Origin of the sequence: Bacillus sp. NPDC094077, assembly GCF_050279465.1 — a bacterium.
Taxonomy (GTDB): domain Bacteria; phylum Bacillota; class Bacilli; order Bacillales; family Bacillaceae_G; genus Bacillus_A.
Window position 1 is genome coordinate 123,664 of the sequence record NZ_JBNNUF010000007.1, and the last position, 57,671, is coordinate 181,334.

Here is a 57,671-nt window from a genome sequence, read left to right on the forward strand (position 1 = left end):
TCACCTGGCTTTTCTGTTTCTTTTTCATTTGTAATTTGAAGCTTTATAACTTCTACTTTCTCATTAGAAATCGTAAATTCAATTTCCTTATCTGATAAATTATATCCTTCTGGTGCCTGGACTTCTTTTAAAATATAATCGCCTGGCTCCAATTCTTTCGAAGTCGCTTTACCATTTTCATCTGATGTTAATGTATCTATTTTTGTTCCGTCTTTCAAAATTTCAAAAACTGCACCTGCTAATGTTTTATCTGTATCATTAGAATCTACCTTTGTAATTTCTACTTGACCTGTAATTTTTTCTTTCACTTTATCATTTAATACTTCTTGTTTTACTACTTCATTCGCTACAACATTTACTTCTACTGTCACTTCTAGCGCTTTATAACCTTCTGGCGCTTTCGTTTCTTCTAACGTGTACTTACCTGGCACTACGTTTTCGAATGTCACAACACCATCTTTATCTGTTGTTTTCGTCTCTCCAATTACTTGACCATTCTCATTCTTTAATTTAAATTCTGCGCCTTCTAGAACTTTCCCGCTCTCTGCATCCTTTTTGATTACTTGTAAGCTTCCTAGTTCTTTTGCATTTTCTACTTGTACTTCTACTACTTTGTTCGCTTCCACAACGATTTCAATTTCTTCTTTTAGTAATTTATATCCTTGTGGTGCCTTCGTTTCTTTTAATGTGTATGTTCCTGGTTCTAATTTCTTAGAGACTACTTTACCTGTTTTATCTGTTCGTAATGTATCTATTTTTTTACCATCTTTATACACTTCAAATTCTGCGTCTGATAATACTTTCGTTTTATCGTTCGCATCTACTTTTACAATTTCAAATTGACCTGTTATTTTTTCGTTCGTCACTTCTTGTTTCACTACTTCATTCGCTACAACGTTTACTTCTACTGTCACTTCTACTGCTTTGTAACCTTCTGGCGCTTTCGTTTCTTCTAACGTGTACTTACCTGGCACTACGTTTTCGAATGTCACAACACCATCTTTATTCGTTGTTTTCGCTTCTCCAACTACTTGACCGCTTTCGTTTTTCAGTCTAAATTCCGCGCCCTTTAGAACTTTTCCACTCTCCGCATCCTTTTTGATTACTTGTAAGCTTCCTAGTTCTTTCGCGTTTTCTACTTGTACTTCTACTACTTTATTCGCTTCCACAACGATTTCAATTTCTTCTTTTAGCAACTTATATCCTTGTGGTGCTTTCGTTTCTTTTAATGTATATTTTCCTGGTTCTAATTTCTGAGAGATTACCTTACCTGTTTTATCTGTTCGTAACGTATCTACTTTCTTACCATCTTTATACACTTCGAATTCTGCGTCTGATAGTAGCTTCGTTTTATCGTTTGCATCTACTTTTACGATTTCAAATTGACCAAGACTCTTACTATTCGTTACTTTTACATCAACAACTTTTTCACCATCAACTGTTACATGAATTCCTTGTTTTGTTAACTCATAACCTTCTGGTGCTTTTGTTTCTTCTAACGTATACTCGCCCGGCACTAGTCCGTCTACTTTCACAATTCCAGACTCATCTGTTGTAATGCCTTCTTTTACAACATTTCCTTTAACATCTTTCAATGTAAATTCTGCGCCTGCTAAACGTTTTTCTTGATCTTTATCATCCGTTTTAATAATTTGTAGAGAACCTAAGATTTTTTCGTTTTCTGCCTCTACTTTTACTACTTCTTTCTCGTTTTGAATTGTTACTTTCCATTCTTTATTTGAAAGCTTGTAGCCCGCTGGTGCTTTCGTTTCTTTCACTGTGTATTCACCTAGCGGTAATTTTGGTGACATCACTTTTCCACTCTCATCTGTTTTCAGTTCCGCTACCTTTTTCCCATCTTTATACACTGTGAATTCGGCACCTGATAATACTTTCTCTTTATCGTTCGCATCTACTTTCACAATTTCAAATTGACCTGTTACTTTTTCGTTCGTCACTTCTTGTTTTACTACTTCATTTGCTACAACGTTTACTTCTACTGTTACTTCTACTGCTTTATAACCTTCTGGTGCTTTCGTTTCTTCTAACGTGTACTTACCTGGCACTAAGTTTTCGAATGTCACAACGCCATCTTTATTCGTTGTTTTCGCTTCTCCAACTACTTGACCACTTTCGTTTTTCAGTCTAAATTCCGCGCCCTTTAGAACTTTTCCGCTCTCCGCATCCTTTTTGATTACTTGTAAACTTCCTAGTTCTTTCGCATTTTCTACTTGTACTTGTACTACTTTGTTTGCTTCCACAACGACTTCAATTTCTTCTTTTAGTAATTTATATCCTTGTGGTGCCTTCGTTTCTTTTAATGTGTATGTTCCTGGTTCTAATTTCTTAGAGATTACTTTACCTGTTTTATCTGTTCGTAACGTATCTACTTTCTTACCATCTTTATACACTTCAAATTCTGCATCTGATAATACTTTCGTTTTATCGTTCGCATCTACTTTCACAATTTCAAATTGACCTGTTACTTTTTCGTTCGTCACTTCTTGTCTTACTACTTCGTTCGCTACAACATTTACTTCTACTGTCACTTCTAGCGCTTTGTAACCTTCTGGCGCTTTCGTTTCTTCTAACGTGTACTTACCTGGCACTAAGTTTTCGAATGTCACAACGCCATCTTTATTCGTTGTTTTCGCTTCTCTAACTACTTGACCACTTTCGTTTTTCAGTCTAAATTCCGCGCCCTTTAGAACTTTTCCGCTCTCCGCATCCTTTTTGATTACTTGTAAGCTTCCTAGTTCTTTCGCATTTTCTACTTGTACTTGTACTACTTTGTTTGCTTCCACAACGACTTCAATTTCTTCTTTTAGTAATTTATATCCTTGTGGTGCTTTCGTTTCTTTTAATGTGTATGTTCCTGGTTCTAATTTCTTAGAGATTACTTTACCTGTTTTATCTGTTCGTAATGTATCTACTTTTTTACCATCTTTATACACTTCAAATTCTGCATCTGATAATACTTTCGTTTTATCATTTGCATCTACTTTTACAATTTCAAATTGACCTGTTACTTTTTCATCGATTTTTTTATTTAATGCTTCTACCGTAACAACCTCATTAGATACTACATCAACACGGACTGAGCTAGATGATAGTTCATAACCTTTTGGCGCCTCAACTTCTTTTAATGTATATATTCCAACTGGAAGTTGTTTTGATAAAGCCTCACCTTTATCGTTTGTAATAATTGTTTCGACAACTTTCCCATCTTTATCTATAACATCAAATTTTGCACCTGGTAGAAGTTGACCAGATTCACTATCTTTTTTCAACAATTTAAATTGACCAGTTTCTACTTTTTTCGTATTCTTCATAACAATTTCAATTACGTTTGTACTATCAATTGTTACTTTTACTGGTGTATCAACTTTTATATATCCTTCTGGTGCACTTATTTCTTTTACAAAATAGTCACCAAGTGGTAAATCTTTAACTTCCGCAATACCCTTTTCATTTGTTGTAACAGTAGCCACAACAGTATTATCTTTGTCTATAACATCAAATTTTGCGTCTTTTAAAACAATGTTTTCATCGTTTTCATCAACTTTTTTAATTTGTAAATTTCCTTTTTCAGCTGCTGGCTTTTTCCACTTTGGCCAGTTAAATTTAAAGTTATGAACCTCAAATCCATCTCTTTGGTGTAATCCTCCAACATAGGCTTGTCCATTAATAGAACCACCTTTTGTCTCTACAACAGCATTCGGCGCAAACACACTACCTACTACACCATAGCCTTTAGTTGTTATTTTTGTAGCATTTGGAAACACCCAAATTACTTTACTAGCTAACTCAGTAAATGCTGAATTAGGATCATATGCTTGAGATGTATTAATTAAGTCTGTTGCCATCCCAGTATTTCCTGTATCATACAAAATTGCACCACTAGCAAAATTCACTTCTTCTGCATCTGAATAAATAACAATAAAATCTTTGTTATCTACATTCGGAAGAAAAACGTCTTTTACATCAAATGTTTTCTTTCCATTTTGGCCTGAAGAAACATAAATATTAGGGTTATTTACATCTTCACCGATTCCAAAGCTCATATTCGGTTTTGGTTTATCAGTGTGTAATTGGCCCGCATCCCCAATTACGCCATCAACGTCTTTTCTAAACTCTTTAAATTTGGCATCAATCTCCGCTTGCTCTTTATAAGAGATACGGTCATATGATGATTTCATTGCGCCTTCTGGGTCACCATCTTTTGTCATCGCCACTGTTCCATCTTGGATAATTACTTGTCCTGCTCCTGCTTTCGTAAATTGACCACCTAGTAATAATGATGGATATCCTTCATCTACCCATGTTGCTCCAGCTAAGTTATGCGCTCCAGTTGCAGCCGCTAAGACTGTATAACTCGATGCGTTCATATTTTTTTGAACAGCCATCGCACCCTCAATATCCGCACTCGTTGCACTATGATCTCCAAAAATGATGGCGTTGTAATAAGATACATCACCTAAGCCTTTTAATTCTGTTGTAGCTGCCTCTGCTTTAAATGGTAAATGGATTACAAAATTCATACATACTAGTAATACAACTATAAAACTACTACTTATTTTTTTAAATTTTTGATTAAATGATTTCCTCAAGAAATTCATTCCCCCTTTTAAACTTCCTAAAACCACAAAAGAAGTACATTTCATATGCACCAAGTTTTACTCACATTAACTTAAAATAATGCATTTAAATAAAACAAAGACACTCTACAACTAATTAGTAAAATTACTACCATTCATTTTTGAGATAATACGTGAACTAAACTATCATGCGGAAATACTTTTACATATGGGAGCTCAACAAAATTAACCTGAAGGATATTTCATGTAGTGTAACTGCTTTGGCAACATCATCCACTTTACAACAGTTTCTTAGAGTATTCAAGCGAATTGTATAAATTTCATACACAATTCATAATATAAAACGCTTCCATTATTTTGGAATGAGTTCAATAAAAAAACGTAGCCAAAAGCTACGTTTTTCTTTCATCGTTTCGGTGTATTTTTATGATTCTTCAAAAATGGAAGCGGGAATTGCTTACGGAAATGTTCTTTAATCATATACTCTACACCGTTCTCACTATTTGAACGTGTAATCCAGTCTGCCGCTTGCTTTAATTCTACAGGCGCGTTCCCCATCGCTACCCCAAGTCCTACGTTTTCAATGATATCTAAATCTTCCATGCTATCTCCAATCGCAACCATTTCATTTAGCGAAATATTTAAATGCTCTCCAAGTAATTGTAATCCGCGTAACTTGGATACATTTTGCGGCAAAATTTCTATTCGTTTCGGGTCACATTCAACATATTCTATATCTTGGAACGCTTTTCTTAGCGTATTTAGCCCTCTTTCTTTTTCACCTTTACTATGGAAGACAACATCAATTTTTGGCGCCGCTACTGGATGATCACGAAGCGCATCACCTAATGAATCTACAAATTGAACCGGATAAAATAACGGATCTGCGCTTGATAATACAGTACGCGCAATTAAGTTTGGTGTATTTCTCTCCCGATTTCCAATTGAAAATCGTTCATGAGAAATGCGTACGTTACAATCAAAATGCTCTAACACTTGCACAATATTAAAAGTCTTCTCTTCGGATAATCTCTTTTGAACGTACGGTTTATCTAATGTTGCTGAAACGAAAGCACCACCGTGTGTCACTAATATAGAATCTAATTTTAATGCCTTTGCTATTTTATGAGCGGATTGAAAATTACGACTCGTAAATAATGTAACGTAGACATCTTTTCTTTTTACATATTCAATTGTTTCACGTAATCCTTTTGCGATTTTCCCATTATTGTATAATAGTGTCCCATCTATATTAAGAGCTAGTAAGCGATAAATCATGTCGCACTCCCCCTCTTCGCTGTTGTACTCTATCCATAATTTATGAAATAAACCCGATAAATAGAACGAGTTAGAATTACTACTGAAAATTTGGTTTACTATATACATATACACTTAGCAAAGGAGATAGTACAATGCAGGCACCTCCTTCTTTTTATGAAGGCGATACGTTAGAAGTCGCAAAAAAATTACTCGGACAGAAACTGGTTCATATTGTAGATGGAATAAAACGAAGCGGCATCATTGTAGAAGTAGAAGCATATAAAGGTCCAGATGATAAAGCCGCACATAGTTACGGCGGCAGACGAACAGATCGAACAGAAGTCATGTTTGGCGCACCGGGGCATGCTTACGTATATTTAATTTATGGTATGTACCATTGTTTTAACGTCATTACAGCGCCAGTTGGCACACCGCAAGGCGTTCTCATTCGAGCCCTTGAGCCTGTAGATGGGATTGAAGAAATAAAACTAGCGCGCTACAACAAAACAGACATTACAAAGGCGCAGTATAAAAATTTAACAAACGGTCCTGGCAAACTATGCCGTGCACTCGGAATTACTTTAGAAGAACGCGGCATATCCTTACAAAGTGATACGTTACATATTGAACTCGTTCCAGAAGAACAACATAAGTCATCAAAATATAAAATAACAGCAGGACCTCGTATTAACATCGACTATGCAGAAGAAGCTGTGCATTATCCGTGGCGGTTTTATTATGAGAGGCATCCGTTTGTTTCAAAATAAAAAGGGAAGCTTAAATAGCTTCCCTTTTCTCTTACTCCGCACCCTCTGCAGTCGCAATATCATTCTCTAAGTTTTCTCTTGATAATTCAGCCGCCATAAAATCAGCTGTTTCTGGAAGCGCTAAATGCATATGAGCTTTTTGACAAATTTGGATCGTACAGTTTTCTACAACAAAATCAAAAACATGTCCGCCTCCGCTTCTTTCATCGTCAATGTAATGTAAATGGAAACCAGCTACACCAATACCTTGCGCGTAATCTGGTGTCCAAAATCCAGCCAACGTTCCGTCTGTATCTTTAAACGAAAAGATCGGTTGTGATTTCGTTACTTCAACGAGCGGTGCATACGGTTTTTCTTGCCTTGGAACGGTTCTCGTTCTTACTTCACGGAACGTACCGTCCATTCGAATTGCATAAAATAAGTTTTTACTTGGCATCAATTCATGTAATAACGCTTCAACTTCTTCACGATTCATCGGACGCTCTACCGTATAACTCATTTCTTTTTCAAAAAACGTTACAGTCGCAAACGGTGTTGTTTCTTCCGGTTCCACTTTTTCTGCTGAACCATCTGAACGCAAATGATAAAACTCATTATCAAATGCAATCATTTCACCATCTAATTGATCAAATGTGCCGATGCCGAAATCACCACGTTCTTTCAGTTCCTCAAAGTTAATCACACCATCATATATACCATCTAATAGCGCAAGCATTGTAGATGTTTGATATACTTCATTATTTGTTTTCGTTTTTTTTGCATCAATATCAATTAATTGCGCAACAGTCATCTCACTCATGCCCCTCATTAGTTTAATTGGTTTGGTAATAATTTTTCGCTTAATTTAATGTTGTCACGGTAATCGATTGGAATATCAATAATGACAGGACCGTCTGCTTCTAATGCCGTTTTCAGTACACCTTCTAATTCGTCTGGTGTATTGACACGAAGACCTATTGCCCCGAAACTTTCCGCATATTTCACAAGATCAACATCACCAAACTCTGTAGCTGATGTTCTGCCGTATTTCATCATTTGTTGGAATGCAACCATATCATACGTACCGTCTCTCCAAACGAGATGTACAACCGGTGCATTTAAACGGACAGCTGTTTCTAATTCCATCGCTGAGAATAAGAAACCACCATCACCTGACACAGAAACTACTTTTTTACCTGGTTCTACTAACGTTGCAGCAATTGCCCAAGGCAGCGCAACACCTAACGTTTGCATACCGTTACTAAATAATAGTCTACGTGGTTCATAAGAACGGAAACATCTCGCCATCCAAATAGAATGGGAACCGATGTCACACGTAACAGTTGTATCGTCACTAATTAAAGAACGCAATGTACGAATGACTTGAAGCGGATGCGTAACACCTTCAGAAGCACGATTTGGAACTTCTGCTTGCTCTGATAATTTTGCACGTAATCGTTCTAAAACTGCTTCTGATTTCGTATTTAATACAAGTTTCGGTAATTTTTCTGCAATGCTATTTACAGTTAAAGCGATATCGCCAATTAATTCACGTTCTGGTTGGTAATCATGATCGATATCTGCTTGATGATCGTCGAGATGAATAATTGTTCTGTCTCCAAGTTTATTCCAGAATTTCGGATCATACTCAATTGGGTCATAACCGATAGAAATAACAAGATCCGCTTCTTCTAGTAAAATATCACCTGGTTGGTTACGGAATAATCCAACGCGGCCGAAGAAATGATCTTCTAACTCGCGCGAAATTGCTCCAGCTGCTTGATACGTTTCAACGACTGGAAGCTCTGTATCCGCAATTAATTCACGAACGGCTTTCGTCACTTCATTTGTGCTCGCTCTCATACCGAGTAAAATAACTGGTAATTTTGCTGATTTTATTTTTTCTACTACGTATGTAATATCATGTGTGGGAGCGATTCCAAGCTGTGGCTTAGAAAGCGCACCGATAGACTCTACAGTCGTTTCCGCAGTCATAACGTCTTGCGGAAGACTTACTAAAGTTGCTCCTGGATTTGTGGAAGTAGCACTTCGAAACGCATTTGATAGTGCTTCTGGTACATTATCAGGATGCTCTACTTCTACGCTATATTTTGTGATTGGTTCGAATAGTGCAGCATTATCCATAGATTGATGCGTACGTTTTAATCGATCAGTACGTGGAACCGCACCAGCTAAAGCAACAACGGGATCACTCTCCGCATTCGCAGTAACAAGACCTGTCGCTAAATTCGACGTCCCTGGTCCTGAAGTTACAAGACATACCCCCGGTTTCCCTGTTAATCTACCAACAGCCGCTGCCATAAATGCTGCGTTTTGCTCATGACGACAAACAATTAACTCTGGTCCTCTTTCTTGCAGTACATCAAATACAGAGTCAATCTTTGCTCCTGGAATACCGAAAACATGTGTAACACCTTGTTTAATTAAACAATCAACAACAAGATCTGCTCCTTTTGTTTTTGTCTTCACGTCGTTTGCTTTTACACCTGTACTCAAACTAATCATCCCTTTATTTCATAATGTGTGTAATAAAGATTTTAAATTTCACCTAGTTAATTAACGTGGTGAAGTATCGTTTATCATTATATTACAAATACATTATTTTTCCAACAATATGAATTTGAAAGTATTTTTACAATAAAAATAGAATGCGCTTACATTGTTTTATCTATCTTAAAATACCATTCCGATATTTTCACTTTACCTATAAGCTGGGCATTAATTTATACATATGAAGCACAGGAAATAAAGACAATGATTGCTTTTCACTACTAATACAATACGATGAATAAAAAACTGGATATAAAAAGCCACCCTCAATTAGGTGGCTTTGGATATGTATCGTTCTTTTTTATACATAAAGAACTAGCTGTATCAAAGGCATCGATAATATACTTCATTAACAGCCGGTTCTCCAATTAATGAAATTTATAAATAATAACACCACTAATTAATAACAGGAATAATACAAAAATGAATATCATTCCAATTGAAGCTAAAACATTCAGAATCTTATTTGCTTTCGTACGAAACAGCTTACAAAATACAACATAAACTCCAGCTCCAATGATTCCACCTAATGTATTTCCCATAAGGTCAGTTATATCGCTACCTCCTATAGCAAAAATAAATTGCAATACTTCAAATAACAAACTAACTCCTGCTATTACTGCAATCTTTTTCAAAAAAGACCATCTTGGTTTTAGCATACTGATATAGATTCCAAATGGGATAAATGCAAGTACATTATAGAGTATTTCCCCAATATCTATTTGATCATTTTTAATAACTGAACCGGCAAAAGGGATTAAGTTGATTCTTCTAAAATCCGGCAAGTCTTGAAATGAAAATTGCATTTTAAAGAGTATAATCCATGTTAATGCAAATAAATATACGACCAACAAGCCAGCAGTTATTTTATTTTGAATATTTTTCGGTTTTTCCATATAAATCCTCAATTCCCGATTCTTTTTTTAACTTATAAACTAAGCTTTTATCCTACTTTACAATTGAAACTCAAGTTTCTTAAATAATGAATTATAGCATGGGATAGTATCTTTGGATATCCAATTTAGAGGCAACTAATATAGGGACTATTGCTTATGACATTCGATACCTTTATTGCACAGTTTTTCCATAACACGTAACAAAGTTATTTTAAAAATAACGAAACAAAAAAGACGCCCCCATCCCAGGAGCGTCTTCTATCATTACGCTTGTTGTTGCGCGCTATATAATTCTTCAAGTGGCTTCATGATAATTTTGTTAACGTCAGTGATAACGATGTTTAAACGTTGCTCAGTTTCCATTAACTTTGTAATTTTAGCATCTTGTTGAATGCGAGCTACAACTTCTTGTGCTTTTTGGTTGTCTTCTTCAGTGATTTCTTGACCTTGCATCATTTTTTGTTGTAGGCCAAGTTGCATTGTACGGAACTCATCAAATAAGTTCTTTGAAGCAGCATCACCTTGTACTGCTGCGTAGCTTGCTTTTAATGTTTGGAAGTCTTCGTTTTCAGCGATTGCTTTTTGTAATTCATATGCAACATCATGAATGTTTTTTGTCATTTTATTTTTCCTCCTTTAGAAGGCTAGCGCTTTTCGTCCGCACTGCCTTTTAAGTGCATTTACATACGCACCTCTTCTTACCATATCAAACTATGCAAGAGATGTGAAGAAATTTCACTTTTATTTCTATGTACTGATCTTTATTACATAAGGAACAACAGGAATAATCCTTGCATGAGTCCGATCATTCCGCCTAATAATGCCCCTAAATACGTAATCATTTTCAATTCATTTTTTGTAATGGACAGAACTAGGTCTTCTAGTCTCTCTGTTGAAAATGTAGACACTTCTTGCTGGACAATTTCCGCAAGATGTAGATTGTTTAGTATACTCTCTACATTTTCTGTTCCCCACTTCAGGCCTTTCTGTACTAAGCTTGGAACTACTTTTCCAATGATTGTTTCTCGAACCGGTTCACACACTTGCTGAACAGATTGATTTAAAAATTTACTCACTGTTTCCTCAACTTTAACTGCTGACAGTATGGAACTTACAATCATTTCTTTCTCTACAAACGTTTCTAATTCTTTTACATCTCTTCCTTTTAACTTTTCCCACTCTTTTTGCAGTACATCTGTTAAAAGTTGCTTCGTACCATCTTGACCTAAAAACTTAATGACTTCTGGCTGTACACGATCCACTACACTTACATTTCCTAAAAACATCCCGACTAAGTTAAGCAGTGTCCCCCTGGAAGCAAAGAAATCATCAATCATTTTTGAAAGACGCGCTTTTCCTTCTTCACTTTCAAAAAAGCGAATTCCTCGCTCTAAAATAAACGCCGATACATTCGGGATCGCCTTCTCTACTTTTTCATGTACAGAATGAGGTAAAGCTTGTTCCCATGTATATGTATAGTACTCCGCTAAAAATGCCTGTATTTTTTCCGTAATCACATGTTCGATTTTTTTGGTCGCTTCTTCTTCTACATGCACTACATTCCATTTTTCTAACATATGTCGTAACGATTGTTCATTCGTCATTACTTTATCCATTTCCACTTGTGCCCAGTGGATTAAACTTTTTTGAAATTCTTCATTTGTTAGCTTTTTTCCGATTCCTTCTGGCGTTAACAAATGCTCTACAACCATTTTCCCTAATTGAACAGCAAGCTCATCGCGGCGCTTCGGAATTAATCCCGGCGTAAATGGAACTTGAAACTTCCCAATATAAATAGGGCGATGAGGACGAAATAACATTTTTATCGCTAAGTGATTCGTGTACCCTCCAATAATCGCCCCGAGTCCTGTCGTCGTTAGCATATTTAACCATATATTCATTACAATCAACCTTTCGCTTCTCCAAAACTATAGCATATCGTCATACGGACAAAAGTATAATGGTATAAAAACGTATTTGCAATATATAGCTTCGCCTATTATGCCAACATTTTGTTAGTAAAGGAGTGATTTCGTTGGTTCTCGGTATTTTAACTTCTCAACCTCATTATGAGCAAACGTATTACACCGAAATCGCTAAACGCGCTCGACTTTATCATAATGTCGTTGCACAGTTTACGCCATTTTGTATTGATCCTAAAACAGACCTTATTTCCGGTCTTATTTATGATACAGATACAGGAAAATGGAAAGAGCAAATATTCCCTATTCCTACTTATATATACGATCGTTATTCTTTTAACGAGGAAACAGACTTTGAAAAAACAAAAGATATTATTCATTCGTTACACAACCGTCCTACAACTACCTTTCTAAATAACACACTGATCGACTTAAGCGAACTACATGATTTATTTCTCACTAATAAAAAATTATCCCCTTATATACCAAAATTTGAACTAGCAACGATACAAAACATTTTCAGACTGTTATTAAAAACAAAAGATATTATTATACGTCCCACTAATACACATTCCAATGAAAGTTTATATCGGGTCACTTACAAAAATAAAACGTTTCATATCGATTCAATACATGAAACGTATCATACTTCTACTCAAATTAAGCGGACAGATGAATTTATATCTTGGTACAAATCTAACATACTTTCAGCACGTTATATAACGCATACGATGCTGCAGCCACCAAATCAATTAACATACCCACTCCATATTCGAACCATTTTACAAAAAAACAAAGAACAAACTTGGAACGTTATCGGTCAATTTATACAAAAAAGCTCATTTCCGAATCAATTTTTACTTTCAGCAACAGATGATTCTACATTACATTCGTTTTCAAAAATTAAATACGTACTATCTAGTACGGGTGTGCAACTATTACAAGACGCTTTACACGACATTATAAATGAAGTGTTCCAACTATTAGATCAATCTTATTCTTCATTATTCGAACTCGAACTTTCCACAATTATGGATCAAAAAGGTGCAATTTGGCTTATGTATGTCAACACGATTCCTCCTTACGAACAATACATTCGTCATAGTGATTCGTTAGCCGAAAAGATTTTTCACGGACCACTTAAATTTAGCCGTTTTACACCATAATGAAAGGAGGTAATCTCATTTTGAAAGAGCACATATATACATTAAACATTTCAGATGAACATCCAAATAGCATTACTTTACCTTATGTTTTTTCTATTACACCACCTATTACATCCCTCTCCTTCGGCATACGTCATGTTGCAAGTGAAGATGTAAAAATTCATTATTCCTTTACTCGCGAAATCATTATTGGAAAACATATTGCCGAAAAACTTTTACTACCACAATCAACTACTATTCATGCATTCACACAAAACCAAACCATTATTTTCGGACCATTAATCGGCATTTTCACAACTGGTTTTAACGATGACTCACCTATTCCTTTAGGAAATCGGTCAGCATCTCTCAGTGAGTTACTAACCCCACCATTTACATTACGACCGTTCGTATTTGTCTTTGGCGTTCAGCATATAAACTGGGAAGAAGAAACGATTGAAGGGTATTTCTTTCAAGAGGAACAATGGATAAAGAAAAAAGTCCCTTTACCAAATGTCATTTACGATCGATTACCAAATCGGAAGGCCGAAAATTACAAACCAATCGTAAGAGCAAAAAGAAGATTAGAACATGACTACGCCATTCCGTGGTTTAACCCAGGGTTTTTCAATAAATGGGAAGTTCATCAATTTCTTATAAAAGACAAATCAATTAGGCCCTTATTACCAAACACAGAAGCGTTTCAACATTTCGAACAAGTAGAACGGTTTCTTGGTACGTATAAATCTGTTTACATGAAACCGATACATGGTAGCTTCGGAAGAAATATTCATCAAATATTTTATTCTCAAACAGAGAATTGCTACTACTGTCGTTATCGCGAAAAGGAAGAAAACAAACTTAGAAAGTATCAATCATTAGAAACTCTTCTGAACCACGTGTTAAAAGGACATGATTTAAAAAAGTTTATCGTACAGCAAGGTATTTCGTTGCTTCGCTTCGACGGGCAACCTGTCGATTTCCGCATTCATACAAATAAAAATCATTTCGGCAATTGGGTTGTCAGTGCGATCGTCGCAAAAATTGCTGGCAAAGGTAGCTTAACAACTCATGTAAATAGCGGTGGTGATACAAAATTACTGCAAGAACTTTTTCCAAATTCAACGAAACAAGTTCAAATTGAAAATAAATTAAAACAAACAGCCTTGCAAATCAGTTACGCGCTCGATCAGCAAGTAACTGGGAACATCGGGGAAATCGGTTTTGATATCGGTTTAGACACGCAGGAAAATCCGTGGCTATTTGAAGCGAACTCGAAACCTGGGCGAACTGTATTCCAAGATGAAAAATTAAAAGAACAAAGTGAACTGACGCGCCAATTATTTTACGAATATGCCATCTACTTAACTGAACATTCTTTGCGCGATTCAAAAGAAAAAATATCTCAAATGCACTTAGACACTTCATCAAACACCGAACATATCCCTTCCCCTATGATTCATTCACAAATACGAAAACAAAAACTTCCACCTCACTCATAAGGTGGAAGTTTTCTATTTACACAAGTTCCACTACAACTTCAGTTTCCACGTTACATACTCCGCAATAAAAAATATGATTGCAGTACTCATTTGAATTATTATGTGTTAATCCATCTACTGCACTTAATAATTCCTGATCCATATATGCACTGTAATCATCTATGTAATCTACAGCTTTTCCATAATCTTGGAGTATACCTTGGCAATTTTGACAAGAATATGTTTGTGATTCTAATGCGTTGCAAAGCGGGCAAATTCCCATCATGATTCCTCCATACGTTATCATTTAAAAACATCTCTTTTTTAGATTAAAGAGAGCATCTAGCCATGCATAAGAGCGGTCAGTTCCTTTTTCTGCCCCATCCGTGGTTGAAACAGAAATACGAGGTTGATGCCTTTTTAGTTTTTATATTACTAAGCTTTAATTACATTTTCGTTTAAAACCCTCTCTTTTTCATTTGAAAAGAGCATCTAGCCATGCATGGGAGCGGTCAGTTCCTTTTTCTGCCCCATCCGTGGTTAAAACAGAACTATGAAGTTGTTGCCGATTTAATTTTTATTTTACTACTCTGCAATTTGTCTCATTTCACACATCATAAGTAAGATAAGCTAAATATTGGCTCCAAAATAGCTGGGTACAAAGAGAAAACCATATTTAATGTTGCTCTTAGTTTAGCCTTCTTTCTTAAAAATACAACGATTACTCTTATTTCATAATTTATGAAATCACTAATATTTTTTACAAAATTTACAAATTATTATTTTGTATATCTTTCTAGGTAACATCCATACTATGAGTACAAACTTAATTACCGATGGATTAGCGCCAAACGGGGCGGTAATCTGGTTCAACTCCAGCTAGTCCAACCAAAAAACTTTTATAACTCTAAGGAGGATATATTCCTATGGCAAACCAAAGTTCTTACAATCAATTAGTAGTACCAGGAGCAACAGCTGCAATCGATCAAATGAAATACGAAATCGCTCAAGAATTTGGTGTACAATTAGGAGCAGATTCTACGGCTCGCGCTAACGGTTCTGTTGGTGGAGAAATTACAAAACGTCTAGTTGCAATGGCTGAGCAAAGCCTTGGCGGATTCCAAAAATAAATATATATGGCAAAAAAGTCTCAGGGCATATGCCCTGAGACTTTTCTTATTTACTGCAACATTTGTAAAAACTTTTTCGTGCGTTCTTCTTTTGGATTTGTAAATACATCTTCTGGTGTACCTTGTTCGACAACGACACCGCCATCCATGAAAATAACGCGGTTCGCAATTTGATGAGCAAAACGCATTTCGTGCGTTACAATGACCATCGTCATGCCTTCTTTTGCAAGTTCTTTCATTACTTTTAGAACTTCTTGTACAAGCTCAGGATCGAGCGCTGACGTCGGCTCATCAAATAGTAACACTTCAGGTTCCATCGCAAGCGCGCGAGCAATTCCAACGCGCTGTTGTTGTCCGCCTGATAATTGGAACGGATATAAATCCACTTTATCTGCTAAACCAACTTTTTCAAGGAAGTAGTTCGCTTTTTTCTTTGCTTCTTCTTTCCCTACTTTTTTCACTGTAACGAGCCCTTCCATTACGTTTTGAAGTGCTGTTAAATGAGGGAATAAGTTATGATGTTGGAACACCATACCTGTTTGTGTACGAAGATTGACAATATCTTTTTTCGTTACTTTTTGAGCGAAATTAAGCTCCTTATTTCCGATACGAATGCTACCAGCGTTCGGTGTTTCTAGTACATTGAGGCAACGTAGAAACGTCGTTTTACCAGATCCAGATGGCCCGATAATAACGACAACCTCGCCCTTCTCAACTGACAAATCCATATGCTTTAGTACGGTATTATCTCCGAAACTTTTTTGTAAATGTTGAATTGTAATCATAAAAACAAAAACTCCTTTTGTGAAAGGATTATTTTAACGTGTAGCGTTCTGAACGCTTCTCTAACATCTGCTGTACGATTGATAATAAGAAACAAATAACCCAATAAATAAGACCTGCTTCAAAATAAACAATTAAAAACTCGTAGTTCATTGCCGCAATTTCCTGCGCTTTTCGGAACATTTCTGTTACTAAAATTAACGATGCTAATGAAGTATCCTTCACTAAACTAATAAATGTATTCGAAAGCGGTGGGATTGATACGCGCGTTGCTTGCGGTAAAATAACACGTTTTAATGCTTGTGGATATGTCATCCCAATTGTGTAAGCTGCTTCCCACTGCCCTTTCGGAATAGAAAGGATAGAAGCACGAATAATTTCAGATGCATACGCACCGACATTTAATGAAAATCCAACAACTGCTGCTGTATATGGCTCAACCTCAATATTAAGAGTTGGAAGACCATAGAAAATAATAAATAACTGTACAAGAAGTGGCGTTCCGCGAATGATAGATACATAGATACGAGCAATCCATTGTAAAATACGACTACCTGAAATACGCGCGAGCGCTGTTAACGTCGCAAGTATAATCCCGATAATAAATGTAATAAGCGTTAATGGAATTGTTGTAAAAACAGCTTCCTTCAGCATAGGCATGAAGGAAGTCTGCATAATATCTATCCAAGTAGACAATCGATCTGAAACTAATGCACTACTTAGATACATTTTCACCGAACCATTTTTTCGTTATTTTGTCATACGTACCGTCTTTTTTCATATCTTCTAACGCTTTATTTACTTCTTGTACAAGCTTATCGCTACCTTTACGGAATAAGAATCCACTTTGTGAAGCCTCTTTTTCTGTATCTACAATTTTAATTTTTGCATCTTTTTTCGTTTCTAAATAGTTTAACACTGATAATTTATCATTAATTGTGAAATCAACGCGTCCAGAACTTAATAATTCTGCAGCTTGGCTAAATCCTTCTACACCAACGATTTCCGCACCGTTTTTCTTAGCGATATCTGCGTAGTTACTCGTTAAAGATTGTGCTCCTTTTAATCCTTTCACATCAGCAAATGTAGCAGGCTTATCTTTATCTTTCGCGATAACTAATGCCGCTGAAGATGAAACGTATGGTTCAGAGAAGTCATATTTCTTTTGACGATCTTCACGAATACCAACTTCATTTGCAACCATGTCGAAACGTTTTGCATCTAAACCAGCAAGTAAGCTATCCCATTGTGTTTCTTTAAATACAGGTTTTACCCCTAAACGTTTTGCAACTTCTTCTGATAGTTCAACGTCAAATCCAGTTAATTTATTGCTTGAATCATGGAATGTGAACGGTGCGTATGTACCTTCTGTTCCAATTACAAGTTCACCACTTTGTTTTATCTTTTGTAACGCGTCTTGACTAGCTGTATCTTTTTTCTCTTCTTTGCCGCAGCCCGCTACAATCCCAATCGCTAATGTAGTTACTGCAAGCACTGAAAATAATTTTTTCATGATGGTAATCCTCCAAGTATTCTGATAGGAATTTAAGAACTATATTGATTGTATGCAATCTTGAACAATTTTTCAATGAAAATGTTCTTATTTAGTTTATCCTTTTTCTTCATAATCAAACAAAATGGAAAAAACACTACCACATACAAAAAATAAGTAACGTTTTTAAATATAGCATTTATAAAGAAAAAGGTAAAACAATACTTCTTATTTGCTTGTTAGGATTTATCGAAGAGCCGCTATCATTCCATTCATCTCGCCAATCAAAAAAAGAACTTGCAAAAATCGCAAGTTCTTCTCCCTATTAAGCGCTTTGGTTCCCCTCCATTTGCGTTTTGTACATATCGTAATAACGCCCGCGCTTTTTCATTAGTTCATCATGAGAGCCTTTTTCTAAGATTGTTCCTCTATCAAGCACAATAATTTGATCTGCGCTTTTAATCGTTGAAAGGCGGTGAGCAATAATAAATGTTGTTCTCCCTTTTTTCACGACTTCTAGCGCTTGTTGAATCATCGCTTCTGTTTCTGTATCAATGCTAGAAGTTGCTTCATCTAAAATTAAAATCGCCGGATCAAAAGCGAGTGCCCTAGCAAACGAAATCAGCTGACGTTCTCCAGTGGAAAGCGTACTTCCCTTTTCTGTAATTTCTTCATTTATATTGTTCGCAAACCTTTCCGCACCAACATCACGTAACGCCTTGACGATGCGATCTTTTGAAATTTTTTCATTTTCTAAGCTTACATTGGAAGCGACCGTCCCACTAAATAAAAACGGATCTTGCAGTACAATTCCCATATGCTCACGAGTTGCTTGTTTCGGCATTTCCTTTACATCATGACCGTCAATCGTAAGCTTCCCTTTTTCAAACTCATAAAATTGAAAGAGTACATTCATAATGGAACTTTTTCCTGATCCAGTATGACCGACAAGTGCCACTGTCTCGCCTTGTTTCGCTTCAAAAGAAATATTTTTTAGCACTTCATCTTTTCCATTATAAGAAAATGACACATTATCGAATTTCACATTTCCTTGTAAGCGAGGCATACGTTCTGCTTCTACTACCTCTCCCTTTTCCTCTAGCAATTCGAAGACACGCTCTGATGCAACGCGTGCTTGCTCTAAGTTCGCAAGCTGATTCACCATATTTGTAATTGGTGAAAATAATCGCGTTAAATAATCAACGAACGCATACAGTACCCCAAGTGAAATAATACCTGTAGCACTTAATGACGCACCGCCGAAATACCAAATCACGCCTGTGAAAGCGATATTTCTTAATACAGAAACTAAGTTATGCGAAGTTGCTGCATTTAAATTTAAAATTTTATTTTGGTACTTAAAATAATCGCCATTCAATTCTTCAAATTCTTTTTTCGTTTCACGTTCTTGACGGAACGCTTGAATAATTGGCATACCTTGAATCGATTCATTCACCGTCCCGTTAATATCAGATAGACGGGAACGCATTTTATGATTGTATACAGACGCATACTTTCTATATAAAATGGCCCAAACAATTAAAATTGGGATGATGAGTAAACAGAGCGATGCCAGTTTTATATCGAGTAAAAATAACGCAGCGAATATCCCGATAATATAAATAATACTAGAAACAAATGTCGCCAGCACCGTTACATACAAATCACGAATCGCCTCTGTATCATTCGTTACGCGCGAAACGATTTTCCCTGCTGGTAAATGATCAAAGTATCGGATCGGTAATGTTTGAATATGAGAGAAGACGTCTTCCCTCATAATTTGAATAATTTTGTTCGCCGCCTTCTGCAAGAAGAACTGCTTTCCATATGCAAACAATGATACGACTACTAATAAAGCGAAATAACCACCACCAAGTAATAATAGACGGTTTATTTCTGGTTTATAAAACGCAAACACTTCCTCCTTCGTTAATGCTTTCGCTTTATACACTTGCACTGCCTTACCATTTTGAACGGTAATCATGTCACCCTTTACAGAACGAGCTCCCTCAATATTCACCTTATTCGGTACAAAGTAATATTGAAAACCGACTTGCATCACGCGCACTTCTTTTCCTTTTGTCTCACCTTTTTGAAAACGGTCACTTCGTTTATAGAAGGCGCCGTTATAAGAAACAGCCTCCTCACTCTTTTCCGTTTCATACCAAGGTTTCTCTATTCCAACGATATGATCGTCAATCATCGTTTTAGCGACGAACGGACCAGCGAGCTCCGCAATAACGAAAATAAACAACATCAGCATCGCTGCAAAAATCGTCCCTTTCACTTTCATCGCGTATTGAAACAATCGTTTTGAAACGCTCATATTTTCACCCCACTATCCGCACTTTCACTTTCACTTTCACTTTCGCCTTGCTGTCTTTCAAACTGTTCAGCATACCAGCCTCCGTTTCGAACGAGCTGATCATGCGTGCCTTCTTCAATCACTTCACCGTCATCCATAACGAGAATCCAATCCGCATGTTGCACTGCAGATAAGCGGTGCGTCGTAATAATCGTCGTCTTTCCGCTTCTTTCTGTTCTTATGTTTTCAATGATCGCCGCTTCCGTACGAGCATCAACAGCTGATAACGAATCGTCCAGAATTAATATTTCTGGATTTTGAATAACAGCTCTCGCAATCGAAATCCTTTGCTTTTGCCCGCCTGATAACGAAACGCCTTTCTCTCCGACGAGTGTTTCTAACCCTTCCGGTAAAAACTCTAAATCCTTTTTAAACGCAGCAATTTCAATTGCCTTCTCCAGTTCTTCTTCAGTCGCTTCTCGGTTTCCAAATAAAATATTTTCCCTCGCTGTTTTAGAGAATAAAATGTGTTCCTGTGGTACATATCCAATCCACCCGAGTACATTTTCATTCGTCATTTTATCTAATGTCACATCAGAAACTGCAATATCCCCATCTCCAAGCGGATATTGACGAAGAAGCTGACGTACAAGTGTCGTTTTCCCGCTTCCTGTTTTCCCGACCACTCCAAGCGTTTCTCCTTGTTTTAATGTAAAAGAAACCTTTTTTAAATTTGTTTCAGTTGATGAAGGATATGAAAAAGAAACTTCATCAAACTGAATATAATCCGGATCTTGTACAACCTTTGGATTTTTCGGATTTTTCACATCTGGTTCATAGGCTAACGTTTCATTCACACGATCCAATGACGCATTTCCTCTTTGCATCACATTAATTAATTCTCCAATCGCAAACATCGGCCAAATCATCATCCCTAAATACACGTTAAAAGAAACAAGCTCACCGAGTGTTACCTTTGATTGAAATACGAGATACGCACCGTACACTAAACCAATTAAATAACTAAGTCCGACAAGCATTTTCACCGTTGGCTGGAATAATGCATCGATTCTTGCTACCTTCATATTTTTTTCGTAGACATCATCTCCTAAATGATGAAATCTTCCCTCATCTGCATTCTCTTGTACATATGCACGAATAACACGCACACCAGCGATAGATTCAAGTACTTTATCGTTCATATCACCAAACGCATCTTGCGCAACTGTAAATCTTTCATGCAATCTCTTCCCATATATATTCATCGCATATGCCATAATCGGAAGCGGTATAAGTGCCGCAAATGTAAGCTCCCAACTGATTGAAAATCCCATCATACAAACGATTGTAAGCATATATAAACTAGAATCAACGAGCGTTAATATACCAAAACCAGCTGTCATAGCGATTGCTTTTAAATCGTTCGTCGCTCTCGCCATTAAATCGCCAGTACGATTTTTTTGATAAAACGTCGGTGTCATTTTAAGTAAATGCCCCATAAATTTTGAGCGCATCGTCTTCTCAAGTACGAACGCACCGCCAAACAATTGATGTTGCCAAACAAATGTAAGACCATACCCAACTATCGTTACCCCGATTAAAATAAGAATAGACTCTATAATTGCTTCGTTCGTTAACGTTCCTGTTTTTATATTATCTATCGTTACCCCTAACACTTTTGGGGGAATGACTTCAACTATATTCACAATTAAAAGAGCTCCAATGGCAATACTATATCTCTTCCAATGTTCTTTAAAAAACCATTTTAACTTTAGTAATACTGAAAACAATGTAACCTCTCCCTTCTCGTTTTCGTTTCACTCTCATTTCTTTATCCCGCTATTTGCGGGCAGTAAGACTCCCGCCTCAAAATTTGGCCAATGCGAGGAAGTTAGGTGGGAGATCAACTGCCCGTAAAAGCCCGATTGGTTCAACTAATAATCAGTGGGGGATGGACACCCCCCACTGATTAAAGTTTCACTTTATCCGCTATCCAAACCCATTCCATTTACATTTCGCAACCCATACAATCTCATCACATTTTTCCACCTTCCAAAGCTTTTTTATCGTAACCATACAAAGTATGGAAACAAGCAAATTAGACAAAAAAAAGCATACCGTCGCTTGACGATATGCACAAAAATGCATAAAAGCGTACGTTACGATATACGCAACGTACGCTTTTTATAAGACAAAAGTGCCCTATATATCCGTACGGGTTGCGTAATGATATGAATGTTTTCTGCCACTTAACAGAGCTAAGCCCATTACATTTACGATTACAATCATTACGCACACCCCTTTCATTTATTTTCCATTTATAATCTTACAACTTCTTTGAGTATTCTGTCAATTGTTTTTTTACACATAGAACAAAATAGACAACAATCACAAAAAATGAAGAGGATTTCATGATACGATAAAGCAGTTTGAAATAAGAGAATGTTCTGTAAGAAAGGGTATACAAAATAAAAAAAGAATAAGAAATCGTTTTCACAAACATTTCATTTGAAAAATATTATCAAACCCCCTACAATCACCTTATACTCACTCTTACAAGTTGCTATTTTAGGAGGACTAATCATGACAACTAGCAATACGTACAAATTTTATTTAAACGGAGAATGGAGAGAAAGCTCTTCAGGAGAAACAATCGACATTCCATCTCCATACTTACACGAAGTAATTGGTCAAGTACAAGCAATTACTCGCGGTGAAGTAGACGAAGCAATTGCTTCTGCAAAAGAAGCTCAAAAATCATGGGCTGAAGCTTCCCTACAAGATCGCGCAAAATACTTATATAAATGGGCTGACGAGCTTGTAAATATGCAAGATGAAATTGCCGATATCATTATGAAAGAAGTCGGTAAAGGATATAAAGATGCGAAAAAAGAAGTTGTTCGTACAGCTGACTTTATTCGTTACACGATTGAAGAAGCTCTTCATATGCACGGAGAAAGCATGATGGGCGATAGCTTCCCTGGCGGAACGAAATCTAAACTTGCGATTATCCAACGCGCACCACTTGGTGTTGTATTAGCAATCGCACCATTTAACTATCCAGTAAACTTATCTGCTGCAAAACTTGCACCAGCACTAATTATGGGTAACGCTGTTATTTTCAAACCAGCAACTCAAGGTGCAATTAGCGGTATTAAAATGGTTGAAGCACTTCATAAAGCTGGCCTTCCAAAAGGTCTTGTAAACGTAGCTACAGGACGCGGTTCTGTAATTGGTGACTACTTAGTAGAACACGAAGGCATCAATATGGTATCGTTCACAGGTGGTACAAACACAGGTAAACATTTAGCGAAAAAAGCTGCAATGATTCCACTTGTATTAGAACTTGGTGGGAAAGACCCTGGTATCGTTCGTGAAGATGCTGACTTACAAGATGCTGCAAATCATATCGTAAGCGGTGCATTCTCTTACTCTGGTCAACGTTGTACAGCTATTAAACGTGTACTTGTACACGAAAACGTAGCGGACGAGCTTGTTGGCTTATTAAAAGAGCAAGTAGCTAAATTATCAGTTGGATCTCCAGAACAAGATAGTACAATCGTTCCATTAATCGACGATAAGTCAGCTGACTTCGTTCAAGGTTTAGTTGACGACGCTGTAGAAAAAGGTGCAACAATCGTTATCGGTAACAAACGTGAGCGTAACTTAATTTACCCAACATTAATCGACCACGTAACAGAAGAAATGAAAGTTGCTTGGGAAGAGCCATTCGGCCCAATCCTTCCAATCATCCGTGTTTCTTCAGATGAACAAGCAATTGAAATTGCTAACAAATCAGAGTTCGGTCTGCAAGCAAGTGTCTTCACAAAAGACATTAACAAAGCATTTGCAATTGCGAACAAAATCGAAACTGGTTCTGTTCAAATTAACGGCCGCACAGAGCGCGGTCCTGACCACTTCCCATTCATCGGTGTAAAAGGTTCAGGTATGGGCGCACAAGGGATTCGTAAGAGCCTTGAGTCTATGACACGTGAAAAAGTAACTGTATTAAACTTAGTTTAATCTTATAGGTGGAAGCTGATCTTATATTAGATCAGCTTCTTTTTATGCAATTTAGTTCACAATTTGTTTTTCCATAGGCAAATTTACACATTCTACAGAAATTTGATACCCTAGCCAACGCTCAGCAATATGTTCAAATGATGAAACAGAGCCTGTTGTAAAAAATCGATGCTTCGGATTCAGATTCTCAGACAAAATTCCTTGATGTTGTAAAATCGTGCTTAACTCTATCGCTGTTTCTTCTGCAGAACTAATAATCGTCACATCTTCTCCTAATTCATTTTTTATGTAGGACTCTAAAAGTGGATAATGGGTACAACCAAGAATTAACGTATCTATTTCCTCTTTCGTTAATGGTAATAAAGCTTGTTTCACTTGTTGCTTTACATATGCTTTATCCCCTAATTGATTTTCTACAACTGTAGCTAAAGTTGGGCAGGCATGGCTATGCACTTCTAAATATGTATGGAGCTCGTGCAACGCTTTTTCGTACATATTAGACTGTATCGTACCTACAGTTCCAATTACTCCAATTTTCCCTTTCTTTGTCACTTTAATTGCCGCTCGTGCTCCCGGATGTATAACACCAATAACTGGGATGGATAGCGCTTCTTGCAATGAGGACAATGCTGCAGCTGCACCTGTATTGCATGCTACAACTAGAGCTTTTAATGGAAACTGTTTGAGAAATTCAACCATTTCAAATATAAAAGATTCTACCTCCGCTACACCTCTTGGCCCATACGGACAACGCTTATTATCACCAATATAGTAAATGCTCTCTTTAGGCAATTGACGTATAATCTCACTCGCAACTGTTAATCCCCCAACCCCTGAATCTAATACACCTATTACAGAACTTTTATTAGATGCATACATACACTTCATCCCCTTCTCTATCTTCTAGCGCCAATAACATTTATTATATTATGAAAATTCAAAGATTGTATATTATTGACCCTACCTTTAATAACAAACTCTTCTCTATAATCTGATTATTACCATATCCATTGACGTATAAAAATACATTTGTTACTCTTAAATACGTTAATTTAATATTTAAATCCTCATTCGTATCTCGGTGAGGTAGAGGTTGCAATCATTAAGAGTATCATTTCAGGAGATGTAGTGGCATTGATGAATGAATGAGAAAGGAATGGTTGCCGAAGTAAGTCGTGTCCACCATGCACGCTTGCTGGGTCTGCATTTAATAAGTGCAGAACTGTCACAAACGTTTCGTTTGTGGAGAGCTATCGAGAGATATGTCGTGGGTTTCTTATAAGATAGAAAGCATGTAGCGGCAGATTACGTGCTTTTTTTGTTTTGTTTGGAACTTCTCTTCCCTAATAGGAAGACATACATATCTCCTCGCTTGACTTGGTTATACTAACTTTGGAGGTATTTTCTATGCAACAAAAAAAATGGGGCTTTTGGGTACTAACAGCTTTCGTTGTCGGTAACATGGTTGGCGCTGGTATTTTCATGGTGCCAAGTACGTTGGCACAAACAGCAAGCCCTCTCGGTGTCACTTTAGCTTGGTTAACAACAGGGTTTGGTGTTTTGATGCTAGCTCTTGTTTTCGGTAATTTAGCAATTCGTCGTCCTGATTTAACGACAGGACCACAAAGTCATGCATATGCTTTATTCTCATCACCAAAAAAGAAAAAAATGGCTGGTTTCAGTATGGTATGGGGATATTGGGTTGCAAACTGGGCAAGTAACGTTGCCATCATTACATCATTTGCGGGATATTTATCACTCTTCTTCCCGATCATGAAAGATACACGACTACTATTTTCAATCGGTTCTTTTAACGTAGAAGTCGGTAAACTCATTACATTTACTATTTGTTCCATCTTACTATGGGGAACTCATGTTATATTAACAAACGGTGTAAGCGGAGCTGGAAAACTAAACTTCTTAGCAACAACAACGAAAGTAACTGGATTCCTTTTATTCATCGTCGTTACTTTATTTGCATTCGAAGCTTCTAAGTTTGGACAATGGTACACACCGATGATTGATAAATCAGGTGTATCACACGGTCTCCTTTCACAAGTAAATTTAGCTGCTCTTACAACGCTTTGGGCATTTATCGGAATTGAATCAGCCGTTCTTTTATCAAACCGAGCTACCTCTCCAAAAACAGTAAAACGTGCAACGGTTGCAGGATTACTAATTACAGTTGCAATTTATTTAGGAATTACTATTTTAACAATGGGTGTACTTCACGTTGATAAATTACAAGCTTCTGAACGTCCATTAGCAGATGCATTAAACGCTGCAATGGGTCATGGCGGCGGGAAACTTATGGCATTACTTGCTCTTACTTCCCTATTTGGTTCCATCTTAGGCTGGATTTTATTAAGCTCAGAAGTACCGTATCAAGCAGCAAAAGAAGGTTTCTTCCCTTCCTTCTTCACAAAAACAAATAAAAACGGAAGTCCAATTTACTCATTACGATTAACAAACATTATGTCGCAAGTGTTCTTATTCTCAACATTATCAGGAACCATTGCGGAAGCCTATACATTCGTTATTACCGTATCAACTTTAGCTTATCTCATTCCATATCTCGTTTCACCAATCTTCCAGTTAAAACTAGTCGCTACTGGTGAAACATATAAAAATGAAATGCGGGCAAGAATTATGGATGGCATAGTCGCCGTTATTGCACTTTGCTATGCACTATGGGTTATTAAAACTGGGGCATCCGATATAAAAACATTCCTTCTCGGAATTGGTTTATTCGTAATCGGCTTTGCCTTCTATCCGTTAATGAATCGTGACCAAAAAAAAAATAACGAAAAGAAAAACGAGCAAATTGCATAACGCAATTTGCTCGTTTTTTCTTTTGTAAAACATATATAATAGAACAAAGAGGTGAAAAACATGTCAATCGAATCGCTATGGAGCAGTCGCTTCCAACAACATATTCAAAATATCATTACATACTTTGCACGTATGATTAACGGTTTATTATATAGCTTTATCTTTATTTCATGCGTCGGTGCATATTATTATGCTCAGTTTCTAAAAACATCTCCTTCTAAAGGAATATCTTTAATACTCATAACGGTCGTACTTACATTCATTATCACGAGATGCCCAATTCGTACATTTATTCAAAAGCCTGATGCTGTCTATTTGCTTGCACTAGAAGAGAAATTAACATCTTATTTTAAAAAATCTCTTCTATATAATTACATCATTCAGCTTTTCCCACTCATATTTACGTTCCTTATTCTCGTACCGCTTGCTATGCAATCATTACAATTAACTGTACCTTTCTTATGTACCATCTTTATTATTTTAATGATTACGAAAGCTTGGAACATGTACATACATTGGATGTGGCGTGATAGTCATGAAAAAAACATATGGCTGATCATTCGTATTGCTTGTAACGCACTAATTATTTACATACTGTTTTATACAGCAAATGTAATCGTATTAGGCGGATTACTCTTACTTCTTGCTTTCCTGCTTCTATATACGAAAAAACAACCTACAAAACGAATACCGTGGGAGTACATAATCGAGCAAGAAGAAAAATTGGACATACGCTTTTATCAATTCGCCAGCATCTTCACCGATGTGCCGCAGCTAAAGAAACAAGTAAACAGTAGAAAATGGCTTACAAATTGGATTGAACCGTTACTACATAAAAAACAGGCTACTTTCTTCTATTTACATACACTATCGTTTTTACGGGGGAATGATTATTTCGGTATATATATTCGTTTGGGGTTGATCGGTGCCTTCACCCTATATTTTGTTCCGAATATATACGTAAAAGGTGCTATCGCTTATATCGTCCTATATATGATATCTATGCAGCTTCGTTCTCTGTGGAAATATTTTTCAGGAAATATTATTGTAGAATTATATCCGATTGATACTGAAGAAAGAATGAAGCAATTTCTTAGCTTAATCTTCATATTGCTAGTCATTCAATTAGCTGTGTTTTCAGTTGTTATATTCATTGCCACAGGACAATTACTGCATGCTTTAATTATTATGGTAATTGGGGTACTCTGGATCAAATTTATTATTTTCCCCAAAACAAAGAAACGCATTTCTTCATTTTAACGAAAAAGAGGCTGTATACAACAGCCTCTTTTCTCGTCCTAAAATTTCTTATCACTATTCATAGGCATTTCTCATATAGTGAAAATGACTATATAATTCCTATCCATAAGTTAAATAATGATTTCGCACATATAAATAAAACAGATGGGAGCTTAACTATGAACAATAATCCGCCTTCTCCGCCCCAAGATAACTCCGAAAACAATAGCCGTGACATTACACTACAAACATTACGGGTCATTGGACTCATCGTTCTTATTAGTGGTTATATACTCGTCGCTCTCTCAGAAGTAGGTGAGCTGAAAACCTTATTAACAAGCCCGAATGCCAATCCTAATTTGGCTGAAGTTGATCCGTTTTAATAGTTATGTAAAAAGCGAACCGAGTATAACTAGTTCGCTTTTTATATAGTTTATCCAATCTGAGAAACATTCCCTTCACCCTGATACTTCTCTTTCCCTATCGCCTTCATAAATAATACAATACTGCTCATACCAACGATAAAATACAGGACGCTCATTCCCCAAGATGCAAGAAATGAACCTAACATAACTCCTAATGCACCGTTCATTTTCGCCACTTGAAAGACCATCCCGTTAATCGCCATATACGAACCTCTTGCCTCGTTTGGCACCATATCTGCCATAATAGATTGGCGAACTGGCACATACATCATCTCTCCTACCGTTTGGAAAAGCCCTGCAATTAATAAAATCCATAAGCCATTGCTCGTTCCGAGTATTGTAAATCCAATTGTATAAATGAATAAGCCTACATATAAGATTTTCAAATCATTGAAGCTTTTCAGCATTTTAATAACAAGCGCTGAACATAACACAACTAAAATGGTATTCTCTGCTGATATCCAGCTCAACATTCTTATACCTGTTAAATCAAACGTAAAACCATTTCCGAAGAAAAAATGCACTGTTTCAAATTCCTTCTGCAAGCGTACCCCTAAATAATTATTAATTTGAAACTCTAAAGATAAAGTGCATATACTTGCTAAACAAAAAATTAAAAACGCTCTATCTTTCATCACAGCTTTATAACTATCTGCCATATCTTTTAATACATTTTTCTTCTCTACTGTTTTTCGAGCCACATACACTTCTTCCATATATACAGCCATCACATATAAAGTAATGACCGCGACCACCGTTAATACGATAAACAATTGTAACCTATAGTTTTCGAATAATAGTCCGCCAAATATTGCTCCAATGGCAATCGATAAGTTAATAGCCCAGTAGTTTATGCTGTACATCACTTTTCGATTTTCAGGTGTACTCACATCGATTAACATCGCTTCAGTCGCTGGATTCATAAGTCCAGACCCTAAGCTATTCACTAACATAAACACAAATGTTAGCCATGGTGAATCTACATAATCTGAGTTCGCAATTCCCATACAAGCAATGGAAATGACTTGTATACTTTGGCCGATAATCATCACCTTTTTACGACCGAGCCGATCTCCAACATACCCACCATATAAACCGATAATTAATGAAGCTAGCACATTGATTAGTAATAAAGCACCAGCAATCGCACTACCTAACTTTATTGAAAAATAAATCGCCATAAATGGAAAAATCATTGTGGACACAGTACGTGTTAAAAACGAAGTTATAATTCTAATTTTTATATTTCGATGCATACTCCAAAATCCCATTGTTTCCCCCTCCTTATGCTTATTCATTTTACTTTGAAAAAGTGGAAGAAAAAGGTTAGAATATTCTAAAGAGTTTCCCCTTTTATAAAGTGAAACTTTAATCAGCCCTCACCAATCGGGCTTTTACGGGCAGTTGATCCCCCACCTAACTTCTTTGCTTCCGCTAAATTTTTAGGTGGGGGTCTTACTGCCCGTTAATGCGGGATACAGAAGGAAGTGTACACATATGAAAATTATGGACTATTACATTAGACTAAGACTACATGCACAAGATCAACAACATATGCGAAATAGCTTACAAGAATTAGCGGATATTTTATATTGCAGTACGAAAAACGTGAAAATTTTATTAAAGAAAATGACTGAGGAACAATTAATTCATTGGACACCAGGGCGAGGCCGCGGAAATAAAACGGAAATTATATTTGTACATAGTTTAGTAGAATCAATTGAATCCTATGCAGATGAACTGTTAGCGCAAGAAAAATTAAAAGATGTCTTTCTTCTTTTAAAAGAACCACTTCCTCTCGCACTGCAAAAGATACTAGAAAATAAACTGCACCACCATTTTGGATATGAACCTTCAAGTGACATGTACGATATATTAAAAATCCCCATATCCCGAAAAGTAATGCCACTAGATCCAGCATTTGCGGCCGTCACAACAGAGAGCCATCTTACTAGTCAAATTTTTGATACGTTAGTCGTTTATAATGATGTTACCGAAAAAATGGAACCACATCTTGCGCATACGTGGGAATTAAGTGAAGACCGGCTTACGTGGACGTTTCATTTACGAAAAGATATACATTTTCATAATGAAACTGTTTTAACTTCTAAAGATGTGCAATTTTCATTTGAAAGACTAAAGCAAGTTCAATCTCCTTTCGAATGGTTAACAGAAGAAATTGTTCAAATTGAAACACCATCACCACTACAAATACGATTCCATTTAACAAAACCAAATTTATTTTTCTTACATTATGTGAGTTCCATGCAACTCGCAATTTTACCGCACGATGTAGCCATTCAAAATCATCACTACATAGGAACTGGACCTTTTAAACTTGTTCATTACTCTGAAGATAATATCGTACTCGAAGCGTTCACCCATTATTTTAAAGAACGCGCATTACTAGACCGTATTGAGTTTTGGCGTATTCCAGATCATGTGAGTATAGATTCTGATTATGAACTACCAAATGAAGAGGAAAAAGAAAGACACAACATACAAATAGAAGAAATAGGCTGCATTTATGCTAGCTTCAACTTTACAAAACCTGGTCCCCATCACGATATTTATTTTCGTAAAGTTTGGAGAGAAATATATGATGTTGAAACAATACTTCGTAACATAGAGGGGCGGCGAACAATTGCTGCATCAAGCTTTTTCCCTGAAAGAAGCCGTCAAGCTCCGGGAAGATCTTACTCTTTAGAAAAAGCGAAAGAGTATTTGAAAAAAAGCACATATAATGGAGAAACGATACATATTTACTTCTTCGCATTTAAAGATAGTGCAAATGATGCAGACTTCCTAAAAGAACAGTGCGAAAGTTTAGGTATACAAGTAGAACTTCACCCATTTCTCGTTTCAGATTATATGGATCATTCTATCGATAAACATGCCGATATTATTTTCATGGGAGAAGTTTTTGCTACCGAGCATGAAATAGCATTCTTAAATGTATTTAAAAATAAAAGTTGCTTCGTAAATCGGTTCATGGACCCGCACTATGAAAAACAAATTAATTGTTTGTTAGATACCTTTTTATTAGAAGAAAATAAAGAAAAGCGCTATGAACTTATGTATGAAATTGAAGAGTTTTTACAAGCAGAACACATCATTTTATTTAACTATCACGTTTTAAAAAGAAAAACATATCCTTCTTCTTTAAAAAACGTAACAATTGATTCATTCGGTTGGGCAAATTTTGCGAAGTTATGGATACAGCCATCCCGTATTAAAATGTGAAGTTTGTTATAAAAGGAGAAGAACCATGAAACGCAACCTAGAAAAAAGGCTTTCCTATCTATACACAGGTGAGTTATTTTCAGTCATTACTTTTATTTTCACAAGTTACTTAATTAATTATGCTTATCCTACATTACATTTATATTCCCTATATTCTTTTTGGGTCTCATTTCTTCTTTTAGAGTTTCTCTTATTACAAGGAACGGCTTACTGGTACATAAAGTGGCAACGATTAAAAAAAGAGAAAACATCTATTACACCTATTGGGATTATTCAATATTTAAAAATGCTAAAAAAGATAAATATCGGATTGATTATCACAGGACTTATTATGTTTATTATCGATTTTTCAAATTGGTATCCTCAATTCCCTTTAGGCGGGCTATCATTGACCCTATTTATTTATATTTTTGCATTATTTGAGTATATTAACTATTATCATATTCAGCTTTCATATGATAATATCTCTGATATTAAATATTTGATAAAATCAAAAAAACTAAAACAGTCCTGTATAAGTAAAGATTTTCAACGTATTTCATAAAATATTAGATTCCACTTATGAAGACTTTAATCCAATAAGAACTAAGTAATTTTTATGAATGAAAGAGAAGGTACTACATCCTTAGTAGTACCTTCTTCACATACAGATGCAAACTATTATTTAATTACTTCATCCATATGTTTCTTCAAGTTTAATAAATACTGCTCTATATCCGGATTTTTCACCACATCGTAACAAGCAAAGCTCTTTAACGGACTCATACCGAGAAACTTCTGCACACGGTGTAAATGACTAAGTGCTGACTCTAAACTGTCTCCTTCAAAGAATTTCGTCTTATCTCCAAATGATTTTTCAGGCGCATTCCAAGTTGTAGAAAACATATACTCCTTCTCTTTTAGTAAACCACCTGTTCCGTATTCATTTGCACCTTCAAAAAACAAGCCATATTCATACACTTCATCCATATACGTTTTAAATAATCCTGGTACACTAAACCAATAAATTGGTGTTTGATACACCACAACATCGGCCCATAAAAACTTCTCTTGTTCTTCCTTAATACTATATCCATCTTGAATCGTTGTTGTTTTCACATGATGATTCTCGCTTAATACAGTTACCATATAATCAACTAACGTTTTATTTAATCGCCCTTCTTTCGTACCGTATTTTTCATGTCCATTTATAATGAATATATTTTTCATCGCTTTTCTCTCCCCTATGTGATCTACTCTTCAGCTATTAAGCCTAATTGCTGTTTCAGCGTAAGATTATCTTCTAAATGCCAATCTTCCGTTATCTTTCCGTCTTTCACATGCAAAATATCAATTGCAAAAAAATTGATTTTCTTATCATTATGAGTTCCTGTAAAAGAAAGACGAGCTGTTACTTTATCTCCAACAACTAATAAATCTTCAATCTCACAATGTATATCAGGAACAACTTTACGAAAATTTTGCGCTGCAAACTTTAATCCTTCAGTACCTTGCGGACGACCTTTCGGCAACGTATTATCGAAAAAACTTTCAGTAACAGTCTGTGGAATAAGCTCCTCTCTACCTGTATCCCAAAATGCATAAAAACGCTGAGCTGCATGCACGATTTCTGTCGCTTCCTTTTTATTTAGTGAAGGATCAATTGTCATTGCTTTTGGCTTTGGCATTTCTTTTAATAACTGGATCTCAGTTTTTTGTTCCCCACTGCATGCGACAAGCACAATACAAATGACAAAAAAACTAAGGAACCCAAACAACTTTTTTATACCCATGGAAATCACCTCCTCATACAAACCCTTTGTATTTCGTATTGCTATTGTATATGCACTAACTTCCCTTGTGGAAGTAGTGATATTTTTTTCATATAGTTACCAAAAGTATAGTTTTGTGATACTATAAAGCAAATTCATTCAAATTTTTTTTATGGAGGCTAGTTCCATGAACAATATAGATCCGGTTGTATTAACGAAAGGTTTACCAGGAATCCCATGTCCTATCGCTAAAACGCTTGACGTAATTAGTACAAAATGGACGTTTTTAATCATTCGTGACCTACTTATCGAAGGGACATTACGTTTTAGTGATTTACAAAAATCAATGGACGGCATTAGTCCAAAAACATTATCACTTCGACTAAAAGAATTAGAAACGCAAGGGATAATAACGAGAAAAGTATATCCAGAAGTTCCGCCTCGTGTAGAATACACATTAACGGATAAAGGAAAGCAATTAGAAGGGATATTTATTGAATTAAAACGGTTTGGATTAAGTCTATAAAGTGGAACTTTAATCAACCTGGCTCCACGCAAATAGCAAAATAAACGAAAAGCCCCTTACCATAACAATGGTAAGGGGCTTTTCGTAATTCACTACATTACTTCGCTAAGCTTTGAGCTAGCTGTTTCTCTCTCCACATAAATGTAATGCCGAGACCAACTATTAAAACAACTCCTGAAAATGCATATGGATAATGAATATTCATATCAAATAATATTCCGCCCATCGCTGGTCCTGCGATATTTCCTAAACTCGTATAAGTCGAGTTCATACCAGCAACGAATCCTTGCTCTTTTCCAGCTGCTTTTGATAAAAACGTCGTTAAAGCTGGACGAAGTAAATCAAATGCTAAGAAAATAAAGCAAGTAACGAGAAGTACAATCCAATAATTAAAGACTACAGTTGAAACGAATGCTAACACTGCTCCTACAATTAAACATATTTGAATTAACACTTTCTCACCGAACATGTCTACTAATTTGCCAAACATAAATACTTGCACAACTACCCCAAAGATTGAGCTAATCGTAATAATGGCCGCAATATCTTTCGGTGTAAAACCAAATTTATGATCAGAAAACAGGCTAAACACAGTTTCATATGCTGATAATCCAAATGCAAGTACAAATACAATAATAAATGCGATTGCATACATTGGATGTAATGATTTCTTTAAATCCCCAAGAAAACTTGATTCTTTCGTATTAGCAGAAATCTCTGCAAGTTCTTCTTTCGTTAACGGCTCTTTTAAAATAAAGATGGAAATTACACATGCTAAAAAGGCAATCACTGCTGCCACAAAGAACGGCACACGTATTCCGTATTCTGCAATAAACCCGCCGATTCCAGGCCCTATAATAAATCCGGTACTAATTGCTGCAGATAGATACCCCATCGCCTTTGGACGTTCCTGAATAGATGTAATATCGGCAACATATGCGGTAACGCCAGGCATAATAAACGCAGCACTAATTCCGCCTAACACCCTTGCTACATAAAGCATCCACACATCTTTTCCTAATCCAAAAAGAAGCTCTGAAACACCAAAAATAAATAATCCAATGATAATCATTTTCTTCCTACCATAAAGGTCGACCCAGCGCCCCGTAATAGGTGAAGTAATAAGCTGAGCCATTGCAAATACTGCAACGAGATAGCCCATCGTCTTCCCTGTTAAATTCATATCATTCATAAAGGATGGCATAACCGGAATGATTAATCCAATCCCTAAAAAAGCGATAAATATATTACTCAAAAGAATGATTAATACCATCTTTTGTTCTTTTATCGGTTTCTTCACTTTTTAACACCTCTTCCCGTAAGTTCCTCTCGAAAATAATGCCCAAGAAACTTTCTCTTTATCCCAGTTATTCATGGGCTAATAATGAGTGGAGATAGTCTCCACTCTATCCTTCCACACATGCACAAGTACAAGATGAATGATTATCATTCAGTTTTTTCACAGAAATGAACCTACCTCTTTAAGATAGGTTCATCTCACTATTTTATCCCGATTGGTGCGGGCTAATAATCAGTGAAGGATGGATCTCCCTACTGATTAAAGTTGCACTTTATTTCTTTATATGTAGTGCATGTGTTAAAAAATCTAGTACTTCTGCCTTTTGTAGCTCGACTTGCTCATCATCTTTATGATCATATAAATAAACTTGTTCCGCTGCTGATTCAACAAGAGCGATAAATAACTTCGCTGTTCGCTCTGCGTGAACCGAATCACGAATTTCACCAGCTTCTTTTGCCTCACTTAAAAATTCACTTAGCCACATATAAAGAGGCTCATATACAGCTTCCCATTCTTTTATATGTTCAGTAGATGCAAGGCCTGCATACATTAATGCTTGTATTTCACGATATTCAGCTATAAAGTTAAATACTGCATCTATTACTTGCTCAACTTTACTTGAAAAAGGTGCATCGTTCTGTACTTTTTCTTTCACTGCAAGTATCATCTTCTCAACCATCACTTCTGCTATTGCAGGCATAACAGATAACTTAGAAGGAAAATATAAATAGAAAGTTCCTTGTGCAATGCCAGCCAATTTTACGATATCAGAAATCTTCGTTTTTTCAACGCCCTTTTCCTGAAACACTTCAATAGCTGCATAGACAATTTTCTCTTTTTTATTCATCATCTAAACCCTTTCACACGCGTATTGAATGACTGTCACTCATTTTATAAAATAACTAGCTATACTGTCAATTATAGTGCACTTTTCATAATAAAAATCTCCCAACAAATCGTTAGGAGATTCAACTTTAATATCAATTTCTTATGAAAGAGCCTTTAATCCCGTAACTCCACATACGATAAGAGCTACACTAATCAAACGTGCCTTACTTTTCGATTCACCAAACAGGAACATATTTAATAAAACGGCACCTGCTGTTCCAATACCAATCCAAACCGCATAAGCTACACTTACTTGTAAGAACAAGAAAGATGTGTATAAGAATGCGAAGGAAGTTGCAAATCCACCTATATAAATCGCTCCATTTGCTAGCGTCTTATCTTTACTATACATTTTAAGGCCTATCACACCCACTATTTCACTAATTGCAGCACAAAATACGAAAATCCAACCCATTTTTAAGCAGCTCCTTTCACAGCTTCTTCAACAGTTTCTTCTTTATTATCAGCCAATTTTAAGCCGACAACGCCAGCTACAACCATCACGATAAAGAATAGTTTCCCTACACTGAAACTGCCGCCAAAAAGGAATACATCCATTAGGAAAGTACCTACCGTACCAGCTCCCGCAAACACAGCATATACAGTCCCTGTTGCAATATGTTCGCACGCTTTAGAAAGAAAATGAAAATCAACAGCGATAACTCCTACAATAATGACCCAATGCCACCAAGTATGAGCTGTATTAAAACCAAACACCCAAAAAATTTCAAAGATACATGTTAATATCACATATAACCAAGCTTTATTTTTCATACTTACCACCTCTTATGACTGACTATCATTCATTTTTGTTTTAAAAAAATATACTCTTTAATCACTATTATATAAAAACAACTATCATCCTCATTTATCATTATATTTGTTCCTTTACAAAGCTAACTACATTCAAAAATTATTTGATGTACTTTTAACATCCTTAATCAATGAATTCTCGTCTTCCCTAACCTTCTTGTATGCATCCAAAAATATCTTATCAGCACCCTTTCAAAAGTTAAAATGACTGAATGTCATTCATTACTATTGTATGTGAACAATTCACAATATGTCAACTGTAAATTTTCATACTGAATATGGACAGCAGCATCATAAAAAACGAAACGAAATACGTTTAGGAAAAAATTTCATTTTTTCCTGTATATTTCTCAATAATCTGTCAATAATACTAGTAACATAATATTTTCTCCATTCCCCCTTGGAGATCCCTTGAATGGAGCAGTTAGCTTTTGCTAGCTGCTCTTTTTTATTTGTCGGCACACTATGGTGAAATACTCATAGGTCAAATTCATTTTTCATCACGTAACAAGGAACGGAGTATTTTTTAATCTATTTGCTTTCCAACGAATCCTTGTATGCAATAATTTTATTTTCAAGCATCTTCTCTGTAATTACCAAGTTTTCTCTTTGTATTTGAATAGATTTCCTGTGATCTTCTAACAGTTGTAACCGAGCTTGGGTTGTGTGTTCTCCTTCTGTATATAATCTAGCGTATTCTCTTATTTTCGCTATCGGCATTTGCGTTTGTTTTAATTTCATTACAAACTGCAACCACTTTATATGTGATTCTTCATACAGTCGATTTCCATTTGTACCGCGGTTTGCAATTAATATGTTCTCTTTTTCATAATAACGTAATGTATGTGTGCTCACTCCTAATAATTTAGCTACCTCACTAATTGTATACATACTCATACTCCCTCCGCATGCCATTTAATCTCATATATTTAACTGCTTTATCAAATTTATAAAAAACATTTGACTTAGAGTATACTCTAACAAATAAAATCTAACCATAATAAATTAATTTGAACTTAGGGGGATTTTATATGAAATATACTGTTATTACTGGTGCTAGTTCTGGAATTGGCTATGAATCAGCTTTAGCCTTTGCATCTCGTGGAAAAAATTTAATACTTGTAGCTCGAAGACAAGAAGAATTAGACGGATTAAAATTAAAAATTAACGAAATGCATCCGGAGTTGGATGTTGTCATTCGAAGAACTGATTTATCCGTCACTGAAAATGTTTATAAACTTTATGAAAGCCTACAAGCTTTTCAAATTGAAACGTGGATTAACAACGCAGGTTTTGGTAATTTCGCTTCAATTGCCGAACAAAATTTAAATAAAATAGAAACGATGTTGCATGTAAATATAGAAGCCCTAACAATACTCTCTTCCCTTTTCGTTCGAGATTATTCAATGGTTGATGGAACACAGATTATTAACGTTTCATCGGGCGGTGGATACACAATTGTGGATAACGCTGTTACGTATTGCGCTACGAAATTTTATGTAAGTGCATTTACAGAAGGATTATCTCACGAACTGAAAGAACAAGGTGCAAAATTAAAAGCAAAAGTTTTAGCTCCTGGTGCAACTGAAACAGAGTTCGCGAAACGCTCATTTGATATTGATGAATTCCAATACGATACGGTTGTTCCAAAATTCCACACTGCAAAACAAATGGCACAATTTATGCTCGACCTTTATGATAGCGATAAAGTTGTAGGGCTTGTCGATGGTTCTACTTATAACTATGAGCTTAAAAATCCCATTTTTAATTTTGCAGTAAGAAAAACGAATTCAAATTCTTAACAATATCTCATTTCTGACTAAAATATAGATGCCCACTATTTCTTAAATAATAGTGGGACTTTTTTCTCTCTAAAAATTTCACCCAACATACCGTATCATCGCCACTTCATCACAATAATCGACTTTTGGACAATGTCTACAGTCAATCCACACTTTCTCTGGCAACGCTTCTTTATTCACAAAATCAAACCCGCACTTTTGAAAAAATTCCGTTTCATATGTTAAAGAAATTACCCTATTCACTTTTATCTTTGCCGCCTCATTCATTACATGATTCACTAACTTACGCCCTATCCCTTTTCCTGCATATCTATGCGAAACAACTAACGATCGTACTTCTGCAAGATCCTCTCCTAACACATGTAAACCAGCAACTCCAACAATTTCCCCTTCTTCTTTCATAACATATAAACATTGCAAATATTGATAGAGAGACAAAATAGACCGAGGCAAAACAACTCCTTCTTTTGCATACATTTCAATGAGATTATAAATTTCTTTCACATCACTTGTAACCGCATTAAAAATTTTCATATTATATCCCCTTGCCCCCAGCATTAATATTTATAACATTTAATGAATTTTAATTCATAATTTCATATAATAATACATCTCTCTTTTCTCCCAGTCAATCACTTTTCTGAATTTTATCCCGCTATTTGCGGGCAGTAAGACCCTCACCTCAAAATTCGGCTGAAGCAAAGAAGTTAGGTGGGAGATCAACTGCCCGTAAACGCCCGATTGGTGAGGGCTAATAATCCGTGGGGGATGAACACCCCCCCCCCACGGATTAAAGTTTCACTTTACACAAACAAAAAACCAAGCAACTTAATCGATGCTTGATTCCTCATTTCGTATTGGCAATACAGTCGAATATTTAATTTCACGCAGTGCTAAACTTGTCTGTATACGTGTAATACCTAGCTTATTTAACTTCCTAATAAACTGCTCCAGTTCCTTACGATCACGATTCGCCACTTTTAATAAATAATCATATTCTCCTGTTAAACAGTGACATTCTAACACTTCCGGCATCGATTCTAATTCTCTTTCTAACACCTCAAGCTTATCCGATTGATGAATATTTGTGCTCATAAAAATAAAGCAAAGTAAATCAAAACCGAGCTTTTCTTGATTTAAAATTGCTACTTGCTTATCAATAAATCCTTCTCCCTCTAGCCTTTTTATACGTGCATGCATCGCAGCTGGAGATAAATTAACACGGCGTGCCAGCTCTGCATTACTTACTTGTGATTCTTTCTGCAATATATCTAAAATTTGTACATCCAAATCATCTAACACTTTAATAACAGATGACTCCATTATAATTCCCCCTTTTTTCTTACCGATGATTATTCGAAAAAATATATCATAACTCTCACAAAACTAAATAATATTCTTTAAAACATAAATCAAACGAAATATTTTATCGATTTTCAACCATTATACAAAAGAATATATTACACAATAAAGAAAAATGCTAAAATTATTTACAATTCGTATTGATTATAACAAAGGGGATTTTAATATGCCTTATTTTTACGTCTTTTTACTATTATTAACGAGCTTATTATGGGGAGGAAATTTTGTCGTTGGGAAATCACTCGTCGACCATGCATCACCGATGACACTGACAAGTTTAAGATGGATCATTGCGATCGTTTGCTTATTGCCGATGGTGTGGTTTAAAGAAAAGAAAATCATTCCACCACGCGCTGCAATACTTCCATTAATACTGATGGGAATTTCAGGAGTCGCTCTCTTTAACATTTTTCAATTTTTAGCATTAGAAAAAACATCCGCAACGAATGTAGGTCTTATTTCTACATTGAATGCAATTTCAATTGCACTATTTTCGGTATTATTTCTAAAAGAAAGAGTAAATACATTTCAAATTTTATCCATGATTCTTTCATTCTTCGGGGTTATCCTCGTCCTATTAAAAGGTGATTTTTTACTTTTATTTTCACTACATTTTAATAGCGGAGATTTATGGATGATTGCGGCAGTTTGTATTTGGGGAATATATTCTGTTTGTAGTAAATGGGCAACAAAAACAACTACGCCACTTATGGCGACGCTATATTCTGGTATTTTCGGCGTTATTTTATTACTGCCATTTAACATAGGTAGCTTCACTGTTTCTAATATAAACACTTCTTTCATTACATCCCTTTTATATACAGGACTGATTTCCACAGTTCTTTGTATGGTGTTTTGGAATATTGGCGTACAAAAATTAGGAGCTACGACATCGGGGATTTTTCTCAACTTCAATCCGATTTTTACAGCTATTTTAGCATTCCTTTTCCTCGGAGAAGAATTAACATGGATACAAATTCTCGGAACAGTTATCGTCGTGACGGGATGTTATTTATTTTCTCATTTCAAAACAGTTGCTGTTCAACCAACTAAAGCTTTAATTCGAAAACATTCTTAATGAAAAAACATCGTCATCTGAGTGGCGATGTTTTTATTTACGCTTCATCTCTTTTATATACTGCTTTTCCTCTTCTGGCGATAAACGTTCTGTTGCTTTGCCAGTATCTCCACCTTGAAGACTCCATAAAAAGTTATGATCCTCAACAGTTTGAGAAAAATCTCCTTTTTCCCATCTATTTATAATAGAAAGTAACCTCGTTTTATATTGAAAACCTGTACTATTTTCAATACCTTTCTTTATACTATAAATTTCTTTTGTTGTCATTTCTACAAATCCCCATTTCTCAGAGGATTTTACCTTCTGGTGTACCATTTTGTGCATAGTAGAAATAATTTCACCTTCACTAGTTTGTGAAGTTTCTTCTGCAGCCTTCTTCTCTTTCTGACTTGTCGCTTGTTGGATTTGAATATTTTTACTTTCTTTTTCTACATATGCAAGTAGCTGCTTTCCTCCAACTATAGAAGCGATAATTATTACTACTGTAATACATATACCTACGAGCCATTTAAAAAACATTAATCCATCATCGCTTCCCTAACAATATGACTATCTACATACTGCTTAAACTTCACAATTTTTCCGTTCTCAAGTTGCCATACATGAACGAAATCTGCTTCAAATGATTTGCCCGTTTCTTTATAAACTCCTGAATAAACACCTTCAGCAATAATTACATCTTTTCCATTTACTTCATGGTACATATTTACACTCGCTTTATAATCATTCCATTCTGTTCCTAATCGGCTAAATACATTTTCCATTATTGCTTCTACACCTATATAAGTTCCGCCGTATGGGAACCCTACTGCCTCTGTCCATTCCACTTTTTCAGAGAAGGCTTCAGCTAAATGTTTGGCATTCGAAGAAGCTGATCCTTCATATGTACTTCGAATAATTTCTAAATTTGATTTAGACATGTTACTTCCTCCCGGTTTATTTATTCTTTACACAAGATGTAACTAAATCAGTTACATCTTGTGTAAAAAAATATTTAAATTATTTTATTCTTAATTTAGTTATTGTAACTATTATAGTTACAATAACTCTTTAAGTCAACAATTAATAAATGAAATTTAATTCGTTTTCATTACTTTCTCTTTTAAGAAACGATCTACATATCCTTCTGCTTTTACAACGAATAAATACGCACCCATTGATAATAATGCAAGATCTAATTCATATCCTGGATTCTTTCCATCTCCTAATAAACCTGCTGCTCCATTTACCTTTACGATAGCTCCAGCTAAAATAAGAGCGAATAACAACCCTACATATCGTACACCTAAACCGATAATTAATAATATACCACCAACTAATTCTACAGTTGCCACGCCATACGCAAGACCACCTGGTAAACCAATGCTTGTAAACCATCCTGCTACATTATCGATTCCTGATTGAAATTTCGCTAAACCATGTGCAAAAAACGTCACTCCTAACACGAAACGAATAATTAAATTACCAATGTATTGATTCATTTTGAACTCTCCTTTTTGTTTTGTTATGGTGAACTTTTATTTACAAGTCAAAACAATACGGCATTTCTTTTTATTCGTCAAATACTTTTTTTAAAGAAAACAAAAAGACATTATCCGTTTTACGAATAATATCTTTTACAAAATAGCGCTAATTCAAGCTTTTACTCTATCGCACAGAAAAAGTTGAAACATTTTTCCAGCGCTAACATAAGACAATAAAGATACGTCTTCTTCTACAACCATTCCAACAACATTCACTTTCTCATCTTTAGGCAAATCATTTATAACAATTTGCATCTCCCCAGCATATCTACCGTACAATTCATTATCAATTGTAATGCTACCTTTCTTTCTTGAAATTGTATTCATCTGCTGTAACATAACTTTATTGCTTTCCCTTGATTCTACAGAGCGAATCACATCACGGGCCGGATCTAACCTATTTGTATGCACTTGCTCTACCGCTTTTAATGCTGCACTATCAGTTATAAACGATTGATAGCGTAACGGAATAATCCCTCTACTCGCACTCGCTATTTCTTGTACACTTTCTAAACTCGCACTTATATCTCCGATTAATACTTTATCGACATCACACTCTTGAACAAGTTCTAAATATGCTTCAAGCGGACGCATATTGCGGTGTTTTTCTAACGTCGGTAAACCTTCATATAACGGACCACGTTTTTCATCATCACCTGAAATAAATGCCATCGTTTTTATTCCGCGCTCGTGTAAATACTTATTTTGTTTTTTCAAAAATGATGTAGCTAGTCCTGTTTCAGGACGCGGGTAAAAATTATGCCATGCTTCTACATGCTCTACTCTAATGTTTTCAGCAACTAACTCTTTCCAAAACGAATCTGTAATCGTACTCGCATTTAAAGCCACTTTCACCTTATGAGATACGCGCGCAATTTCTTTTGGCGTAATGCCATAATCCATTCGTAAACCAGTAATGCCAAAACCCAATAACTCTTCCACATTTTCATAAGTTATTCCTAAATGATGTAACGATTTCGGAGAGACATCAACCATTAATTCCATTTCATATTTGAGAGTTTGTTTCCCTAATATTTGAATTAATTCTTTATACGTACCCGGATCATCTTCTGGTATATGAAGTGATGTAAAAATAGATGAAAACCCGTTTTCCTTCGCTACTTTTAGCCACTCTTCTTGTTTCTCTACTCGCTCTTTTGAAAGATAAATTGAAACTCCAATCATATGAATCTCCCTTTCTATTCATAGAAAAAGAGAAAGGAATCCCTTTCTCTATATGTTTTCTGCCATTTCTTCTTTAAATCCGAAGAAGTACGTAAAGATAAATCCGAAAGTATATGCAATTACTAAACCTAAGAAATATAGTAAATATTTATTATCAGCAATTAATGGGATTAAAGATAATCCTGATACACCAATCCCGAGTGAAGCCGTTTTCATAATTGCTTGGAATGCTCCGCCGACAGCCGCTCCTAAACAAGCAGTAATAAACGGTTTCCCCAGTGGTAATGTAACCCCGTATAATAACGGTTCACCAATTCCTAAAAATCCAACTGGTAATCCACCTTTAATAATATTGCGAAGTCGTTTGTTTTTTGTTTTTACATAAATCGCAATTGCTGCTCCTACTTGCCCAGCACCTGCCATTGCTAAAACTGGTAATAAAGGCGTTACATGTGTTTGATTAATAAATTCCATATGAATCGGTGTTAAACCGTGGTGTAACCCGACCATAACGAGAGGTAAAAATGTTCCAGCAAGCACAGCTCCGGCAAATGCTCCGCCAACATTTAAAATTGCATTAATACCGCTCGTAATACCATCAGATAAGAATCCGGCTACTGGCTGAATCGCTAACATCGTTACTATACTTACAACTAATACAGTAATAAGCGGTGTTACGATAATATCCACTGCATTTGGCACTACTTTTCGTACTCGTCTCTCAACTACAACCATAAGCCACGCTGCAAAAATAACTGCAAACAAACCGCCCCGTCCAGGTACCATTGCTTCACCAAATAATTTCACATTTGCCATCGCCGGATTGAAAATTAAAATACCAGCAATCGCACCAAGAACCGGTGTTCCGCCAAATTCTTTCGCTGTATTCCAACCAACTAAAATGCCTAGGAACGTAAAGATACCGCCGCCAATGAGTAGTAACATTTGTAGCCATGTTGCATTCGGATCCGCACCTGCATTTTTCGCAAAGTTAGCGACTCCGTTTATAATTCCTGAAGCAACAAGACCAGGAATTAACGGAATGAAAATACTTCCTATTTTTCTTAAAAAGTTTTTCACTGGCGTATTGTTTTTCTTCTTAATCTCTGACTTTATCTCTTGACCGATATCCTCAAGGTGATGATCTGCAACCTCTCCAATTCGTAATCCTGTTAAAACTTCCATTTCAGCTGCTACTTTATTTACCGTTCCTGGACCAACGACAACTTGAAGTGTTTCATCTTCAATGACACCCATAACGCCTTCAACTTTTTTCAGAAGGTCCATGTTCACTTTACTTTCATCATGAAGCGTTAATCGTAACCTCGTCATACAATGAGCAATGCCACGAATATTTTTCACTCCCCCAAGTTGCTCCGTAATCTCACTTGCCATTCTCACTTCTTTCTTCATAACAGAATCCCCCTCCCCAGAGTTTATAGTGCCTTCTTCACAAATCCTTTCGCTTCTTTTAGTTTTTCTAGTGCTTCCCCATACTCACACTGTAGTAATACCATAACAATTGCAGCTTTCACATTTCGATCTGCTTTTTCGTAATACTCTGTAGCCACTTCATAACTAGCGCCTGTTGCTTCCACAATAATTCGTTTTGAGCGTTCTACTAACTTTTCATTTGTAGATTGCACATCTACCATTAAGTTTTTATATACTTTCCCTACACCAATCATCGAGGCTGTGGAAATCATATTGAGCACTAATTTTTGCGCCGTACCAGCCTTTAAACGCGTTGAGCCTGTTAATATTTCTGCTCCTGTCTCCACTTCCACATTTAGTTTTGCATATTTACTTATTTCAGCATTTTTATTACAAGAAATACTCGCTGTACTCGCTCCTACGCTTTTAGCGTATTTCAATCCGCCAATTACGTAAGGGGTTCTACCACTTGCAGCAATTCCAATCACCGTATCTTTCTCGTTTAACCCAATGCTTTTTAAATCTTCTTCTGCTAACTCTTCACGATCTTCGGCACCTTCCACCGCCTTAGTAAACGCTTTCAATCCACCTGCTATAAATCCTTGCACCATTTTGTCATCTGTACCGAATGTCGGCGGGCATTCCACTGCATCTAAAATGCCTAAACGGCCACTCGTACCAGCCCCAATGTAAATTAATCGGCCCTCTTCTTCAAAAGACTTAATCACAGTCTGGACAACTTTTTCAATTTGTTCTATCTCTTTTTCAACTGCTAACGCAACTGTTCGATCTTCTTGATTCATACTTTGTAACACTTCTTTTATGCTCATCTCATCTAAATTCATCGTTTTCTCATTGCGATGTTCTGTCGATAAATTTTCTAACATGTTGTCACCTTCTTTGAAATTTTATCCCGCTATTTGCGGACCGTAAAACTCCCTCCTCCAAATAATGCAGAACCAAAGCAGTTATGTGGGAGATTAACTGCCCGTAAACGCTCGATTGGTGTTGGCTAATAATCAGTGGTGATGGGAAAAATCCTCACTGATTAAAGTTTCACTTTATTTCACACTTTTATTATAACTTTAAGAAACTAAAAATCAATAACTCTTTCTTATTTTATGAAATAAAATTTCATCACATGACATATTTGTGTCAAATATAATAAAAAAGATGAGTCTCCCCATCTTTTCTTCTACTTTAATTTCCGTAACCGGACTGCTTCTTCTCTCGTCTCCATAAATTGATCCAATACTTTATTACCAATTCGGTTGAATGTAATCACATATAAAGCATCAATCATATTCAGTTGTGTCATCCGTGACGCAATACTCGCAATGCGATGATCTTGCTCTACATCCGGCATACAAAGGCGAATGTCTGCCTCTTTATATAAAGGTGATGATTGATCAAGCTTCGTAATTCCAATAACCGTTGCACCCTGTCTCTTCGCATATTGCGCCATTTCAAGAACATCTTTCGTTCTTCCTGAAGTAGAAATAGCGACAAACACATCGCCTTCTTTTAAATTCGTCACAAGCGGCAACATCATATGAAAATCAGATAGCATCATCGCAGTAAATCCGAGCCGAGTAAATTTATAAGCGCCGTCCATCGCCGGTGTCGCTGATCCACCTACGCCGTAAAATATGATCTTGCCCGCATTTACAATACTATCTGCAGCTTTCTCAAGTTCCTTCTTATCTATCGCAGTAACGCTCGCCTCAATTGCAGCCTTATTCACATAAGTAACTTTATTAAACAAATCGTACGGTCCATCTTCCGTATTCATCACTGAAAAATCGTTAATATTATAATCCGCAATCGTTAATTCACGAACGAGCGCTATCTTAAATGCTTTAAAGCTCCCTATCCCAATCGATTTACAAAAGCGAACAACACTCGCCTCACTTGCGCCTGCATTAGTTGACACTTCTTTCGTCGTTAAATTCGGAACAATCTCTGCATTCTCCATTATGTACATGGCAACCTTCTTCTCAGCTGGTGAAAATTGATCCATATTATTTTCAATTTTAAATAGTAATGTTGAAGCTTTCACTATTTAACCTCCACTTCTCGCGGCTACTTTTTATTTCGCATATTCTCCTTCTTCATGAAGGTAATAGCCATCATTACCAGGCGGATGGTGAACAATTACAGTTCGATTCCCTTTTGTATATGCAGTTATTTCACCTTCAGATCTCTGTTTTTCCCATCCATTTATCCAAATTGCAAAGCCAGGTACAAAAGCAGTGTACTTATATTCTTTCGGATTATCACCTTCCACATAGGAAGAGAAAATAGAAACAGGAAAATCTTTCACTTTTGATTCTTTCCCTATAATAAATGGTATACACAATAAAAGGAGTATAACTACACCTATAACTTCCCCCTTCGTAATCTTCACACATCCCTCTCCTTGTCATATCACATACATAGATTTTACCATAATTACAAACCCTCCATGCTACATGACCGTTGCATTTTGTAATAAAAAAAGAGCCTATCTACGTCAGATAAGCTCTTTCCCTCTATACAAAATACTTCTTTAAAAGTGGCGGTGTGATAATCGTCGTCAATATAACAACAATAACAATCGCTGTAAAATTTTCTTTCGCTAATAAATTCGCCGTAAGTCCATTTGCTGCGATAATAAGCGCTACTTCTCCGCGCGACACCATCCCTGCTCCAATACTAATAGAAGATTGTAAATTGAACCCTGTTAATCTTGCTCCTAAACCTGATCCGATTAACTTTGTGAATATTGCAATGAGCGTCATAATGATAATGAACCAAAGCTGGCTTCCGATACCTTGAAATGTAATTTCCATTCCGATACTTACGAAGAACACCGGTACAAATATCGCATAAGCAATCGGTTCAATTTTATGTTCTACTTCATGCTTATACTCTGTTTGAGAAATTGCAATTCCGGCTGCAAATGCTCCAATAATACCTGCAATTCCCATCATTTCACTATAATAAGAAAAAGAGAAGCAAATAATAAGAGCTGCACTAATTAATGCTTCCGATACACGAAGTGGGACAAGCATTTTCATAATCCACGGTACAACTTTCCATGCGATAAAAACAATACTTACAAAGAAAATAAGTTTCTTTACGATAACAAGTGTTATATTCACATCTTGTGTTCCTAAAAAGCTCATAACAAATGCTAATAAAATAACGACTATAACATCATCAAATACGGCAGCACCTAAAATCGTTGTACTTTCTCTCGTATTCATCTTCCCTAAATCACGCAACGTTTGCACCGTAATACTAACCGATGTCGCGCAAAGTAATAATCCTAAGAAAATCGCATGGGATTGTATGAATCCAAACAGCAATCCCGTTACATATCCACCGATGAAAGGAAAAATAATTCCACCAGCCGCTACTGCAAATGATGATTTTAAATTCCTATTTAATTCTTCTAAATCTGTTTCGAGTCCCGCCATAAACATAAGTAACAAAACACCAATCTCACTCAATTCATCAATCAGTTCAGAACTATTAATAATTCCTAGCACTGCGGGACCGATGATAATACCAACAATTAATTTACCGAGTACAGAAGGCTGCCCAAGTCTTACACTAATGTCACCAGCTAATTTCGTACAAAGTAAAATGACGACAAGTTCAAAATAAAATAACATAACATCTTCTCCTACTTTATAAAGTGAAACTTTAATCAGCCCTCACCAATCGGGCTTTTACGGGCAGTTGATCTCCCACCTAACTTCTTTACTCCAGCCGAGTTTTGAGGTGGGAGTCTTACTGCCCGTTAATGCGGGATAAAGTAAAACTTTAATCAGTGGATTTTCTTCATCCAAAGCTAATTATTAACCCGCATCCATTTCTGCACATAGTTTCCCCTATCAATTAGCATTTTATTTGTCATATTTTTTATTTGACAAAATATTCTGAATTATAATAAAATTAATCCAGAAATTTCAAAAAACTTCATACCCTAACTGCACCTCTATTTACTTACATTCTCCTTTCCAATGGGCTCATACTATATTCGCAGTTGTGGTAATAAAAAAACGGGGGGAGAATCCAAAGTGAAGTCATTACTACGAAAAAAAGCACTTAGTACTGAATCACCACGGCAGTTGCAAAGAACATTAACCGCACTTGATTTAACTTTTTTAGGAATCGGTGCCGTAATTGGGACAGGCATTTTTGTATTAACAGGTATTGTAGCAGCAAAACATTCTGGTCCTGGAATTATGCTATCATTCCTCATTGCGGCTTTTACTTGTGCTTGTGTAGCCTTTTGTTATGCTGAATTTGCTTCTTCTATACCTGTCTCAGGAAGTGTGTATACTTACGCATACATGACAGTCGGAGAAGTCGTCGCCTTCATCGTCGGATGGTGTTTAATGCTCGAATATTTACTTGCCGTTGCAGCTGTAGCTGTTGGGTGGTCTGGTTATTTACAATCTTTACTACAAGGGTTTAACATGCACCTTCCCGCCATAATCGCCTCGGCCCCCGGTGTAGGAAAAGGTGGTCTCATCGATTTACCAGCTGTTTGTATTTTACTACTCATTACTGGCCTTTTAAGTTTTGGTATACGCGAAAGCGCACGCATTAATAATATTATGGTTCTTATAAAGTTAGCTGTTATTATCGCCTTTATCGTAGCAGGCGCAAAATATGTAAAGCCTGAAAATTGGACGCCGTTCATTCCATTCGGATACGACGGTATTATTACTGGAGCTGCCACTGTATTCTTCGCCTTTTTAGGTTTTGATGCAATCGCAACCGCTGCAGAAGAAACGAAAAAACCACAACGCGATTTACCAATTGGAATTATTGGCTCCCTTCTTATTTGTACTGTTTTATACATGGTCGTATCTTTCGTTTTAACAGGTATGGTTCCTTACACACAATTAGACGTTTCTGATCCAGTTGCATTTGCACTGCATTTCGTCGGTGAAGATACAATTGCAGGGTTACTGGCTGTTGGGGCAATGACAGGAATGACAACCGTTCTTTTAGTCGTTATGTATGGACAAGTTCGTGTTTCGTATGCGATGAGCCGCGATGGTTTACTTCCAAAAGCGCTAGCACGCGTAAACAAAAGAGTAAAAATCCCTTTATTAAATACATGGATTACTGGCGTTGTTTCCGCTTTATTAGCAGGACTTTTAGACTTACATTTACTAGCTAACTTAGTAAATATCGGTACGTTAACTGCATTCACGTTCGTTTGCTGCGCTGTCCTTATTTTACGAAAAACACATCCTGATTTAAAACGCGGGTTCCGTACACCTTTCGTACCTGTATTACCAATTGTTGCTATTCTTTGTTGCTTATATTTAATGATCAATTTGTCTAAAACGACATGGATCAGCTTTGCAGTTTGGATTATAGTCGGCTTGTGCGTCTATTTCTTCTACTCTAGAAAGCATAGCCATTTAGCTACTGAAAAAACAAATGATGAGAAGAAAGAAGCATAACAAAATAGCTCGCCGATGAAACGGCGAGCTATCTTCTTGTTTTATCCCGCTATTTGCGGTCAGTAAGACTCCCAACTCAAAATTTGGCTGGAGCAAAGAAGTTAGCGGGGGATCAAACTGCCCGTAAACGCCCGATTGGTGAGGGATGATAATCAGTGGGGAGTGAACAAAACCCCCACTGATTAAAGTTTCACTTTATTATGTTTTTTCGTTAACGATTGTAAAATGAAGAATATGCCGATGCCCACATAGGCTTCAGCCTTTGCATACTTATCCCCTTACTTCGTCCCCTTCTTTTTCTTCTTCCATGCATTCACACTATCAAAGAAAAAGTTAATAAATAACGTTCCTAATCCTGCTAATAAAAATGTCATTAAAAATAGAACCCAAATACTTTTATCTTTTAATAAATAATATCCTACAAGGAGCACAACCGCGATCCATACATATTCAAGAATTCTTTTTAGCTTTTTCTGTTCCAAATTATTCGCTCCCTTTTTCTATGCTATTTTTAGTATAACAAAAAAGAAGCCTATCATGATAAGCTTCTTTTTCTTTCATTTTATTTGTTCATGCTTTTTTCAACGAGTGAAATCGCATATTCTATCGTACGATTCATCGTTTCTACCTGTTCATCTTTTACTTTCACATCTTTTAATACAGCTTCTGCAACTGTAATTTTTTGCTGTAATGATTTCACTGAACCGTCTGTTACATTTGCAGCTTGTGCTTTCTTTACGACAGCTTTGGCAGATTCAATATTCCCTTGTAATTTTTCTTTCGGTGTTTTCGGTTGTTCTTCTGCAACTTTTGATTGTACGAATGTGATATTAGCTGTTTTTAATTCGTTATACGTTTGAACAATCTGTTCCCCAGTACTTCCTACATTTTCAAACGCTTGCTTTGCAGTGTTATAGCTTTTCTCTAGTTCCTGAAATGCTTCTTTTGAATATTGACCTGGCTTGTCACCAAATTCATACGTACCAGCTAACATTTCTTTTACTTTTCCAAGCTCTTCATATAATGCGTTTACTTGCTCTAACTTCGTACGATTAGAAAACTCATTGTACGCTGCTAATACTTCTGAAGAACTTAATGCTTTACTATATAATTTTGCAAGCGCAATTTGACCATGTAACGGAATACCACCATTTCCATTGCTATCAGGGTCAGCACCAAATGCAAATGGTACATTTGAATGATATACTTTTCCTTGAGCTGGCTGACTATTTACCTTTTTACCATCTACGTAAATGGCTACTTCACTTCCGTTATAAGTTCCTGTTAAGTGATACGTTTTATTTGCCTCTAACTGAACTCCAACACGCTTATAACTACCACCAATATGAGCCCATAATTCAACATATCCACTTCCTGTAGATTCAAACCCAATACCGCCGCTCTCTGTATTTTGCAAAATGCCTTGTCCACGAATTTCATTCATTGAAAATACAGTTTCTAACGTAAATGAATTGGCTACTTTTTCTTTTTGTGCTGCTGAAAATGGAAGGTATCCAAATGTATTAGCTTGTCCATTCAATTTCATTACATTTGTTTTTAGAGACTTATCATATGCAATCGATACATTCCCTTTCACATCACCTTTCGCTCCAAACGGTGAGTTATCTTTAAATGTACCATCTAAGAAATTCACATCAAAAACGTCTGCCTTTGGTACTTGCACATTCGGATCAATATTATCTTTTTTCGTAGTAATTTCTGCCGTTAATGGCTGTACACTTTCATTGCCAAACGAATCAATCGCAACTACTTCAAGCGTATATGTTTTCCCGCCATCTAATCCTGCCAGTGTAAATGTCAGCTCTTTCGGAACTGGGTCACGATAAAACTCTGAGAATGCTAACAATTTATTTTTTATTTCCCCGGTTTGCTTATCTCTAGCTTGTACACGATAAGAGTGAACAAGAAGGTTGTCCAGTGCTTGCGGGAACGTTACTGTTGCTGCATTTTCTGTTACATTTGATACTGATAACTTCGCATCTTTTGCAAAAGATGGCTTTTCTTTATCACGGTCTTCTACATGTGTAAAAGTTTCTTTCTTTGACGGCAACTGGATTTTCCAAGGCTCGCCTGTCCAAGAATTCGTATGGAAATCGCGTCGATTAATTGTTACTTCTTTATCGTCTACTTCTACTAATAAACCTTGACTAAGTGTGCTAGCACCAGGAGGAATATTCCCTTGTACCTTACCACCTTCAACTTCCATATAACTTACTGAAGATGTACCAACTGATGTAAAGTCTTTTTGATGAATCGATCTTGGATCATCTAACGGATAATGCGAATGACCTGAAAACGTAATAGCTTGTGGGTATTCTTTTAATACTGCATTAATTTTCGCACTATCTTTCGTTCCCCACTCTTGGCTACCGTACACTGTATCTTTAATATGTTGATGTAAAAATACGAAAATCGGGTTTTCCGGATCATCTTTTTGTGCCTTTTCCATCTCTGCTTTTAACCAATTAATTTGCTTGTCTGAATAGTATCCATGAGTCGTTCCATCTTCCGGAGACATCACAATGAAATGATAGCCTTTGACTACCTTATGATAATAAATAGATTCCATCCCTGTTTTTTCTAAAAATCGCTTTTGTGCTCCTTCTATAGATAATCCATTCCAATAATCATGGTTACCAAGAGCATTCATTCGTACCGCATCTTTATTTGCATTCTCATTATACACTTGCATGAAACGGTCATACTGTTGTACAGATCCGGAATCTGTGAAATCTCCTACAATAACAAATGCATCTTGCTTTGGCGCTAGCGTATTAAACTGTTCAATCGCTCTTTTCCAGCGAAACGTATCATCTGTTCCACTATTTTTAATATGTACATCACTTACAACTGGAAAAACTAACTTCTTCTCACTCGGTGCCTTTTCTTGTTTCTTCTCTTCCGCTTTGACTGATGTACTCCACGGAAATGATACAAACGCTAATACAAAAACCATTAATAATCCAATAAGGCCTTTTACTTTTCGTAAAGCAGTTCTTTCCACGTGAATCCTCCTCATATAATGAATTAATTAATTACAATGGTTATTGTACTGAACGCATATTAACTGCGTTTAAATTAAAAACAAAATTTATTTCACTTTTGTAAATATACAGTCAATTTTATATAAAATCCCACATTAATATGAAACAACCACATATTGTCTAATAGATTTTTATGCGATGTAGGCCTATTAAACAAACTTACTTAAAAATTTTTGTCCTTTATTAACACAACTATCGTCCTCTAACATTTAATAGTAATAAAGAAACACTAGGAAGGGAGGCTCTATGAATGGCTTGTAAAAAAATATCGGCTGCTATGCCCCTTTATCTATCATCTGCCCTCCCTACGATCCGTCGAATCCCACCAACTTGTGAATTAGTCATAGATGAGTTTGCTGGTAATTTTTTTATAACAAAAGAAATTCCTCCACCTTCTGAAGGCTCTACATTAATTTTATGGGAAGGAGATGGTGTACTCAAAATCTCGAGTACCATTTCTATATATAATAGCACTAGTAGTACTGGAGGGATTACCGTTCAAATTATTGGCCAGGTGACAAATACTTTCACCGTCTATCCTGGCAACACAATGTCATATACAGGTCAATTATTACAATCTAATTATTAATATTCCAAATAACCCCACTCAATATATAGAAGGAAAATATTGTTGTCAATTTTCATTTTGCTTATAAAATTCTTCACTACCTTAACTTACAAACTATACAAAAAAGCATACCATTGTATGCTTTTCCTTATGAAATTGGGTAACGTACTGTAAGACATAATTGTCCTTGGCTTGTCCCCATTCCTGTTGTAACGATTTGCATTATAGTAAAGTATCTTACTGTCAACGAACCACTTCTTTGTGGTTGTACAGCACATTCGTAATAGCAGTCGCTACTACAGTTCCTGACCACGGACTACAAACTTTATCTTGTACATAATTTTTATCTGGACAACAAGTTCAGGCTGCTCCTGAGCACTCACAAGACATAGAATTTCCCCCTCTCTCTTTTTTATTCCCTATATGTGTATGTCCCTCCGAGTCCTTTGCCTGTATTATTCATCTATACTCAGAAAAAATGATGCTGCTTTTTCACTAAATAGATTCCGTTCTGTTTCTTTTTTTCATAAATTTATAGATTAATATACCACCTACAACAATAACCACGCCTCCTAATATTGGTAGCATATATTGTCCAACAACATCCGCCGCTTTTTCCCAATGCGGGCCTAACTTCATTCCAAAATAAATATACAAAGTCGTTAACGGGAACATTGCTACAAATGTATATATACTAAATTTCCATATGTTCATTTTTGCCATACCACACGGTACAGAAATAAGCGTTCGAACCCCCGGAACGAAGCGTCCAACAAATGCTACAACTGGACCATATCTCTCAAAGAAATCATCTGCTTTTTGAATTTGTTCTTCTTTAATGAAGAAGTATTTCCCGTATTTTATTAATAGAGGACGCCCTCCGTAATAACCGAGTGCATATAACGTTAATGGCCCTGTCGTTCCTCCAATTGTTCCAGCTAATACCGCTAACCAAAAGTTCATATCCCCTTCGTACACCCAATACCCAACGAGAGGTAAAACAACCTCCGCTGGAATAAATTCAAAAGTTAAAGCTAACACAACTCCAAAATAAGAAAACTGCTTTAAATACTCGATTATATCTAAAATAATTTGCTCCATACTTTTAACTCCTATCCTACATTCACATTATGCTTTTCTTGTAATTGTACTGGTGCCATCTTTACAATTCGGTTCAAAATGAATAAAACAATTCCAATATCATCTAAAATACCGATAAACGGTAAGAAGTCTGGAATTAAATCGAGCGGCATCGCAACATAACCAACTAAAAAAGCAATAGATAAAATTTTCTTCTTTATGGAAACCTCTTTTGAAGTAAAAAAGTCAAATAAGAATGGAACAAATCGACGAACGTGAAATACAACTCTTAATCTACTTATAAATTTTTTCATTTTCTATCTCCTCTCTTTGTATACAAAAAGGACCCTACCAAATATGGTAAGGGTCCTAAAAAGACAGAAAGGGGCCTTTACCATTGCTGGTAAAGGTCTCACTAACAACGAAACGTTGCCAATAAAGCCGAGGGTTTCTCCCTGTAATGACGACTTTACTGTAATAAGTTACTCCCCTTTATATACACAATTTTATACAATCACATTAAAATATTTACCTAGGCTTGTCAATATTTTTTTCATTCCATTAATACCATTACACTATAAAAGACTCTATTCTGTATTCTCTTTTGAAACGATTTGGAGCTTAAAGCGATCGGGATCATAGAAAGTTATTCTTACTTCTTCACCATGGCAGTCCTCTGCAAATGATATTTGATAAAACTCTAATTTTTTCTTTATTCGCTCGATATTTGTAGTTTTTAAAAATATTTCCTTCACTGATGATGTGACAGTCTCTCTATACTCCCCAAAATTCCGATTTACAACAAAACAAATTCTCGTTGAACCAATATCATACCAAACACCTGTTACACGTAATTGTGGCCTCTCCTCGCTTGGTTTAAAACCTAGAATCCCTTCATAAAAATATAATGTTTCCTTTAAGTTTTTGGATTCTAATACAATACATGTTGTAATACTTTCCATCCGCACTCCCCCTGTCTCTATTAGTTTTCTATATGAGTCATAATTTACAATTATGTACGAATACAATATATAGTGATGAATATTTCATTTATAAAGGAGGAGTGTAACATGGATGAATTCATGAAATCCTACATACCTTTTCACGGCCCAAACGATCCTTGCCCTCCAATCGGAAAAAAATATTACTCAACTCCCCCCCACTTATACATGGGCTTTCAACCAACTAATTTACCCCAATTCCCACCAAAAGAGGCTTTAAGAAAAGGGACTCTATGGCCTGCATTTTATGATTTTTATGAAAACCCTCACAAAAAAGGACGGTGAGCAAAAACGTGACACAAACATTGCCTGATGAATATTACCAATGGATTGAAGAACTACAAGAACTTGATTTTGTATTAGTTGAACTTACCCTCTATTTAGATACGCATCCCGACGATACTACGGCTATAAATCAATTCAACGATTTCTCCTATAAACGAAGAGTATTAAAGCAAAAAATTGAAGAGAAATTTGGTCCACTTCAGCAATTTGGAAATAGTTATTCTAACGCTCCATGGGAATGGAGCAAAGGACCTTGGCCATGGCAAATATAACGTAAAACTTTCATTAGTTTTGAATTCTTTAATCCAAATCATTATGAAGCCTACTATGCATTCCCAGCTATTTCTTCGCCTAGAAGAATGCTTATTACTGTCCATTAACACAAGATGAAGGAGAGACACTATGTGGATTTATGAAAAGAAATTACAATACCCTGTTAAAGTAAGCA

55 protein-coding genes, 2 pseudogenes and 1 riboswitch (1 of these 58 running past the window's edge) are annotated in these 57,671 nt (G+C 36.1%); of the genes and pseudogenes, 18 read left to right on the forward strand and 39 right to left on the reverse strand.

From position 1 onward, the window contains the following. Both ACQKNR_RS17985 and ACQKNR_RS17990 read right to left on the reverse strand, forming a co-directional pair. Positions 1-4,619: SpaA isopeptide-forming pilin-related protein (locus tag ACQKNR_RS17985; protein WP_427319268.1), on the reverse strand; the 4,619-nt coding region annotated here is incomplete at its 3' end. Positions 4,620-5,003: 384 nt separating this feature from the next. Continuing rightward, the gene (locus ACQKNR_RS17990; protein ID WP_427319270.1) at positions 5,004-5,876 is read right to left on the reverse strand and encodes a Cof-type HAD-IIB family hydrolase; all 873 of its coding nucleotides are present in this window, start codon (positions 5,874-5,876) and stop codon (positions 5,004-5,006) included. A gap of 134 nt (positions 5,877-6,010) precedes the next feature. On the opposite strand from ACQKNR_RS17990, the gene ACQKNR_RS17995 reads away from it, so the two are divergent. Further along, on the forward strand, positions 6,011-6,625 hold the full coding sequence (locus ACQKNR_RS17995) for a DNA-3-methyladenine glycosylase (protein ID WP_427319272.1): 615 nt from the start codon (positions 6,011-6,013) through the stop codon (positions 6,623-6,625). Between the two features lie 31 nt (positions 6,626-6,656). Here the strand turns inward: ACQKNR_RS17995 and alsD are convergent, their stop codons facing one another. The 5 genes from alsD to ACQKNR_RS18020 all read right to left on the reverse strand — a co-directional run bounded on the left by alsD (position 6,657) and on the right by ACQKNR_RS18020 (position 11,972). Beyond that, positions 6,657-7,415 (reverse strand): alpha-acetolactate decarboxylase, encoded by a 759-nt coding sequence (alsD, locus tag ACQKNR_RS18000; RefSeq protein WP_427319274.1) that lies wholly within the window; start codon positions 7,413-7,415, stop codon positions 6,657-6,659. A gap of 17 nt (positions 7,416-7,432) precedes the next feature. Further along, positions 7,433-9,121, reverse strand: coding sequence for an acetolactate synthase AlsS (gene alsS / locus ACQKNR_RS18005; RefSeq protein ID WP_427319276.1), 1,689 nt, complete (start codon positions 9,119-9,121; stop codon positions 7,433-7,435). Positions 9,122-9,543: 422 nt separating this feature from the next. Continuing rightward, positions 9,544-10,071 carry a VanZ family protein gene (locus ACQKNR_RS18010; RefSeq protein WP_427319278.1) on the reverse strand — a complete coding sequence of 176 codons (528 nt, stop codon included), beginning with the start codon at positions 10,069-10,071 and terminating at the stop codon, positions 9,544-9,546. A 264-nt stretch (positions 10,072-10,335) separates the two neighbouring features. After that, complete coding sequence (locus ACQKNR_RS18015; protein WP_193413706.1) at positions 10,336-10,692, reverse strand: YlbF/YmcA family competence regulator; 357 nt, start codon at positions 10,690-10,692, stop codon at positions 10,336-10,338. 143 nt (positions 10,693-10,835) lie between these two features. Further along, positions 10,836-11,972 (reverse strand): DUF445 domain-containing protein, encoded by a 1,137-nt coding sequence (locus ACQKNR_RS18020; RefSeq protein WP_427319280.1) that lies wholly within the window; start codon positions 11,970-11,972, stop codon positions 10,836-10,838. Positions 11,973-12,106: 134 nt separating this feature from the next. Between ACQKNR_RS18020 and ACQKNR_RS18025 the strand changes: the two genes are divergently transcribed. Continuing rightward, positions 12,107-13,159, forward strand: a complete 1,053-nt coding sequence (locus tag ACQKNR_RS18025) for a YheC/YheD family protein (protein ID WP_427319282.1) — start codon at positions 12,107-12,109, stop codon at positions 13,157-13,159. Positions 13,160-13,179: 20 nt separating this feature from the next. Beyond that, positions 13,180-14,640, forward strand: a complete 1,461-nt coding sequence (locus ACQKNR_RS18030) for a YheC/YheD family protein (RefSeq protein ID WP_427319284.1) — start codon at positions 13,180-13,182, stop codon at positions 14,638-14,640. Between the two features lie 16 nt (positions 14,641-14,656). Here the strand turns inward: ACQKNR_RS18030 and ACQKNR_RS18035 are convergent, their stop codons facing one another. After that, positions 14,657-14,902 carry a hypothetical protein gene (locus ACQKNR_RS18035; RefSeq protein WP_427319493.1) on the reverse strand — a complete coding sequence of 82 codons (246 nt, stop codon included), beginning with the start codon at positions 14,900-14,902 and terminating at the stop codon, positions 14,657-14,659. 643 nt (positions 14,903-15,545) lie between these two features. On the opposite strand from ACQKNR_RS18035, the gene sasP reads away from it, so the two are divergent. Then, the gene (gene sasP, locus ACQKNR_RS18040) at positions 15,546-15,749 is read left to right on the forward strand and encodes a small acid-soluble spore protein, SasP family (RefSeq protein ID WP_000013349.1); all 204 of its coding nucleotides are present in this window, start codon (positions 15,546-15,548) and stop codon (positions 15,747-15,749) included. 50 nt (positions 15,750-15,799) lie between these two features. On the opposite strand, the gene ACQKNR_RS18045 is transcribed toward sasP, so the two are convergent. From ACQKNR_RS18045 to ACQKNR_RS18065, 5 genes are all read right to left on the reverse strand, one after another. Next, positions 15,800-16,534, reverse strand: coding sequence for an amino acid ABC transporter ATP-binding protein (locus ACQKNR_RS18045; protein WP_427319286.1), 735 nt, complete (start codon positions 16,532-16,534; stop codon positions 15,800-15,802). Between the two features lie 28 nt (positions 16,535-16,562). Further along, entirely contained in the window at positions 16,563-17,261 is a 699-nt protein-coding gene (locus tag ACQKNR_RS18050) for an amino acid ABC transporter permease (RefSeq protein ID WP_000281499.1), read from the reverse strand. Further along, entirely contained in the window at positions 17,248-18,045 is a 798-nt protein-coding gene (locus ACQKNR_RS18055) for an amino acid ABC transporter substrate-binding protein (protein ID WP_427319288.1), read from the reverse strand. The genes ACQKNR_RS18050 and ACQKNR_RS18055 overlap by 14 nt, the downstream gene beginning before the upstream one ends. A 304-nt stretch (positions 18,046-18,349) precedes the next feature. After that, positions 18,350-20,350: an ABC transporter ATP-binding protein gene (locus ACQKNR_RS18060; protein WP_427319290.1), complete on the reverse strand. Its 2,001-nt coding sequence runs from the start codon at positions 20,348-20,350 to the stop codon at positions 18,350-18,352. Then, positions 20,347-22,119: an ABC transporter ATP-binding protein gene (locus ACQKNR_RS18065; RefSeq protein ID WP_427319292.1), complete on the reverse strand. Its 1,773-nt coding sequence runs from the start codon at positions 22,117-22,119 to the stop codon at positions 20,347-20,349. The genes ACQKNR_RS18060 and ACQKNR_RS18065 overlap by 4 nt, the downstream gene beginning before the upstream one ends. A 793-nt stretch (positions 22,120-22,912) precedes the next feature. Here ACQKNR_RS18065 and gapN point away from each other — a divergent pair. Further along, a complete protein-coding gene (gapN, locus tag ACQKNR_RS18070) occupies positions 22,913-24,352 on the forward strand; it encodes an NADP-dependent glyceraldehyde-3-phosphate dehydrogenase (protein WP_427319294.1) in 1,440 nt (479 codons plus the stop codon). 51 nt (positions 24,353-24,403) lie between these two features. Here gapN and racE read toward each other — a convergent pair whose 3' ends face one another. Beyond that, positions 24,404-25,231, reverse strand: coding sequence for a glutamate racemase (gene racE / locus ACQKNR_RS18075; RefSeq protein ID WP_427319296.1), 828 nt, complete (start codon positions 25,229-25,231; stop codon positions 24,404-24,406). A gap of 200 nt (positions 25,232-25,431) precedes the next feature. After that, a riboswitch (Lysine riboswitch) is annotated at positions 25,432-25,613 on the forward strand. A 146-nt stretch (positions 25,614-25,759) separates the two neighbouring features. Here racE and ACQKNR_RS18080 point away from each other — a divergent pair. From ACQKNR_RS18080 to ACQKNR_RS18090, 3 genes are all read left to right on the forward strand, one after another. Beyond that, positions 25,760-27,184, forward strand: coding sequence for an amino acid permease (locus tag ACQKNR_RS18080; RefSeq protein ID WP_427319298.1), 1,425 nt, complete (start codon positions 25,760-25,762; stop codon positions 27,182-27,184). Between the two features lie 60 nt (positions 27,185-27,244). Beyond that, on the forward strand, positions 27,245-28,444 hold the full coding sequence (locus tag ACQKNR_RS18085) for an ABC transporter permease (RefSeq protein WP_427319300.1): 1,200 nt from the start codon (positions 27,245-27,247) through the stop codon (positions 28,442-28,444). Between the two features lie 158 nt (positions 28,445-28,602). Continuing rightward, positions 28,603-28,806, forward strand: coding sequence for a hypothetical protein (locus tag ACQKNR_RS18090; RefSeq protein ID WP_427319302.1), 204 nt, complete (start codon positions 28,603-28,605; stop codon positions 28,804-28,806). A 50-nt stretch (positions 28,807-28,856) separates the two neighbouring features. On the opposite strand, the gene ACQKNR_RS18095 is transcribed toward ACQKNR_RS18090, so the two are convergent. Further along, entirely contained in the window at positions 28,857-30,119 is a 1,263-nt protein-coding gene (locus tag ACQKNR_RS18095) for an MDR family MFS transporter (protein ID WP_427319304.1), read from the reverse strand. A 226-nt stretch (positions 30,120-30,345) separates the two neighbouring features. On the opposite strand from ACQKNR_RS18095, the gene ACQKNR_RS18100 reads away from it, so the two are divergent. Further along, positions 30,346-32,091 (forward strand): ABC transporter substrate-binding protein, encoded by a 1,746-nt coding sequence (locus tag ACQKNR_RS18100; RefSeq protein ID WP_427319306.1) that lies wholly within the window; start codon positions 30,346-30,348, stop codon positions 32,089-32,091. Between the two features lie 25 nt (positions 32,092-32,116). Further along, positions 32,117-32,635: a general stress protein gene (locus tag ACQKNR_RS18105; RefSeq protein ID WP_427319307.1), complete on the forward strand. Its 519-nt coding sequence runs from the start codon at positions 32,117-32,119 to the stop codon at positions 32,633-32,635. A gap of 116 nt (positions 32,636-32,751) precedes the next feature. On the opposite strand, the gene ACQKNR_RS18110 is transcribed toward ACQKNR_RS18105, so the two are convergent. Both ACQKNR_RS18110 and ACQKNR_RS18115 read right to left on the reverse strand, forming a co-directional pair. Then, the gene (locus tag ACQKNR_RS18110; protein WP_427319309.1) at positions 32,752-33,300 is read right to left on the reverse strand and encodes an NAD(P)H-dependent oxidoreductase; all 549 of its coding nucleotides are present in this window, start codon (positions 33,298-33,300) and stop codon (positions 32,752-32,754) included. Between the two features lie 23 nt (positions 33,301-33,323). Further along, positions 33,324-33,863, reverse strand: a complete 540-nt coding sequence (locus tag ACQKNR_RS18115; protein WP_427319311.1) for an ester cyclase — start codon at positions 33,861-33,863, stop codon at positions 33,324-33,326. Between the two features lie 166 nt (positions 33,864-34,029). On the opposite strand from ACQKNR_RS18115, the gene ACQKNR_RS18120 reads away from it, so the two are divergent. Continuing rightward, a complete protein-coding gene (locus tag ACQKNR_RS18120) occupies positions 34,030-34,368 on the forward strand; it encodes a winged helix-turn-helix transcriptional regulator (protein WP_404455494.1) in 339 nt (112 codons plus the stop codon). 97 nt (positions 34,369-34,465) lie between these two features. On the opposite strand, the gene ACQKNR_RS18125 is transcribed toward ACQKNR_RS18120, so the two are convergent. The 5 genes from ACQKNR_RS18125 to ACQKNR_RS18145 all read right to left on the reverse strand — a co-directional run bounded on the left by ACQKNR_RS18125 (position 34,466) and on the right by ACQKNR_RS18145 (position 38,260). Further along, positions 34,466-35,668 (reverse strand): MFS transporter, encoded by a 1,203-nt coding sequence (locus tag ACQKNR_RS18125; RefSeq protein WP_427319313.1) that lies wholly within the window; start codon positions 35,666-35,668, stop codon positions 34,466-34,468. 271 nt (positions 35,669-35,939) lie between these two features. Then, positions 35,940-36,518: a TetR family transcriptional regulator gene (locus tag ACQKNR_RS18130; protein WP_427319315.1), complete on the reverse strand. Its 579-nt coding sequence runs from the start codon at positions 36,516-36,518 to the stop codon at positions 35,940-35,942. 138 nt (positions 36,519-36,656) lie between these two features. Then, positions 36,657-36,971, reverse strand: coding sequence for a DMT family transporter (locus ACQKNR_RS18135; protein WP_000539702.1), 315 nt, complete (start codon positions 36,969-36,971; stop codon positions 36,657-36,659). Positions 36,972-36,973: 2 nt separating this feature from the next. After that, a complete protein-coding gene (locus tag ACQKNR_RS18140) occupies positions 36,974-37,330 on the reverse strand; it encodes a DMT family transporter (RefSeq protein WP_427319318.1) in 357 nt (118 codons plus the stop codon). Positions 37,331-37,900: 570 nt separating this feature from the next. Beyond that, on the reverse strand, positions 37,901-38,260 hold the full coding sequence (locus ACQKNR_RS18145) for a MerR family transcriptional regulator (protein ID WP_427319320.1): 360 nt from the start codon (positions 38,258-38,260) through the stop codon (positions 37,901-37,903). Between the two features lie 140 nt (positions 38,261-38,400). On the opposite strand from ACQKNR_RS18145, the gene ACQKNR_RS18150 reads away from it, so the two are divergent. After that, positions 38,401-39,171: an SDR family NAD(P)-dependent oxidoreductase gene (locus tag ACQKNR_RS18150; protein WP_427319322.1), complete on the forward strand. Its 771-nt coding sequence runs from the start codon at positions 38,401-38,403 to the stop codon at positions 39,169-39,171. Positions 39,172-39,249: 78 nt separating this feature from the next. Here the strand turns inward: ACQKNR_RS18150 and ACQKNR_RS18155 are convergent, their stop codons facing one another. Together ACQKNR_RS18155 and ACQKNR_RS18160 are read right to left on the reverse strand one after the other, a co-directional pair. Then, entirely contained in the window at positions 39,250-39,705 is a 456-nt protein-coding gene (locus tag ACQKNR_RS18155) for an N-acetyltransferase (protein WP_427319324.1), read from the reverse strand. A 294-nt stretch (positions 39,706-39,999) separates the two neighbouring features. Then, the gene (locus tag ACQKNR_RS18160) at positions 40,000-40,494 is read right to left on the reverse strand and encodes an Lrp/AsnC family transcriptional regulator (protein WP_427319326.1); all 495 of its coding nucleotides are present in this window, start codon (positions 40,492-40,494) and stop codon (positions 40,000-40,002) included. 205 nt (positions 40,495-40,699) lie between these two features. On the opposite strand from ACQKNR_RS18160, the gene ACQKNR_RS18165 reads away from it, so the two are divergent. Beyond that, positions 40,700-41,611: a DMT family transporter gene (locus ACQKNR_RS18165; protein WP_427319328.1), complete on the forward strand. Its 912-nt coding sequence runs from the start codon at positions 40,700-40,702 to the stop codon at positions 41,609-41,611. Positions 41,612-41,644: 33 nt separating this feature from the next. Here the strand turns inward: ACQKNR_RS18165 and ACQKNR_RS18170 are convergent, their stop codons facing one another. The 9 genes from ACQKNR_RS18170 to ACQKNR_RS18210 form a co-directional block, all read right to left on the reverse strand. Further along, the gene (locus ACQKNR_RS18170; RefSeq protein ID WP_427319330.1) at positions 41,645-42,130 is read right to left on the reverse strand and encodes a PRK06770 family protein; all 486 of its coding nucleotides are present in this window, start codon (positions 42,128-42,130) and stop codon (positions 41,645-41,647) included. Next, positions 42,130-42,531, reverse strand: a complete 402-nt coding sequence (locus ACQKNR_RS18175) for a nuclear transport factor 2 family protein (protein WP_427319332.1) — start codon at positions 42,529-42,531, stop codon at positions 42,130-42,132. The genes ACQKNR_RS18170 and ACQKNR_RS18175 overlap by 1 nt, the downstream gene beginning before the upstream one ends. A gap of 156 nt (positions 42,532-42,687) precedes the next feature. Further along, positions 42,688-43,092 (reverse strand): DoxX family protein, encoded by a 405-nt coding sequence (locus ACQKNR_RS18180; RefSeq protein WP_427319334.1) that lies wholly within the window; start codon positions 43,090-43,092, stop codon positions 42,688-42,690. A 153-nt stretch (positions 43,093-43,245) separates the two neighbouring features. Further along, a complete protein-coding gene (locus ACQKNR_RS18185; protein WP_427319336.1) occupies positions 43,246-44,319 on the reverse strand; it encodes a DUF871 domain-containing protein in 1,074 nt (357 codons plus the stop codon). 48 nt (positions 44,320-44,367) lie between these two features. Then, on the reverse strand, positions 44,368-45,732 hold the full coding sequence (locus tag ACQKNR_RS18190) for a PTS transporter subunit EIIC (RefSeq protein ID WP_427319338.1): 1,365 nt from the start codon (positions 45,730-45,732) through the stop codon (positions 44,368-44,370). A gap of 23 nt (positions 45,733-45,755) precedes the next feature. Continuing rightward, a complete protein-coding gene (gene murQ, locus ACQKNR_RS18195; protein ID WP_427319340.1) occupies positions 45,756-46,640 on the reverse strand; it encodes an N-acetylmuramic acid 6-phosphate etherase in 885 nt (294 codons plus the stop codon). A gap of 308 nt (positions 46,641-46,948) precedes the next feature. Continuing rightward, positions 46,949-47,812, reverse strand: a complete 864-nt coding sequence (locus tag ACQKNR_RS18200) for a MurR/RpiR family transcriptional regulator (RefSeq protein WP_427319342.1) — start codon at positions 47,810-47,812, stop codon at positions 46,949-46,951. Between the two features lie 30 nt (positions 47,813-47,842). Next, on the reverse strand, positions 47,843-48,160 hold the full coding sequence (locus tag ACQKNR_RS18205; protein WP_427319344.1) for an outer surface protein: 318 nt from the start codon (positions 48,158-48,160) through the stop codon (positions 47,843-47,845). A 124-nt stretch (positions 48,161-48,284) separates the two neighbouring features. Further along, positions 48,285-49,412 (reverse strand): cation:proton antiporter, encoded by a 1,128-nt coding sequence (locus ACQKNR_RS18210; RefSeq protein ID WP_427319346.1) that lies wholly within the window; start codon positions 49,410-49,412, stop codon positions 48,285-48,287. Positions 49,413-49,820: 408 nt separating this feature from the next. Here ACQKNR_RS18210 and ACQKNR_RS18215 point away from each other — a divergent pair, with 408 nt between their 5' ends. Further along, the gene (locus ACQKNR_RS18215; RefSeq protein WP_427319348.1) at positions 49,821-51,224 is read left to right on the forward strand and encodes an amino acid permease; all 1,404 of its coding nucleotides are present in this window, start codon (positions 49,821-49,823) and stop codon (positions 51,222-51,224) included. A 278-nt stretch (positions 51,225-51,502) separates the two neighbouring features. Here the strand turns inward: ACQKNR_RS18215 and ACQKNR_RS18220 are convergent, their stop codons facing one another. Next, positions 51,503-51,706 (reverse strand): hypothetical protein, encoded by a 204-nt coding sequence (locus ACQKNR_RS18220; RefSeq protein ID WP_000435802.1) that lies wholly within the window; start codon positions 51,704-51,706, stop codon positions 51,503-51,505. Between the two features lie 80 nt (positions 51,707-51,786). After that, on the reverse strand, positions 51,787-54,249 hold the full coding sequence (locus ACQKNR_RS18225; RefSeq protein WP_427319350.1) for a LamG-like jellyroll fold domain-containing protein: 2,463 nt from the start codon (positions 54,247-54,249) through the stop codon (positions 51,787-51,789). Between the two features lie 307 nt (positions 54,250-54,556). On the opposite strand from ACQKNR_RS18225, the pseudogene ACQKNR_RS18230 reads away from it, so the two are divergent. Continuing rightward, positions 54,557-54,945 (forward strand): annotated as a pseudogene (locus ACQKNR_RS18230) (S-Ena type endospore appendage). Positions 54,946-55,005: 60 nt separating this feature from the next. Here ACQKNR_RS18230 and ACQKNR_RS18235 read toward each other — a convergent pair. The 4 genes and pseudogenes from ACQKNR_RS18235 to ACQKNR_RS18250 form a co-directional block, all read right to left on the reverse strand. Continuing rightward, positions 55,006-55,247 (reverse strand): annotated as a pseudogene (locus ACQKNR_RS18235) (S-Ena type endospore appendage). Between the two features lie 105 nt (positions 55,248-55,352). Beyond that, entirely contained in the window at positions 55,353-55,958 is a 606-nt protein-coding gene (locus ACQKNR_RS18240) for a DedA family protein (RefSeq protein ID WP_427319352.1), read from the reverse strand. A gap of 11 nt (positions 55,959-55,969) precedes the next feature. Next, positions 55,970-56,251 carry a YkvA family protein gene (locus tag ACQKNR_RS18245; RefSeq protein ID WP_427319354.1) on the reverse strand — a complete coding sequence of 94 codons (282 nt, stop codon included), beginning with the start codon at positions 56,249-56,251 and terminating at the stop codon, positions 55,970-55,972. Between the two features lie 273 nt (positions 56,252-56,524). Continuing rightward, positions 56,525-56,899, reverse strand: a complete 375-nt coding sequence (locus ACQKNR_RS18250) for a VOC family protein (protein WP_427319356.1) — start codon at positions 56,897-56,899, stop codon at positions 56,525-56,527. Positions 56,900-57,007: 108 nt separating this feature from the next. On the opposite strand from ACQKNR_RS18250, the gene ACQKNR_RS18255 reads away from it, so the two are divergent. The 3 genes from ACQKNR_RS18255 to cotJC form a co-directional block, all read left to right on the forward strand. Then, entirely contained in the window at positions 57,008-57,223 is a 216-nt protein-coding gene (locus tag ACQKNR_RS18255; protein WP_002170512.1) for a spore coat associated protein CotJA, read from the forward strand. Between the two features lie 8 nt (positions 57,224-57,231). Continuing rightward, positions 57,232-57,495, forward strand: coding sequence for a spore coat protein CotJB (locus ACQKNR_RS18260; RefSeq protein WP_427319358.1), 264 nt, complete (start codon positions 57,232-57,234; stop codon positions 57,493-57,495). A 130-nt stretch (positions 57,496-57,625) separates the two neighbouring features. Further along, positions 57,626-57,671 carry the beginning of a spore coat protein CotJC gene (gene cotJC, locus ACQKNR_RS18265; protein ID WP_000265282.1) on the forward strand. It continues 524 nt past the right edge of the window, so only the first 46 of its 570 coding nucleotides appear in the window; it begins with the start codon at positions 57,626-57,628; the stop codon falls past the right edge of the window.

Excerpts from the sequence above, each read along its gene's own strand:
- alsD (WP_427319274.1), bottom strand. The coding sequence starts at position 7,415 with ATGACTGTTGCGCAATTAATTGATATTGATGCAAAAAAAACGAAAACA.
- ACQKNR_RS18190 (WP_427319338.1), bottom strand. The coding sequence starts at position 45,732 with ATGAAGAAAGAAGTGAGAATGGCAAGTGAGATTACGGAGCAACTTGGG.
- ACQKNR_RS18255 (WP_002170512.1), top strand. The coding sequence starts at position 57,008 with ATGGATGAATTCATGAAATCCTACATACCTTTTCACGGCCCAAACGAT.
- ACQKNR_RS18095 (WP_427319304.1), bottom strand. The coding sequence starts at position 30,119 with ATGGGATTTTGGAGTATGCATCGAAATATAAAAATTAGAATTATAACT.
- ACQKNR_RS18245 (WP_427319354.1), bottom strand. The coding sequence starts at position 56,251 with ATGAAAAAATTTATAAGTAGATTAAGAGTTGTATTTCACGTTCGTCGA.
- ACQKNR_RS18185 (WP_427319336.1), bottom strand. The coding sequence starts at position 44,319 with ATGATTGGAGTTTCAATTTATCTTTCAAAAGAGCGAGTAGAGAAACAA.
- ACQKNR_RS18090 (WP_427319302.1), top strand. The coding sequence starts at position 28,603 with ATGAACAATAATCCGCCTTCTCCGCCCCAAGATAACTCCGAAAACAAT.
- ACQKNR_RS18045 (WP_427319286.1), bottom strand. The coding sequence starts at position 16,534 with ATGATTACAATTCAACATTTACAAAAAAGTTTCGGAGATAATACCGTA.
- ACQKNR_RS18110 (WP_427319309.1), bottom strand. The coding sequence starts at position 33,300 with ATGAAAAATATATTCATTATAAATGGACATGAAAAATACGGTACGAAA.
- ACQKNR_RS18055 (WP_427319288.1), bottom strand. The coding sequence starts at position 18,045 with ATGAAAAAATTATTTTCAGTGCTTGCAGTAACTACATTAGCGATTGGG.
- ACQKNR_RS18060 (WP_427319290.1), bottom strand. The coding sequence starts at position 20,350 with ATGAGCGTTTCAAAACGATTGTTTCAATACGCGATGAAAGTGAAAGGG.
- ACQKNR_RS18100 (WP_427319306.1), top strand. The coding sequence starts at position 30,346 with ATGAAAATTATGGACTATTACATTAGACTAAGACTACATGCACAAGAT.
- ACQKNR_RS18105 (WP_427319307.1), top strand. The coding sequence starts at position 32,117 with ATGAAACGCAACCTAGAAAAAAGGCTTTCCTATCTATACACAGGTGAG.
- ACQKNR_RS18035 (WP_427319493.1), bottom strand. The coding sequence starts at position 14,902 with ATGGGAATTTGCCCGCTTTGCAACGCATTAGAATCACAAACATATTCT.
- murQ (WP_427319340.1), bottom strand. The coding sequence starts at position 46,640 with ATGTTAGAAAATTTATCGACAGAACATCGCAATGAGAAAACGATGAAT.
- ACQKNR_RS18150 (WP_427319322.1), top strand. The coding sequence starts at position 38,401 with ATGAAATATACTGTTATTACTGGTGCTAGTTCTGGAATTGGCTATGAA.
- ACQKNR_RS18080 (WP_427319298.1), top strand. The coding sequence starts at position 25,760 with ATGCAACAAAAAAAATGGGGCTTTTGGGTACTAACAGCTTTCGTTGTC.
- sasP (WP_000013349.1), top strand. The coding sequence starts at position 15,546 with ATGGCAAACCAAAGTTCTTACAATCAATTAGTAGTACCAGGAGCAACA.
- ACQKNR_RS18015 (WP_193413706.1), bottom strand. The coding sequence starts at position 10,692 with ATGACAAAAAACATTCATGATGTTGCATATGAATTACAAAAAGCAATC.
- ACQKNR_RS18165 (WP_427319328.1), top strand. The coding sequence starts at position 40,700 with ATGCCTTATTTTTACGTCTTTTTACTATTATTAACGAGCTTATTATGG.
- ACQKNR_RS18120 (WP_404455494.1), top strand. The coding sequence starts at position 34,030 with ATGAACAATATAGATCCGGTTGTATTAACGAAAGGTTTACCAGGAATC.
- ACQKNR_RS18050 (WP_000281499.1), bottom strand. The coding sequence starts at position 17,261 with ATGTATCTAAGTAGTGCATTAGTTTCAGATCGATTGTCTACTTGGATA.
- ACQKNR_RS18115 (WP_427319311.1), bottom strand. The coding sequence starts at position 33,863 with ATGGGTATAAAAAAGTTGTTTGGGTTCCTTAGTTTTTTTGTCATTTGT.
- ACQKNR_RS18135 (WP_000539702.1), bottom strand. The coding sequence starts at position 36,971 with ATGGGTTGGATTTTCGTATTTTGTGCTGCAATTAGTGAAATAGTGGGT.
- ACQKNR_RS18250 (WP_427319356.1), bottom strand. The coding sequence starts at position 56,899 with ATGGAAAGTATTACAACATGTATTGTATTAGAATCCAAAAACTTAAAG.
- ACQKNR_RS18130 (WP_427319315.1), bottom strand. The coding sequence starts at position 36,518 with ATGATGAATAAAAAAGAGAAAATTGTCTATGCAGCTATTGAAGTGTTT.
- ACQKNR_RS18010 (WP_427319278.1), bottom strand. The coding sequence starts at position 10,071 with ATGGAAAAACCGAAAAATATTCAAAATAAAATAACTGCTGGCTTGTTG.
- ACQKNR_RS18170 (WP_427319330.1), bottom strand. The coding sequence starts at position 42,130 with ATGTTTTTTAAATGGCTCGTAGGTATATGTATTACAGTAGTAATAATT.
- ACQKNR_RS18140 (WP_427319318.1), bottom strand. The coding sequence starts at position 37,330 with ATGAAAAATAAAGCTTGGTTATATGTGATATTAACATGTATCTTTGAA.
- ACQKNR_RS18175 (WP_427319332.1), bottom strand. The coding sequence starts at position 42,531 with ATGTCTAAATCAAATTTAGAAATTATTCGAAGTACATATGAAGGATCA.
- ACQKNR_RS18240 (WP_427319352.1), bottom strand. The coding sequence starts at position 55,958 with ATGGAGCAAATTATTTTAGATATAATCGAGTATTTAAAGCAGTTTTCT.
- ACQKNR_RS17995 (WP_427319272.1), top strand. The coding sequence starts at position 6,011 with ATGCAGGCACCTCCTTCTTTTTATGAAGGCGATACGTTAGAAGTCGCA.
- ACQKNR_RS17990 (WP_427319270.1), bottom strand. The coding sequence starts at position 5,876 with ATGATTTATCGCTTACTAGCTCTTAATATAGATGGGACACTATTATAC.
- ACQKNR_RS18210 (WP_427319346.1), bottom strand. The coding sequence starts at position 49,412 with ATGTTATTTTATTTTGAACTTGTCGTCATTTTACTTTGTACGAAATTA.
- gapN (WP_427319294.1), top strand. The coding sequence starts at position 22,913 with ATGACAACTAGCAATACGTACAAATTTTATTTAAACGGAGAATGGAGA.
- ACQKNR_RS18085 (WP_427319300.1), top strand. The coding sequence starts at position 27,245 with ATGTCAATCGAATCGCTATGGAGCAGTCGCTTCCAACAACATATTCAA.
- ACQKNR_RS18180 (WP_427319334.1), bottom strand. The coding sequence starts at position 43,092 with ATGAATCAATACATTGGTAATTTAATTATTCGTTTCGTGTTAGGAGTG.
- ACQKNR_RS18155 (WP_427319324.1), bottom strand. The coding sequence starts at position 39,705 with ATGAAAATTTTTAATGCGGTTACAAGTGATGTGAAAGAAATTTATAAT.
- racE (WP_427319296.1), bottom strand. The coding sequence starts at position 25,231 with ATGTATGCATCTAATAAAAGTTCTGTAATAGGTGTATTAGATTCAGGG.
- ACQKNR_RS18160 (WP_427319326.1), bottom strand. The coding sequence starts at position 40,494 with ATGGAGTCATCTGTTATTAAAGTGTTAGATGATTTGGATGTACAAATT.
- ACQKNR_RS18145 (WP_427319320.1), bottom strand. The coding sequence starts at position 38,260 with ATGTATACAATTAGTGAGGTAGCTAAATTATTAGGAGTGAGCACACAT.
- ACQKNR_RS18020 (WP_427319280.1), bottom strand. The coding sequence starts at position 11,972 with ATGAATATATGGTTAAATATGCTAACGACGACAGGACTCGGGGCGATT.